General features: G+C 58.4%; 48 protein-coding genes (2 of these 48 only partly in view). 19 read left to right on the top strand and 29 right to left on the bottom strand.

What is annotated here, in order from left to right; genetic code table 11:
* From AACZ19_RS02675 to AACZ19_RS02640, 8 genes are all read left to right on the top strand, one after another.
* Positions 1 to 110: the 3' portion of a biopolymer transporter ExbD gene (locus AACZ19_RS02675; protein WP_339630869.1), read on the top strand. Its footprint begins 322 nt before the window's first position; only the last 110 of its 432 coding nucleotides appear in the window; its start codon lies beyond the left edge, outside the window; its stop codon occupies positions 108 to 110.
* Complete coding sequence (locus tag AACZ19_RS02670; protein WP_339630868.1) at positions 107 to 940, top strand: hemin ABC transporter substrate-binding protein; 834 nt, start codon at positions 107 to 109, stop codon at positions 938 to 940. Before AACZ19_RS02675 ends, AACZ19_RS02670 begins: the two co-directional genes overlap by 4 nt.
* A 44-nt stretch (positions 941 to 984) precedes the next feature.
* Positions 985 to 1,980: an iron ABC transporter permease gene (locus AACZ19_RS02665; RefSeq protein WP_339630866.1), complete on the top strand. Its 996-nt coding sequence runs from the start codon at positions 985 to 987 to the stop codon at positions 1,978 to 1,980.
* Positions 1,977 to 2,777 carry a heme ABC transporter ATP-binding protein gene (locus AACZ19_RS02660; protein ID WP_339630864.1) on the top strand — a complete coding sequence of 267 codons (801 nt, stop codon included), beginning with the start codon at positions 1,977 to 1,979 and terminating at the stop codon, positions 2,775 to 2,777. The genes AACZ19_RS02665 and AACZ19_RS02660 overlap by 4 nt, the downstream gene beginning before the upstream one ends.
* Positions 2,778 to 2,916: 139 nt before the next feature.
* Positions 2,917 to 4,185, top strand: coding sequence for an FAD-dependent oxidoreductase (locus AACZ19_RS02655; RefSeq protein WP_339630862.1), 1,269 nt, complete (start codon positions 2,917 to 2,919; stop codon positions 4,183 to 4,185).
* Positions 4,186 to 4,194: 9 nt separating this feature from the next.
* A complete protein-coding gene (locus AACZ19_RS02650; RefSeq protein ID WP_339630860.1) occupies positions 4,195 to 5,196 on the top strand; it encodes a 4-hydroxyproline epimerase in 1,002 nt (333 codons plus the stop codon).
* A gap of 113 nt (positions 5,197 to 5,309) precedes the next feature.
* Complete coding sequence (locus AACZ19_RS02645) at positions 5,310 to 6,203, top strand: alpha/beta hydrolase (protein WP_339630858.1); 894 nt, start codon at positions 5,310 to 5,312, stop codon at positions 6,201 to 6,203.
* Between the two features lie 103 nt (positions 6,204 to 6,306).
* Positions 6,307 to 8,049 carry an AMP-binding protein gene (locus tag AACZ19_RS02640; protein WP_339630856.1) on the top strand — a complete coding sequence of 581 codons (1,743 nt, stop codon included), beginning with the start codon at positions 6,307 to 6,309 and terminating at the stop codon, positions 8,047 to 8,049.
* A gap of 81 nt (positions 8,050 to 8,130) precedes the next feature.
* Here AACZ19_RS02640 and AACZ19_RS02635 read toward each other — a convergent pair whose 3' ends face one another.
* The 8 genes from AACZ19_RS02635 to eutB all read right to left on the bottom strand — a co-directional run bounded on the left by AACZ19_RS02635 (position 8,131) and on the right by eutB (position 17,290).
* Entirely contained in the window at positions 8,131 to 9,201 is a 1,071-nt protein-coding gene (locus tag AACZ19_RS02635; RefSeq protein ID WP_339630854.1) for a saccharopine dehydrogenase, read from the bottom strand.
* A gap of 69 nt (positions 9,202 to 9,270) precedes the next feature.
* Positions 9,271 to 10,281 carry a lipid A deacylase LpxR family protein gene (locus AACZ19_RS02630; RefSeq protein ID WP_339630852.1) on the bottom strand — a complete coding sequence of 337 codons (1,011 nt, stop codon included), beginning with the start codon at positions 10,279 to 10,281 and terminating at the stop codon, positions 9,271 to 9,273.
* A gap of 100 nt (positions 10,282 to 10,381) precedes the next feature.
* A complete protein-coding gene (locus AACZ19_RS02625; protein WP_339630851.1) occupies positions 10,382 to 11,371 on the bottom strand; it encodes a nitronate monooxygenase in 990 nt (329 codons plus the stop codon).
* Position 11,372: 1 nt separating this feature from the next.
* Positions 11,373 to 12,947 carry an AMP-binding protein gene (locus AACZ19_RS02620; RefSeq protein WP_339630849.1) on the bottom strand — a complete coding sequence of 525 codons (1,575 nt, stop codon included), beginning with the start codon at positions 12,945 to 12,947 and terminating at the stop codon, positions 11,373 to 11,375.
* Between the two features lie 131 nt (positions 12,948 to 13,078).
* Entirely contained in the window at positions 13,079 to 14,071 is a 993-nt protein-coding gene (gene doeB / locus AACZ19_RS02615) for a N(2)-acetyl-L-2,4-diaminobutanoate deacetylase DoeB (RefSeq protein WP_339630847.1), read from the bottom strand.
* Between the two features lie 16 nt (positions 14,072 to 14,087).
* Positions 14,088 to 15,260 (bottom strand): ectoine hydrolase DoeA, encoded by a 1,173-nt coding sequence (gene doeA / locus AACZ19_RS02610; RefSeq protein WP_339630845.1) that lies wholly within the window; start codon positions 15,258 to 15,260, stop codon positions 14,088 to 14,090.
* A 28-nt stretch (positions 15,261 to 15,288) separates the two neighbouring features.
* Positions 15,289 to 16,281, bottom strand: coding sequence for a cyclodeaminase (locus AACZ19_RS02605; protein WP_339630844.1), 993 nt, complete (start codon positions 16,279 to 16,281; stop codon positions 15,289 to 15,291).
* Positions 16,274 to 17,290, bottom strand: a complete 1,017-nt coding sequence (gene eutB, locus AACZ19_RS02600) for a hydroxyectoine utilization dehydratase EutB (protein WP_339630842.1) — start codon at positions 17,288 to 17,290, stop codon at positions 16,274 to 16,276. Before eutB ends, AACZ19_RS02605 begins: the two co-directional genes overlap by 8 nt.
* Before the next feature lie 278 nt (positions 17,291 to 17,568).
* Here eutB and AACZ19_RS02595 point away from each other — a divergent pair, with 278 nt between their 5' ends.
* The gene (locus AACZ19_RS02595; protein WP_339630840.1) at positions 17,569 to 19,203 is read left to right on the top strand and encodes an AMP-binding protein; all 1,635 of its coding nucleotides are present in this window, start codon (positions 17,569 to 17,571) and stop codon (positions 19,201 to 19,203) included.
* Positions 19,204 to 19,237: 34 nt separating this feature from the next.
* On the opposite strand, the gene AACZ19_RS02590 is transcribed toward AACZ19_RS02595, so the two are convergent.
* The 5 genes from AACZ19_RS02590 to AACZ19_RS02570 are packed head-to-tail and all read right to left on the bottom strand — an operon-like array spanning position 19,238 to position 25,903.
* Complete coding sequence (locus tag AACZ19_RS02590; protein WP_339630838.1) at positions 19,238 to 21,475, bottom strand: arylsulfatase; 2,238 nt, start codon at positions 21,473 to 21,475, stop codon at positions 19,238 to 19,240.
* A gap of 57 nt (positions 21,476 to 21,532) precedes the next feature.
* Entirely contained in the window at positions 21,533 to 22,708 is a 1,176-nt protein-coding gene (locus tag AACZ19_RS02585) for an acyl-CoA dehydrogenase family protein (RefSeq protein ID WP_339630836.1), read from the bottom strand.
* A 34-nt stretch (positions 22,709 to 22,742) separates the two neighbouring features.
* Complete coding sequence (locus tag AACZ19_RS02580; RefSeq protein WP_339630835.1) at positions 22,743 to 23,834, bottom strand: nitronate monooxygenase; 1,092 nt, start codon at positions 23,832 to 23,834, stop codon at positions 22,743 to 22,745.
* Positions 23,835 to 23,861: 27 nt separating this feature from the next.
* Positions 23,862 to 24,695 (bottom strand): IclR family transcriptional regulator, encoded by an 834-nt coding sequence (locus tag AACZ19_RS02575; protein ID WP_339630833.1) that lies wholly within the window; start codon positions 24,693 to 24,695, stop codon positions 23,862 to 23,864.
* Positions 24,692 to 25,903 carry a CaiB/BaiF CoA-transferase family protein gene (locus AACZ19_RS02570; protein ID WP_339630831.1) on the bottom strand — a complete coding sequence of 404 codons (1,212 nt, stop codon included), beginning with the start codon at positions 25,901 to 25,903 and terminating at the stop codon, positions 24,692 to 24,694. Before AACZ19_RS02570 ends, AACZ19_RS02575 begins: the two co-directional genes overlap by 4 nt.
* Before the next feature lie 105 nt (positions 25,904 to 26,008).
* Here AACZ19_RS02570 and AACZ19_RS02565 point away from each other — a divergent pair, with 105 nt between their 5' ends.
* From AACZ19_RS02565 to AACZ19_RS02550, 4 genes are all read left to right on the top strand, one after another.
* On the top strand, positions 26,009 to 27,253 hold the full coding sequence (locus AACZ19_RS02565) for an acyl-CoA dehydrogenase family protein (protein WP_339630829.1): 1,245 nt from the start codon (positions 26,009 to 26,011) through the stop codon (positions 27,251 to 27,253).
* Between the two features lie 17 nt (positions 27,254 to 27,270).
* Positions 27,271 to 29,178 carry a TRAP transporter fused permease subunit gene (locus AACZ19_RS02560; protein WP_339630827.1) on the top strand — a complete coding sequence of 636 codons (1,908 nt, stop codon included), beginning with the start codon at positions 27,271 to 27,273 and terminating at the stop codon, positions 29,176 to 29,178.
* Between the two features lie 39 nt (positions 29,179 to 29,217).
* Positions 29,218 to 30,252 (top strand): TAXI family TRAP transporter solute-binding subunit, encoded by a 1,035-nt coding sequence (locus AACZ19_RS02555; protein ID WP_339630825.1) that lies wholly within the window; start codon positions 29,218 to 29,220, stop codon positions 30,250 to 30,252.
* 87 nt (positions 30,253 to 30,339) lie between these two features.
* The gene (locus AACZ19_RS02550) at positions 30,340 to 31,314 is read left to right on the top strand and encodes an NADPH:quinone oxidoreductase family protein (RefSeq protein WP_339630823.1); all 975 of its coding nucleotides are present in this window, start codon (positions 30,340 to 30,342) and stop codon (positions 31,312 to 31,314) included.
* A gap of 4 nt (positions 31,315 to 31,318) precedes the next feature.
* Here the strand turns inward: AACZ19_RS02550 and AACZ19_RS02545 are convergent, their stop codons facing one another.
* Positions 31,319 to 32,986 (bottom strand): NAD(P)/FAD-dependent oxidoreductase, encoded by a 1,668-nt coding sequence (locus AACZ19_RS02545; RefSeq protein WP_339630821.1) that lies wholly within the window; start codon positions 32,984 to 32,986, stop codon positions 31,319 to 31,321.
* A 200-nt stretch (positions 32,987 to 33,186) separates the two neighbouring features.
* On the opposite strand from AACZ19_RS02545, the gene AACZ19_RS02540 reads away from it, so the two are divergent.
* Positions 33,187 to 33,891, top strand: coding sequence for a transglutaminase family protein (locus AACZ19_RS02540; RefSeq protein ID WP_339630820.1), 705 nt, complete (start codon positions 33,187 to 33,189; stop codon positions 33,889 to 33,891).
* Between the two features lie 42 nt (positions 33,892 to 33,933).
* A complete protein-coding gene (locus AACZ19_RS02535; RefSeq protein ID WP_339630818.1) occupies positions 33,934 to 35,265 on the top strand; it encodes a TetR/AcrR family transcriptional regulator in 1,332 nt (443 codons plus the stop codon).
* 15 nt (positions 35,266 to 35,280) lie between these two features.
* On the opposite strand, the gene AACZ19_RS02530 is transcribed toward AACZ19_RS02535, so the two are convergent.
* Entirely contained in the window at positions 35,281 to 35,856 is a 576-nt protein-coding gene (locus AACZ19_RS02530) for a methyltransferase domain-containing protein (RefSeq protein ID WP_339630816.1), read from the bottom strand.
* A gap of 216 nt (positions 35,857 to 36,072) precedes the next feature.
* Here AACZ19_RS02530 and AACZ19_RS02525 point away from each other — a divergent pair, with 216 nt between their 5' ends.
* Positions 36,073 to 36,858 (top strand): short-chain dehydrogenase/reductase, encoded by a 786-nt coding sequence (locus tag AACZ19_RS02525; RefSeq protein ID WP_339630814.1) that lies wholly within the window; start codon positions 36,073 to 36,075, stop codon positions 36,856 to 36,858.
* A gap of 27 nt (positions 36,859 to 36,885) precedes the next feature.
* On the opposite strand, the gene AACZ19_RS02520 is transcribed toward AACZ19_RS02525, so the two are convergent.
* The 12 genes from AACZ19_RS02520 to AACZ19_RS02465 all read right to left on the bottom strand — a co-directional run bounded on the left by AACZ19_RS02520 (position 36,886) and on the right by AACZ19_RS02465 (position 54,415).
* Complete coding sequence (locus tag AACZ19_RS02520) at positions 36,886 to 38,574, bottom strand: amidohydrolase family protein (protein ID WP_339630812.1); 1,689 nt, start codon at positions 38,572 to 38,574, stop codon at positions 36,886 to 36,888.
* Positions 38,575 to 38,613: 39 nt separating this feature from the next.
* Positions 38,614 to 39,672, bottom strand: a complete 1,059-nt coding sequence (locus tag AACZ19_RS02515; protein WP_339630810.1) for an acyl-CoA dehydrogenase family protein — start codon at positions 39,670 to 39,672, stop codon at positions 38,614 to 38,616.
* A complete protein-coding gene (locus AACZ19_RS02510) occupies positions 39,669 to 40,820 on the bottom strand; it encodes an acyl-CoA dehydrogenase family protein (RefSeq protein WP_339630808.1) in 1,152 nt (383 codons plus the stop codon). The genes AACZ19_RS02515 and AACZ19_RS02510 overlap by 4 nt, the downstream gene beginning before the upstream one ends.
* 140 nt (positions 40,821 to 40,960) lie before the next feature.
* Positions 40,961 to 43,108, bottom strand: a complete 2,148-nt coding sequence (locus AACZ19_RS02505; RefSeq protein WP_339630806.1) for a 3-hydroxyacyl-CoA dehydrogenase NAD-binding domain-containing protein — start codon at positions 43,106 to 43,108, stop codon at positions 40,961 to 40,963.
* Positions 43,109 to 43,119: 11 nt separating this feature from the next.
* The gene (locus AACZ19_RS02500; protein WP_339630804.1) at positions 43,120 to 44,328 is read right to left on the bottom strand and encodes an acetyl-CoA C-acetyltransferase; all 1,209 of its coding nucleotides are present in this window, start codon (positions 44,326 to 44,328) and stop codon (positions 43,120 to 43,122) included.
* A 167-nt stretch (positions 44,329 to 44,495) separates the two neighbouring features.
* Positions 44,496 to 46,325, bottom strand: a complete 1,830-nt coding sequence (locus AACZ19_RS02495) for an AMP-binding protein (protein WP_339630803.1) — start codon at positions 46,323 to 46,325, stop codon at positions 44,496 to 44,498.
* A complete protein-coding gene (locus tag AACZ19_RS02490) occupies positions 46,318 to 47,136 on the bottom strand; it encodes a thioesterase domain-containing protein (protein ID WP_339630801.1) in 819 nt (272 codons plus the stop codon). Before AACZ19_RS02490 ends, AACZ19_RS02495 begins: the two co-directional genes overlap by 8 nt.
* A 2-nt stretch (positions 47,137 to 47,138) precedes the next feature.
* Positions 47,139 to 48,272: a GNAT family N-acetyltransferase gene (locus AACZ19_RS02485; protein ID WP_339630800.1), complete on the bottom strand. Its 1,134-nt coding sequence runs from the start codon at positions 48,270 to 48,272 to the stop codon at positions 47,139 to 47,141.
* A 47-nt stretch (positions 48,273 to 48,319) separates the two neighbouring features.
* Entirely contained in the window at positions 48,320 to 50,074 is a 1,755-nt protein-coding gene (locus AACZ19_RS02480; RefSeq protein WP_339630799.1) for a gamma-glutamyltransferase, read from the bottom strand.
* Between the two features lie 135 nt (positions 50,075 to 50,209).
* Positions 50,210 to 51,190 carry a 2-dehydropantoate 2-reductase gene (locus tag AACZ19_RS02475; RefSeq protein ID WP_339630798.1) on the bottom strand — a complete coding sequence of 327 codons (981 nt, stop codon included), beginning with the start codon at positions 51,188 to 51,190 and terminating at the stop codon, positions 50,210 to 50,212.
* A complete protein-coding gene (locus tag AACZ19_RS02470) occupies positions 51,190 to 52,710 on the bottom strand; it encodes an acyl--CoA ligase (protein WP_339630797.1) in 1,521 nt (506 codons plus the stop codon). The genes AACZ19_RS02475 and AACZ19_RS02470 overlap by 1 nt, the downstream gene beginning before the upstream one ends.
* Before the next feature lie 115 nt (positions 52,711 to 52,825).
* Positions 52,826 to 54,415: an AMP-binding protein gene (locus AACZ19_RS02465; protein WP_339630795.1), complete on the bottom strand. Its 1,590-nt coding sequence runs from the start codon at positions 54,413 to 54,415 to the stop codon at positions 52,826 to 52,828.
* Positions 54,416 to 54,466: 51 nt separating this feature from the next.
* Between AACZ19_RS02465 and AACZ19_RS02460 the strand changes: the two genes are divergently transcribed.
* Genes AACZ19_RS02460 through AACZ19_RS02450 form a run of 3 tightly spaced genes read left to right on the top strand, consistent with a single transcriptional unit; the run spans position 54,467 to position 55,765 of the window.
* Positions 54,467 to 54,625 (top strand): hypothetical protein, encoded by a 159-nt coding sequence (locus tag AACZ19_RS02460; protein ID WP_339630793.1) that lies wholly within the window; start codon positions 54,467 to 54,469, stop codon positions 54,623 to 54,625.
* On the top strand, positions 54,576 to 55,322 hold the full coding sequence (locus AACZ19_RS02455) for an SDR family NAD(P)-dependent oxidoreductase (protein WP_339630791.1): 747 nt from the start codon (positions 54,576 to 54,578) through the stop codon (positions 55,320 to 55,322). The genes AACZ19_RS02460 and AACZ19_RS02455 overlap by 50 nt, the downstream gene beginning before the upstream one ends.
* Positions 55,319 to 55,765, top strand: coding sequence for a nuclear transport factor 2 family protein (locus AACZ19_RS02450; protein WP_339630789.1), 447 nt, complete (start codon positions 55,319 to 55,321; stop codon positions 55,763 to 55,765). Before AACZ19_RS02455 ends, AACZ19_RS02450 begins: the two co-directional genes overlap by 4 nt.
* 9 nt (positions 55,766 to 55,774) lie before the next feature.
* On the opposite strand, the gene AACZ19_RS02445 is transcribed toward AACZ19_RS02450, so the two are convergent.
* Complete coding sequence (locus AACZ19_RS02445) at positions 55,775 to 57,019, bottom strand: cyclopropane-fatty-acyl-phospholipid synthase family protein (protein ID WP_339630787.1); 1,245 nt, start codon at positions 57,017 to 57,019, stop codon at positions 55,775 to 55,777.
* Positions 57,020 to 57,671, bottom strand: the 3' portion of a protein-coding gene (locus AACZ19_RS02440; RefSeq protein WP_339630786.1) for a DUF1365 domain-containing protein. It continues 164 nt past the right edge of the window; 652 of the gene's 816 nt are visible here — the last part of the coding sequence; its start codon lies beyond the right edge, outside the window — the gene reads right to left on this strand; the stop codon is at positions 57,020 to 57,022. It abuts the gene before it with no gap.

The following is a 57,671-nucleotide window of genomic DNA, read 5'->3' as shown; positions in this document are numbered from 1 at the left end:
CCGGGGACCGGCGGATCGCCATTGAAAGACTGCTGAGAGTCCTGACATATCTGCAAATGCAGGGGATCGATGCGGCCAACATTCTCATGCAAAAAGAAACAAATCCATGATCCGTTCATTAAGTATTATTTTTCTGCTTTTCTCGACCGCAGCTTTTGCGGATACACCCAAGCGCGTTGTGTCTGTGGGCGGTGCCCTGACTGAAACGGTCTATGCGTTGGGTGCCGGTGAGTTGCTTGTCGGCAGCGATACCACCAGCTACTACCCCGAAGCGGCGGCCAACTCGCCGAAAGTTGGTTATCAGCGGGCTCTATCCGCGGAAGGCATTCTGTCTCTCAGCCCCGATCTGGTCATCATGACGGATGAGGCAGGTCCGCCGCCGGTGCTGGCGCAATTGAATTCTGCCGGAGTCAATATGCTGACGCTCAATGCCGGGCGGTCGCTCGAGGATGTAAAGCAGAACATAGACGTGATTGCCAAGGCGCTGGACCGGGAAAAGGAAGGTGCGGAACTGATCGCCAGCCTGAGCGCGACGGAGGCAAAGCTGAAGGACGCGGTCGCGGGTCAGGGCGAGCCGAAAAAGATCATGTTCATCCTGCAACATACGGGCGGCGCGCCCATGGTTGCGGGCGTGAACACAGCCGCGGACAGTATCATCAGGCTGGCGGGCGCGGAGAATGTCGTTACCGGGTATGAAGGGTATAAGCCGCTCTCTCCGGAGTCTGCGACAAGCCTGGCGCCGGAGATCCTGCTTGTGACCTCGCAAGGAGTGGAGCAGGCGGGCGGCGTGGACAGTATTTTTGCGGTCCCGGGCCTGTCCCTCACTCCTGCCGCAAAGGAGAAGAAGGTTGTTGTGATGGACAGTCTTTTGTTGCTCGGTTTCGGCCCTCGGACTGCCGATGCCGCTCTTGAACTGAACCGTAAATCGAACGATTTATGAGTCCGTTAGCAAAAACGATCTCTTTGCCGTTTTTCTTAAGGCGAGTGAAGATTCCGGCATTACTGCTCCTTGGGATTTTTCTGGCGGCCGTGGCTCTCGTGGCGGCGTCGATCGGCGCTGTCTCGATCCCGTTGCAAGACATACTGAGCGGATCCCTGACGGACCAGCAAGAAGCGGTTCTCGCCTCCATTCGCCTGCCGCGCGTGCTTCTGGCGATCATTGTGGGGGGCGCGTTGGCGGTGTCCGGCGCGGCGATGCAGGGGTTGTTCCGTAATCCGCTGGCGGACCCGGGGCTGATTGGAATTGCAACCAGCGCCGCATTGGCTGTCGCGATTGTCATCGTCCTTGCCGGGCCAATTGCAGGCTATCTGGGGCTTTATGCCCTTAGTATAGCTGCCTTTATCGGGGCATTGCTCGCCTGCTTCGTCATTTTTCGATTTGCCAGGCTCACGGGTAGCTTCTCCGTGACCTATATGCTGCTGACCGGAATTGCGATTAATGCGCTCTCGGCGGCGGGGGTGGGGTATCTCACTTTCCTCAGCGATGATCAGCAACTGCGGACACTGACCTTCTGGACAATGGGCAGTCTCGGCGGCGCGCTCTGGGTCTCAGTCATCGTGGTGACGACAATTGCCATTCCGTCCGGTTTTATCCTCATCCGGAACGCCCGGGAGCTGAACGTCCTGCTGCTCGGCGAGAATGAGGCACGGTACCTCGGTGTCGATGCGGAACGGCTGAAGCGAACTATTGTGATTTGCACGGCCTTATGTGTCGGCGCGGCTATCTCCGTGAGTGGGGTGATCGGCTTTGTCGGGCTGGTGGTGCCGCATCTGGTGCGCCTGACCCTTGGACCGGACCATCGGCTGCTGATCCCGGCGTCAGCCCTGCTCGGGGCGGCACTTCTGGTTGTGGCGGACACGGCGGCGCGCACAATCGTGGCCCCGGCGGAAATGCCGGTTGGTATCCTGACAAGTCTGATTGGCGGACCGTTTTTCCTATGGCTTCTCGTCAAGCAGTATGCCGGGAGGTTCAGCCTGTGATCACTGCGGAAAACATCTCATATAAAATCGGCTCAAAGCAAATACTGACGGATGTCTCCACCAGATTTGAGGCAGGCAGGGTCAGCGCCATCCTCGGTCCGAACGGTGCCGGCAAGTCTACCTTGCTCCGCTGTCTGACCGGCTCCCTTACGCCGGATAGAGGCACGATTACCATGGGTGGCCGGGGGCTGGACGACTATTCGCTTGCCGACTTATCCCGCAAGCGGGCCGTCCTGTCACAGGCGAACCCCATCAGCTTTCCCTTTACCGCATTTGAAATTGTCCTGATGGGCCGTAATCCGTATGAACTGGATCACAGCGCCGCCCTGAACACCGATATTGCGATGGAGGCGCTTGAGATGATGGATGCCGCGCACTTGCGCGATCGCTCTTTTCCCACCTTATCGGGCGGGGAGCAACAACGGGTTCAGTTCGCGCGGGTCATCTCGCAAATCTGGGAGCAGGAGGGGGCATCCCTATTTCTCGACGAGCCGACATCGGCGCTGGATTTAAAGCATCAACATCAGCTATTGGACCTCGTCCAATCGCTGTGCAAACAACATGGCCTCGCCGTGGTTCTTGTGATGCACGATCTCAATCTCGCCTATCATTGCACGGATGATTGCTATTTTATCAAGGGCGGCCGGATTGAGGGCAGCGGGAAAAGCCGGAAACTGATCAACGCGGAACGGATCTCGGACATCTTCGACCTCCCGCTCAAATATGCCGGGATGCGGTTTGGCGCGCAACAGATGCAGGTTCAGGTTCAGGCTGAACAGGCTTTGACCGGAAGCTAACGTTGCCACAAATGTTGCATTCGGCGATCTGAAGTTAGCTTGCTGAGAAAATCTAGACGGCATTTCTTCGCTATCGTGAAGGCTGTCCATGGATTAATATGGCGGACTTCCACTTGAGGTCAGCCATAAGCAGGACGGGATGGCGGAGCAGTTGAGCACAGAAAAAGAGGCGCCGGATGTTATCGTCATCGGCGCCGGGATTATCGGCATCACTACGGCGATTGAGCTGTTGCTGATGGGCGCGAAGGTGACGGTGCTTGATCGGGAAGGCGTTGCCGCCGGGGCATCGCGCGGCAACGCCGGGGCTTTCGCCTTTTCCGATGCGGCGCCCGTGGCGTCTCCCGGTATCATGAAGAAGGCCCCAAAATGGCTGTTTGATCCACTGGGCCCGCTCTCCGTTCCGCTGCCCTATGCGCTGAAAATTGCGCCGTGGATGTATCGTTTCTGGCGGGCGAGCAGGCCGGATCAGGTGAGAGCAGGGACTGCGGCGCTGGTGGCGCTGATGACGGCGTCGCGGGAACGGCTTGTGCCGCTTATGGAGACCACCGGCACACATAATATGCTGCGCCAGCATGGCAACCTGCAGCTTTATGAATCGCGCAAGGCCTTTGAGGAAAACCTGCCCATGTGGCGGGAGCGGGAGGCGCGCGGCGTTAAGTTTACGGCGCTCACCAGTCCGGAGGAAATTGCGGAACATCAACCGGGGATCGACCGGCGATTCGTGGGCGCGATCCATACCAATGACTGGTACGGCATTTCTGACCCCAAGGACTATACGACCGCGCTCAGTACGTTTTTCGAAAGCCGAGGCGGGACGATCCGCATTGCCGAGGCCAGCGCGCTTGAGGCTGTCTCTGGTGGGGTGAGCGTTGTTCTTTCCGACGGAACGCGGCTTTCGGCGGATCAGATAGTTGTCGCCGCCGGGGCATGGTCGCACAGGTTGGCAAAAACGCTCGGCGATCACATTCCGCTTGAAACGGAGCGCGGCTATAACACGACGCTTCCCGTCGGGGCGTTCGATCTGAAGCGCCAGCTCTCGTTCGAGGAACATGGCTTTGTCGTCAGCCCGCTCTCAAGCGGCATTCGCGTTGGCGGCGCGGTCGAGCTTGGGGGTTTGAACCTGCCGCCCAACTATCGCCGGGCGGATGCCTTGCTAAAAAAGGCGAAATCCTTCCTGCCGGGACTGAAGACGGAGGGCGGAACGCAATGGATGGGGTTTCGTCCCTCGCTCCCGGATTCAATCCCGGTGATCGGCCCTGCGTCCGCCACGAACCGGATCATCTATGCCTTCGGTCACGGACATCTTGGCCTCACACAATCCGCCGGAACCGCTCGGATCGTGGCAAACCTCGTCATGGGACGGGAAAATACGGTCGATCTCGCACCTTATCGCCCGCAGCGGTTTTAGGGACAGGCGATGGCGCAAACTATATTCCAGTGCATAGATGGCCATACTTGCGGTAATCCGGTTCGTCTGGTGGCCGAGGGAGCGCCCGACCTAAAGGGTACAACCATGCTTGCCCGCCGCGCGGATTTTGTCGCGCACCACGATTGGATCCGCAAGGGCCTGATGTTCGAACCGCGCGGTCATGACCAGATGTCGGGCAGCATCCTGTATCCGCCAACGCGAGAGGATTGCGATATCGGTGTGCTGTTTATCGAAACTTCCGGCTGTCTTGCGATGTGTGGCCATGGCACCATCGGCACGGTGACCATCGCCATCGAGCAAGGCCTTGTCACACCGCGCGAGCCGGGGCGCTTGCGCCTTGACACACCGGCCGGGCTGGTCATTGCGGAGTATCGGCAAGTCGGCCTCCATGTCGAGGAAGTGCGCATCACGAATGTGCCGTCCTTCCTCTATGCGAGCGGGCTGAAGGTTGACTGTCCGGGGCTTGGCGAGATCACCGTCGATGTTGCCTATGGCGGAAATTTCTACGCGATTATCGAGCCGCAGCAGAACTTTAACGATATGGCGGATTATGCAGCGCTGGAGCTGATCAGCTGGAGCCCGAAACTACGGACGGCACTCAATGAAAAATACGATTTTATCCATCCCGAACAGCCCGATATCAATGGCCTGACCCATATCATGTGGACGGGTAAACCGACGCGGGTCGGGGCATCTGCGCGGAACGTCGTCTTTTACGGCGACAAGGCGCTGGACCGGTCACCCTGCGGCACAGGAACATCGGCGCGCATGGCGCAGCTGGTCGCCCGCGGCGCCCTCGCCGTCGGTGATGAGTTCATCCATGAAAGTATTATCGGGTCCGAGTTCAGGGGCCGGGTGGAGGAAAAGGCGAGCGTTGCCGGTCAGGATGCCATTATCCCCTCCATCGGCGGTTGGGCGCGGGTCACCGGCTTTAACCGGATCATCATCGATGACCGCGATCCCTTCGCCCATGGTTTCGTCGTCAGGTGAAGCAGCGGGCTTGCGCTTTGCCGCCCTACAAGCGTAAAATCAGGAACCGCAAAGGCGGGTTCCGGATGCAGGAATAAACAAGAACAAGAAAACCATCGGATAAGGAAAACCATATGCCAAAAATTTCTGTCAACGGCGTCGAGCTGGAATATGAGACGCGGGGCGAATCCTCCGGCGAGCCGATTGTCCTCATCGGCGGCGTCGGGGTGCAGCTTGCCGCCTGGAACGAAACCTTTCTGAAGGCCCTGGCGGACAACGGATTTTATGTCATCCTGTATGATAATCGCGATGTCGGCAAATCCACCAAGTTCGATGACTGGGGACAGGCGGATATTCCGGCAGCCTTTGCGCAGGCCCGTGCGCGCGAGACGGTGTCGGCGCCCTATACGCTCGAAGATATGGCGGATGATGCGGCGGAACTGATTGTGGCGCTGGGTATCGAGAAGGCGCATTTTCTGGGGAGCTCCAACGGCGGGGCGATCGCCCAGACGCTGGCCTATCGTCGGCCGGAGCGGGTGAAATCGCTGATCTCGGTTATGGCAACCTCCGCCCGGCGCGGATTGCCGCGCCCGGAAGCAAAGGCCGCCGAATGGCTGACTAAGCCGCGCAATCCCGCCGGAACGCTGGAGGGTGCCATGGACGAGGCGGTGGAGACAGCCGGTATCATCGGCAGCCCCGGCTTCCCGCGCGACGAAGCCAGCATACGCGAAGAGGCTGCCATGCTGTACAAGCGGTCCTTCTATCCCGACGGAAACAGTCGGCATTTGCTGGCGAGCCTGGCCTCCGGTGACAGCCGGGTTGCGCATCTGTCCGAGATTACCGCGCCGACCATGGTCATTCACGGCCGCGAGGACCCTCTCGTTCCGCTTGGCTGCGCGGAGGATGTGCAGAAATCCATTCCCGGCGCTGAGATTGTCGTCATAGACGGCATGGGCCATGATATCCCGGACGGGGCGGTCCCGACGATTGTCGACGCGATTACGAGAAATGCTAAAAAAGCGAACTGATCCGCTCGCATTTTACGCACCCTTTAGGGTAAACAGGACATGTGACAACCCGCTTGGATTGGCGTAAGCTACCCCTCAACAAGGACATTACGGGAGGAATGCCATGTCAACTGCGCATGAACAGGCGCCGGCAGGGAAGGCCGGTGCGGATAAACCGATTATCGCACCGGTCGATAACCGATCTTACGTTGCGGGCGACAAATCAAAGCCGCTGCGTCTCCAGACCATTCCGGGCATGCTGCGCGAAACGGTTGCGACATTCGGATCGCGGGAGGCGATTGCCTTTCCGCTTCAGGATATTTCGCTGTCCTATGACGAGCTGGCCCGCCGGGTGGATACGCTGGCCGCTGGACTGCTGGCGCTCGGCCTCATGAAGGGCGACCGGATCGGGATCTGGTCGCCGAACAATCTGCAATGGATCCTGACGCAATATGCGACGGCGCGGATCGGTGTCATCCTCGTCAATATCAATCCGGCCTACCGCCTGTCGGAGCTGGAATATGCACTGAATAAATCGGGCTGCCGGGGGCTGATCGCGGCGGAAAAATTCAAGACATCGGATTATCTCAAGATGATCCGCACCCTCGCGCCGGAACTGTCCGATGCGGAGCCGGACGCGCTCCATGCGGCGAAGCTGCCCTCCCTTGAAATCGTGATCGGCCTCGCGGACGATCCGGGGCCGGGCATCTATCCCTTTTCAAAGATCGAGACGTTGGGCGGAGAGACGGAACTGGCGCGCCTCGACGAAATCACAGAGAGCCTGACCCCGGACGATCCGATCAATATCCAGTTTACCTCCGGCACGACCGGCGCGCCAAAAGGGGCGACACTGACCCATTTCAATATCGTCAATAATGCGGCCCATACGGTCGGGCGCATGAACTTTACGGAGGAAGACAGGCTCTGTATTCCGGTGCCGCTCTATCACTGTTTCGGCATGGTGATGGGCTCGCTCGGCTGTGTCAGCAAGGGCGCGGCCATGGTCTTTCCCGGCGAAGCGTTCGACCCGGAGGAGACATTGCTGGCAACCTCCCGCGCGCGCTGCACGGCGCTTTACGGGGTGCCGACGATGTTTGTTGCCATGGTGGATCATCCGCGCCTGAAGGAGCTGGATTTTTCCAGCCTGCGCACCGGGGTTATGGCGGGTGCGCCTTGCCCGATCGAGGTGATGAAGAAGGTGATTGGCCGGATGAACATGTCCGAGGTGACGATCTGTTATGGCATGACGGAAACCTCGCCGGTCTCCTTCCAGAGCAATGTTGATGATCCGCTGGAAAAACGCGTCTCCACCGTCGGCCGCATCCATCCGCATGTCGAAGTCCGGGTGGTCGGCGAGGACGGGACCGATGCTCCGGTCGGCGCAAGAGGTGAGCTCTGGACACGCGGCTATTCCGTGATGCGGGGCTATTGGGACGATGCCGATAAAACGAGCGAGGCCATTGTCGATGGCGGCTGGATGCGCACGGGCGATCTCGCGACGCTGGATGATGAAGGGTACTGCAGCATTGTCGGCCGCCTGAAAGACATGATCATTCGCGGCGGGGAAAATATCTACCCCCGGGAGATCGAGGAATTCCTCTTCACTCATGAGGATGTTCAGGAAGTGCAGGTCTTCGGTGTGCCGAGCGAGAAGTATGGCGAGGAGGTCTGCGCCTGGATCGTATTGCGGGCTGGATCCTCCCTCGATGAGGAGGGGGTGAAGGCCTATTGCAAGGACCAGATCGCCCATTACAAGGTGCCGCGCCATGTCCGCTTCGTGAAGGAACTGCCGATGACCGTGACCGGGAAGCCGCAAAAATTCATCATGCGCGATCAGATGGTGGAGATACTGTCAAGCGGAAATTAACCGGTTAAATTGACAAATATGCATCTCTATTATTACTGAAGAAATGCGCCGTAATATATTGAAATTGATTTGCTTTTTCGATCATACCTTCGCGGCATAAGTCTCGAAGATTTCCTTGGCGCGGGCCCAGACTCCTTTCTCTATCCGGTCCAGCGTCTTGAGGGACGGTAGCAGTTGCGCCGCATAATCCTCGCTGCTTTCCACCGGCAGCAGGGACGGCAGGTTGTCGATGGCCATCACGTCGAGCGGTGGCGCCTTCGCAACGCGGATCACCGGATGATCAAAAGACGTGGCGTGATCATATATCGGGATGGGATTGAACGGGCTGCTCGGATCACAGGAGACATCGGCGATCACCGAAAGCCGCCGCTCACCCGTCAGCGCGGATTTCGGCACGAACACCGGCACACCATCGCGGGCAAGGATACAGTTCACGAAGATATCGCGATCGAGAATTTCCGGGAAGGGGCCGCCGTGTGCTGTTTCCGCCATATCCCATTTCAGGACATCAAGGCCGAGCGCTTCGAGGCAATCGCTCGCGCCCGTGCCGACGCGCCCCAGTGCGCCGATGACAATCGCGTTCGGCGTCACCGCACCGGTTTTCATAATGGCCGCAAGATTTTTTTGCAGTTCGCTCACAAGCGCATCGCGGCCCGGATAAACGCTCACTCTCTCCGGGCCTGGACCGGCGCCGCGCTTCTCCTCGATCCAGACCATCAGCCCGATGGCTGCTCCGGCGAAGCCCGCCCAGTAGCCAAACGCGGCGACACGGCGGCCATTCTCGTCGGTGAGGTACTCAAGATCATATAGCGTGCCTCCGCCTGCCTTGAACCGGCGGAGGAGGGCAGGACCATCCGCCTGTCCCTTGTAGGCATGACCGAACATGATATGGCGATGCGGAAGCGGAGAGTCGCTTTCCGGCAGTTCCTTGAGGCCGAAAATGATGGCGTCCGTCGGCGCGTCCGGCCAGCTTCCTTCCGTCGCTATCTCGCATCCCGTCTTGCGATAGTCCTCAATGGGAATGGCGCGGCAGCTTGATTCTTCCACCGTGACGGACATTCCCGCCGCCATCAGGGCCCGAACCCCTTCCGGAGTGATGCCGACCCGTTGCTCATTCTCTCGCTGCTCGGCGCGTACCCAGATATGGGTCATATCCTTCTCCTCACTTCCTTATCTTTAACGTGAATTGACGGGAGTTTAAAGCTGCGAAACGACCCTTCCTTAAAAAGGGACGGACAAGCTGATCGCCCCGAATTCGTCCGGGTTGGATTGACCCTTGTATTCACGTGACCGGAAGACATGCGTAAACGCCAGTCGGGCAGAGCGAAGGGTAACTGCCACCCCAACTTGCGCATCGCCGACGAAAGGCTCCTTGTCCACACTGCGGCTGTCCCTGAAGGTATTGCCATCGAGGAAGATGTTATGCGCAACGGCACGGGCGTCAAGACCAGCGAAGAAATACAGGCCGACATCGTCCGTTTGCTCGAAAAAGCCGGACCCGGGAAGGCCCGGTTGAATGCGCGGCGGCCCATAGTCATTCGGCAGGTTCCAGCCGAAGCGCAATGTCGCGCCCGCGTTGGCGTAGGTGTAAATATTGCCGAGCGCTCCGCCGACATGCGGGGTCACATCGACGGAAATACCAGCAATCTCCTGGGAAACCAGCGCCCGCCAGCTCCGCTGGTAGGTCAGCACCAGTCCGGGTTCGTCCTTAAGCTGCGTATCCCATCCCTGCGGTTTGGGCGAACCAACAACCTTATGGATGAATTCCTGTGACTGTTCGGCAAGCGAAGACGGCCCGACGATACCGAATTGAAGTTGAAGCTGATCCAGCTGTTTTTCCCCGGTTTCCACCACGATCCCGACGGCGCCGTAAAGCCAGCCGGCATAGGGACGCTCGTCAAGCGGCGGGTCAGGGTCGGAGATATCATTCGGCGTATACATATTCTGGCCGATGGCGTAGCTGGAGCGAACCAGCCCGTCTTCTGGAAAGAACGGGAGTAATCTGGCCGCCTTCAGTGCCCAGACCGGCGCATAATCCGGTTCGGACATCCACGCAAGCTGAACGCCATTCGTATAGTCCTGGTCCAGTCCAAAGAACAGGTCATTTTCCAGAACAAACGTAAAGGTGCCTTCTTCGGCCTCTTCCGTCTCAATGACGTCATTAGCAGAGGCATATGTGCCCAACGATAGCAACAGCCCGGTGGCAAAGATGACGGGTCGAAAAAATTTCATCGGGAGGAATTATCCCTGGATCATGGTGATAATATGTTCATGTATATGCGATTTTCCCCCCAAGCGCATTTATTTTCTCAAATAGGCAGGGGTGGTCGGGCTAGGCGTCGCTTAATCTGGCCTTTTCTGCGCTACGGGCGGCGGCGTATTCGTCGGTGATTTCCACGATCAGCTCTTCCGTTGTCGTGATGGCACTGACGCCGGAAACCGTATGCCCGGCAGACCAGATATCCTTCCAGCGCTTCGGATCGGATTTCCGTGCTTCGGGATTAATGTCCTTGGCAATATCGATACTGCCGCGTTCCTCCAGGTTGTCCGGATCGAGCCCGGCCCGCAGGATGGAGGCTTTCAGCATATTCGCAGGCAAGCCGGTAAAGGCTTTGGTAAGCAGGATATCGTCCGCCCGCGAGTCAACCAGCATTTGCTTGTAGACCGGGCTCGCCATGCTTTCTTTGGTGGCGATAAACCGGGTGCCCATATAGCCGAGATCACATCCCAGCGCCTCGGCCACGTGAAGGCTGCGACCGTCCGTAATGCCACCGGCGAGCACGATCGGGCCGTCAAAGAAACGGCGGACATCCTGCACGAACACGAACGGGTTGATCCAGCCGGTCTGGCCTCCGGCGCCCGCCGTCAGCAGCACAAGCCCGTCTGCCCCGGCGGCAACGGCCTTTTCGGCATGATGCACGGTCGCGACATCGGAAAAGACGAGCGTGCCGATATCATGTAGCGGTTCCAGAACCGGCGTCGGTGGGCCGACACTAGTGATGACGATTTTCGGCCGGTGACGGAGTAACACATCAAGGTCCTCCATGACGCGGGTATTTGATTTATGGACAATGAGGTTGGGGCAATAGGGCGCAACCTTTGACGCTCCCTTTGCTGCCGCCGTCCCCAGCCGTTCGTCAATCTCCGTGATCCAGTGGTCCAGTTCCTCCGTGCTCCGGCAGTTGGCCGTCGGGAAGGAGCCGATGACCCCCGCCGCGCAGGTTGCAACGACCAACTCCACCCCGGAAACCAGGAACATGGGGGCGGCAATCAGAGGCAGGCGCAAACTGCTTTTCAGCGCCGTAAAATCATGTGTCGTCATATCAGATACGTGTCTCCCGGTTCTCCCAATACTGGGCGCGTAGGTCACGTTTCAAGACCTTGCCGACCGCGCTTCTCGGGAGCTGGTCAATAAAATCGACAGATTTCGGGGCCATCACACTGCCGAGCTTTTCTTTGCAAAGTGCAATCAGTTCCTCGGCGCTGACACTGGTTCCCGGCGCGCGCTCCACCACGGCCTTGACGGCTTCTCCCCATTTTTCATCCGGCACGCCAATGACCGCGCAGTCCTGCACTGCAGAGTGCTGGGCTAGAACCTGCTCCACCTCCAGCGGGAAGACATTGAACCCGCCACTGATGATCAGGTCGCGCTTGCGGTCGCTGATGTAGATGTAGCCGTCCGCATCGCGATAGCCGAGGTCGCCGGTATGCTGCCAACCGTCCTTTTGAATGGCGGCTGTTGCTTCTGGATCATTGATGTAGCGGAACATGACCGTTGGTCCTTTCAGGACAATCTCGCCGACGTCGTCCGGTCCAAGCAATTCGCCCTCGTCATTCATGATCTCAATGCAGCTGATCGTTGCCGTCGGCAGGCCGACCGATTTGAGGCGCGGTGCCAATTTCTCATTTTTTAGTGCTTCGGTGACGGCGGTCGGCGACAGGAAGGTGAGGGGGAAGCCGGACTCTGTCTGCCCGTATGACTGACAGACGACGGGGCCGAAAATCGCGTGGGCGCGGGCTATTTTCTCCACGGCAAATGGGGCCGCTGCCGAGATCAGGTAACGCAGGCTCGAAAAATCCGTTTCCCGGCATTTTGGGTGGTTCATCAGGATATAGATGACCGTCGGCGGCAGGAACAGTAGCGACACCTTGTGGCGCGGGATGTTGTCGAGAATCTGCTCCGGATCGGCGACGGACATCATCACTACGGTACCGCCCTGGGCCAGCGCGGCCATGGCGACAATGCCGCCCGCATGGGTGATCGGTGCGACGGAGAGATTGACCGGCGGATGATCAAGATCGAAATCGGTCAGCGCTGTCATGAAGCCGAGGACATCCCAGGCCAGAAAATCCTGCCCCGCCTGGGTGATCTTGGGGGCGCCGGTCGTGCCACCGGTGGAACCCTGGAACCCGGTTCCGTCCGCCGACAGGTGAACATTGACCGGCCGGTCGGAGGCATTGGCGATGAATTGTTCAAGCGAGGGGATATCGCCGATCTGCCGGTCAAGGCAGACGACAACCTCAATCGACGGTGCGCCGGCCAGCATTGCCGGTATCTGGTCCTGGATACCGCTATCGAAAAAAAGCGCCTTGCAGCCCCCACGATTGAGCACGTCCGTATTCACATGCACGCCGGAGCGGAGGTTGACATTGCTCCAGGCACCGCCCGCACGCATCCCGCCGATAATCGTTGCGAGGGCAAGGTTGGTATTCGGGCTCAACACCGCAAACGGGGTTTCGGGCGCAAAATCGCTGGCCAGCAATTTGTTAGCGATACAGTTGGTCAGGGAGGTCAGTTCTTTATGGCTTAGAGTTCCCGTCTCGTCGATAAGGGCTGCGCGGTCCTTGGCGGTACGACTTGCCCGATCCAGAAGGTCCAGATAATTCAGATTTCGCATTTTTCCTCCGCAAGCCTTAAAGCCGTTATTATTTATTGTCGCCTTGACTCTGATGAGAGGAGATCATTGTTGACCGTACGGAGGTCATTTATCAAGGGAAAAGCTCAGCGTTGCCGATGTGTGCAGGGCTCTCAGTTTTCCTCACCAATAACGGCGACGATATCGCCGATCTGGATCAGGCACGGATAATGCCGTGCCGACAGGACGCCATCGCGCAGGCTGACATAATTCATCGGCGCCCGCCCCGTACGTTCGTAATCATGAACGCGGGCAAGCAGTTGCCCCTTCTTGACGCGATCGCCAAGCTCGCAGCAGAATTCAAGAAGCCCGCCCGCCTCGCAGGAGATATAGCAGTCATCATCGGGCATATGGAGGCTGATGCTTTCCGATTTTTCGGGCTCTCCCGCCAGGATTTCCGCATGCATCAGGAAATTACGGATGCCTTTCCTGGCAATTGCAACGGTATGGGAGGTTGCTGATCCGCCGCCGCCCAGTTCTGTAGAAATAAAAACCTTTCCCATTTCCTCGGCGGCGCTGTCATACATCCCCGTCGCATCGACTTCCCGTAGCATCATGGAATAGGGGGCATTGAACGCCTCCATCGCGGCGACGCAATGTGATTGCTGTTCCGCGTTTGGCAAGACATGGGCCGCGCAGAACGGCACGAAATCGAGGGTTTTTCCGCCTGAATGCAGATCAAGGACATAATCCGCCATGGGCAGCAACGTCCGCTGGAAATAATCGGCGATTTTCTCGGTGACCGACCCTCTCGGGTTGCCGGGGAAAATACGGTTCATATTGCCGCCATCGATGGGCGAGGTGCGCGAGGCCGCCCGGAAGGCGGGGTAATTCATCGCCGGCACGATAATCACCCGGCCCGTAATGTCGGAAAGCTCGATCTCATTCGACAGGTTGAACAGCGCAATCGGCCCCTCATACTCATCGCCGTGATTGCCGCCCGTGAGCAGGGCCGTTGGGCCGTCGCCGCGTTTCATGACGGTGATCGGGATCATCAGTGAGCCCCAGGCTGATCCGTCGTAGGAATGGGGCAGCTTCAGATAGCCATGCTGGATGCCGTCCTTCTCATAGTCGATGGTCGGCGTGATCGGGTTGCGGATCAACATTTTAAAATCCTGTCTTCTAGTTCTTCACAACAAGGGCGCGGGGTACGTTGGCCAGGCACACCGGCCCGTCGTCCGTTATGACGATGCTTTCCGTTGTTTCAAGTCCCCAGTCCTGCATCCAGAGCCCGGTCATGAAATGAAAGGTCATGCCCGCTTCCAGTACTGTTTTATCGCCGGGCCTGAGGCTCATCGTGCGCTCGCCCCAGTCCGGGGGATAGCTGATACCGATGGGATATCCGGTCCGGTTGTTCTTGATAATGCCATACTTTATGAGAACGGCAAAAAAGGCGGTTGCGATATCCTCACACAGGTTTCCCGGTATCGCCACTTCAAGCCCGGCCTCCATGCCTTCCTGTACAGCCTTGTCGGCATCCAGAAACTGTTGCGGCGGTTTGCCGAGAAACACCGTGCGCGAGAGCGGCACGTGATAGCGTCTGTAACAGCCCGCAATCTCGAAGAAGGTGCCTTCGTTGTTCTTCATCGGCTTGTCATCCCAGGTGAGATGCGGCGCGGCGGCATCGGCGCCCGAGGGCAGCAGCGGGACAATCGCCGGGTAATCACCGCCAAAACTGTCGGTGCCGTTGATGCCGGTCGCATAAATCTCGGAAACCAGTGTGTTCTTGTGGATGCCTGGTTCGATCACCTCGACGATGCGCTTGTGCATTTCCTCGACAATCCGTCCAGCGCGTCTCATATAGACCAGCTCCTGCTCGGATTTGACGGCACGGCACCAGTTGACAAGGGCAGTGGCATCCTGAAATTTCGCATTCGGCAGATTGGTCAGCAGGGACGCATAGGCCGCAGCGGTGAAATAGTAATTGTCCATCTCAACGCCAATATGTTGCTTGTCCCAGCCTTTCTCCTCGATCAACATGCACAGCGGCTCCATCGGATGGCGCTCCGTCGACTGGACATAGTGATCTTCATAATAATGGATATTGCCGTGATCCATGAAGACTGTGCGTTTCGCGCCATTGGCATCCTGTTCCCGCCCGTACCAGATCGGCGGTCCGTCCAGGGACAGCAGCACACATTGATGAACATAGAAAGACCAGCCGTCATAGCCCGTCAACCAAGCCATATTGGACGGATCAGTGACGATCAGAAGCTCGATTCCCTGTTCCTGCATGGAGTGGCGCGCCTTGGCCATCCGGTCCGCATACTCATCAAGGCTAAAGGGCAGATCCATAACACAGTCCCCTGTAAAAAATACGATTTCAGCTAATAAAACGGCTTCCTGCCTGCTGGCTTGCCGCGATGCGCACCGCCTCGGCTGCGATGGCGGTATCCTGGATACCCATACCTGTCAGATCGCAGATTGTAATGTCGGTTGCTGTTTGCCGTCCGACACTTTCTCCAATAATTACGTCTGATAGCTCCGGAAAACTGCGATTTGCCGCAATCAGCCCCTCTTCGACGGCACGGCGAAGCTCCCCTTGCGTCACGCATTGCGCCTGGCGGTCACAGACATAGAGATCAGCAGCCGTCAGGATGTCCGGCGCCAGTTCCCCCTTGTAGGGCGCGTCCGATCCCATGGCAGTGATATGCTGTCCCGGGCGGAGATGCGCTTTCGTGAGGACAGGCTCGCTCGCTGGCGTTGTGGTCACGATTATATCGCTTGTCGCTGCAAGGTCATCGAGGGACGGGGTTGCCGTCACCTCTATGCCAAGCGTATCGGCGCATTCCCGCGCGCAGATTTCGGCTTTCGCGGAATCGCGCGCCCAGATCAGCGCCTTTTCTATCTTGCGGACAAGGGTCAGGGCCTTGAGCTGAAGCCGCGCTTGCGTCCCGGCGCCGACAATGCCGGCGGTGTTCGCATCTTCCCGCGCCAGCCATTTTGCCGCCACTGCCCCCGCCGCCGCTGTGCGGACATCCGTGAGATAACCGTTATCAAGCAGGAGGGCTTCGACCAGCCCGGTTTGCGCCGCGAAAACCACCATCAGGCCGTTGACACTCGGCAGGCCCATCTTGGGATTGTCGAAAAAGCCCGGGCTCATCTTCACGGCGAAGGAGGGGATACCCGGCACATAGGCCGTCTTGACATCAACCTCGCCGTTATACTCCGGGATATGCATGCTGAGGATCGGTGGCATTTCCACGGCTTCGGTCGCCAGCAGCCGGAAGGCGTTTTCAATGCAGTCGACCGCACTCTTATCAAGCTGTATCGCGCGCCGTAGTTCGGATTCGTTCAGGATCGTGATTTCAGGCATTTCCGGCGTCCCCTCCTGTTGTCTCGGCTGCGGGATCGACATTCTCCCCGTCGATGATCCGTTTATGCAGGGCCATGTCGATGTTGGAACCGCTGAGGAGCGCAACCGTCTTCCCTTGCGGCCGGACCTTTTCCGTGAGCAGGGCGCCGATGCCGACACTTCCCGATCCCTCAATCACTTGCCGCTCCTGCCAGTAGGCATGGCGGATCGCGTCGGCAATCTCGGTTTCGGTGAGGGTAACAACCTCATCCACATGTTGCCGTACGATGTCGAAAGTATAGCGGTTGCCGAGCCCGATGCCGCCGCCGAGCGAGTCGGCGAGGGTGGGCACTTCAGCCACCTCGACCGGGTTGCCTGCGCGCAGACTCTCGATCATAGCCGCGCCGCGTTCCATGGAGACACCGATGACGCGAATATCAGGGTTGGTGGATTTCATGGCGACGGCAATACCGGCGATCAGGCCGCCGCCGGACAGCGGGACGATCACCGTTCCAAGGTCCGGCAATTGCTCCAGCATTTCAAGGGCGAGCGTTCCCTGCCCGGCGATAATATCCGCATGATCGAAAGGCGGCAGCATGGTCATGCCGTCTTCTTTCACGCGCCGGTCGACTTCCTTCTGCGCCTCGTCCTGAGACCGGCCGATGATCACGATTTCGGCGCCTTCACCACGAATGGCCTCGACCTTGTTGGCGGGCACCAGTTCGGACATGCAGATAATGCAGCGGGTCTCCAGCTGCTTCGCGGCATGGGCAAGGCCGCGGCCGTGATTGCCGGTGGAGACACCGATCACACCCTTTGCGCGCGCGTCGGCTGAGAGGGCGCGGATGGCGTTCGTCGCACCGCGCAGCTTGAAGCTGCCGGTTATCTGAAGATGCTCATATTTGAGATACACATCTCCGTCGGTTATATCGGACAGAGTGGATGAATGGACGAGCGGTGTCTCGCGGACCATACCGGCAATCCGCTGCCGGGCGCGGCGAATGTCATCAATTGTGATTACATCTGACATGGCATCAACCTGATCTACAATGTATGAGTTTCAAACTACACACGTCGAAAGACGGGAGCTGTGCAGCAATCGGGAAATTCTGTTTAAAATATTTCCTTATTCCGCCTATGAAGAAAAAATAAGGGCGTGTCAATGCTTGCGGTTGATACCGATGGGTGGATTGCGGCTTGCAATGTCTTGGAAATTTCGATTTCAAAAAAAGAATGCCACGCGGACGGCCTATGTTATGATCGCCCAAACAAGCGCAAAAAAGCGCGGCGTCAGTGTGGGAGGTGACGATGGATTTGCAGAATTTTAACCGGGACTATTCAACCGCAGTCAAGGACTATTACATTGATATTCCTGACGATTTCAATTTCGCCTTCGATATTATCGATGCCCGCGCGGCCGAGAATGATGGCGTGGCGGTGATTGCGGTTTCCCGCGACGGAGAGGCGATCCGGGATATCCGCTATTCCGACTATGCGGAGGATTCCGCGCGGCTGGCAAACGCGTTCCTGTCCCTCGGGATCAATAAGGGCGATTTCGGCTGCCTTGTCATTGGCCGAATCCCGGAATGGTATACGGTACTTTTCGCCTGCATGAAGGTGGGCGCGATTTCGATGCCGGGGACGAACCTGCTGACCGCGAAGGATATCGCCTATCGCGTACAAAAGTCCAAGGCGCGGTTTGTCGTGGTCACGCCGGAGCATTGCGAGAAAGTCGATGCCGTGCGCGGCGACTGTCCGACGCTTGAGCATTTTATCGTCGTCGGCGGCACGCACCCGGGCTGGCTCTCCCTTGATGAACTGATGGCGAAGGCCTCCCCAACGTTGGCGCGAAAAGACGCGCCGCCAACCGTCGCCTCGGACATGATGATGGCCTATTTCACCTCCGGCACCACCTCGATGCCGAAAATGGTGCCGCGGGATTTCGGTTATGCGCTCGCCCATGCGGCGACGGCGCTTTTCTGGATGGACCTGCGTGAGGGCGATGTGCACTGGACGCTGACCGATACCGGCTGGGCGAAGGCGGCCTGGGGTCTGCTGTTTCCGCCGCTGCTCGCCGGATCGAAGATCGTACTCTATGACGGGGAGGGGGCCTTTGATCCGCATTTTCATCTGGACCTGATCAAGCGTTTGAAAGTTGCCACTTTCTGTGCACCGCCGACCGTTTACCGCCTGTTCGCGCAGCAGGATCTGGGAAAATATGATTTCTCCTCCCTGCGCCGTTCCCTCGGCGCGGGAGAGCCGCTCAACCCGGAGGTCATCCGCTATTGGCAGAAGCATACCGGCAATGTTATCGCCGACGGCTATGGTCAGACGGAAACCATCAATATCGTTGGTAATTTCCCCGGAATGGAAACCCGTTTCGGTTCCATGGGCAAGCCGGTGCCGGGGTTCGATATCGACATCATCGATGACGATGGCAACCGCCAGCCGGACAACGAGGTCGGGCATATTGCGATCCGTACGGACGGGGATAGCTGGCCGCCCGGGCTTTTCGATGGCTATTATACCGGCGGGGAGCCGGACAGGGAGGCGTTTCGCCATGGCTGGTACTACACCGGAGATACCGCGAAGCGCGATGCGGACGGTTATATCTGGTTCGAAGGACGGGCCGATGACCTGATCAGTTCCGGCGCCTACCGGATCAGCCCGTTCGAGGTGGAAAGCGCGCTTCTGGAGCATCCCGAGGTTGTCGAGAGTGCCGTGATCGGCATTCCCGATGAAACACGCGGGCAGCTTGTAAAGGCTTATATCATTCTGAAATCACCGGAGAAGGCGGGGCCGGACCTTGTGACCGATATTCAGGATTTCTGCAAGAACCTGACGGCGCCCTATAAATATCCCCGGCAGATCGAGTTTGTCGACAGCCTGCCGAAGACGATCTCGGGTAAGATCCGCCGGGTGGAACTGCGGGGGGAGGGGTGATCCTTCCCCGCTATTAAACCGAAACGGCGCGGGATTATTCGCGCGACATTTCCGCCTTGCCGACGCCGTCACCGTCCAGGGTCTGTTTCTCCATATGGATGGTGACCTTGCGCAGGAAACCGTCAAACTCGAACGGGGCGGCATAGTCGCCGACCGGATTGCCGCGATCCCGCCCGATGTCCAAACCGGACCAGGAAATCAGCATGAAGAACCCGAGGTTGCTCTCGGCGGAGCCGGCGTCCTCGCCATCGATGGTCAGCGTATAGCGGCTCTGCCCCATCCCCTTGCCCATGCGCGGCTTCTCCTCTTTCGTCAGCCTTTCGACCTTCAGGCCGAGCAGGCGGCGGCCCGGGGCCACTTTCTTATCGGAGGTGACGACAACATGCTCGCCGCCGATATTGAGGTCATGCACAAGATGGCCGTCCTTCATATAGAGGCTGTAGCCTGAGGTGGTATCGCCATGGGCAATCAGGACGCCGTTGCTGTTCTCGCTTTCGACATCGGCTTCCGCTTCGATTCTATAGTTGCGGCTGCGCAAGTCCGGCGCCACATCAGAGGGGATATGGCCGACGCCACGATGGAAGACGAATTTGGTCCGGTCGCCCTGTAACCGTTCCGCATTCTCGGCGAAGCGTGGGGCGAAGCGATCATCCAGCGGCAGCACCTGATTCTCTTTTGCTTCCTTCCACCAACTGTCGATCATCGTCTTCAGGCGTTCTGGTTGCTCCGCGGCAAGATCTTTGCTCTCGGAAAAATCCTCATCCAGATTATAGAGCTCCCATTGATCCTCCTCGAAGGCCGAGCCCATGGGATGAAAGGCGACGGCTTTCCAGCCGTCCTGCCAGATACCGCGATGGCCGAACATCTCGAAATACTGCGGCTTGTCGCGGGCTGGGGCCTCCGGGTTCAGCAGGCTGTCCTTGAAGCTCTGCCCCTCAATCGGTTGTTGTTTGACGCCGTTGATGGTTTCGGGTGGCTCGATATTGAGGATATCGAGGAGGGTCGGCACCACGTCGGAGCAATGGGCAAACTGATGCCGCAATTCACCGCGCGCCGGAAGGCCCTTCGGCCAGCTGATGATCAGCGGATCGCGGATGCCGCCGCCATGGGTGTTCTGCTTGTAGCGTTTCAGCGGCGAGTTGGCGGCCATGGCCCAGCCATGGGGGAAGTTGGAATGGGTATCGGGCCCTCCGATATCCTCGATCCGTGCGAACTTCTCCTCCATCGATTCCGGGCGGAGATTGAACGGCCCCATGGCATTGACAAGACCGTTGCGCCCGCCCTCCTGACTGGCACCGTTATCGGAGAGAACCAGGATCAGCGTATTGTCCATCTGGCCGGTTTCTTCGAGAAAATCGATCAGCCGGGAAATATGCCGGTCCGTATGATCGAGCATGCCCGCATAGGCGGATTGCAGCCGGGTATAGAGCCGGTGCTCGTCTGCCGTATGCTCGTCCCATGCCTTGACGCCGTCATTGCGCGGCGGCATTTCTGTGTTCTCCTGCACGATGCCAAGCTCCTTCTGGCGGGTAAGGCGGCGCTCGCGTTCCTTGTCCCAGCCGCCTTCAAACATCGGATCATAGCTTTTGATGATGTCTTTCGGCGCCTGATGCGGGGCGTGGCAGGCAGCGAAGGCGCACCAGAGAAGCCAGGGGTTATCTTCTGCGCCCGCGTTATGATCGGCGAGCATTCGGATAGACTGATCGACCAGATCCTCCGTCAAGTGATAGCCGGTTTCATAGGTGCCGGGCGGGTCGATATGGCTGTTGTCGCGCACCAGCTCCGGGGCGTATTGATCGGTTTCGGCGTCGAGAAATCCGTAGAAACGATCAAATCCCCGGTTCAAGGGCCAGCCATCGAAGGGGCCCGTCGGGCCGCTTTCATTGAGCGGGTTCACATGCCATTTGCCGATCATATAGTTGCGATAGGCGTGGGGGCGCAGCATCTCGGCGAGCGTGCCCGCCGATTTCGCGATCTTGCCGCGATAGCCCGGATGGCCGCTGTCGAAATTCGCAAGGCAGCCGACGCCGACGGAATGATGGTTCCGTCCGGTCAGCAGGGCTGCCCGCGTCGTCGAGCACATGGCTGTCGTATGAAAACCGGTGTAGCGGATGCCTTTCTCCGCAAGTTTGTCGATGGTCGGTGTCTTGATGGGAGAGCCGTAACAGCCGAAATCAGAAAAGCCGACATCATCGAACAGAATGACAAGGATGTTCGGCGCGCCCTCCGGTGCCTTTGGTGGTTCAGGCCAGTGGGGTTTGTACTCTTCCATTTTTTATTACTCCCGTTCGCTTTACGCGTTATTGATTTGCTTTGGTGTGACGCGAGGTCAGATTCGCACACTTCCGGTCTTGCGGATGCGGTCGAAGGTCTTTCCGGCGATATTGAGCTGGTGAATCTGGCTGGTGCCTTCATATAGCCGGAACAGGCGAACATCGCGATAGAAGCGTTCGATGCTGCTGTAGTCGGCGACATAGCCGGAGCCGCCGAAAATCTGCACCGCCCGGTCGGCAATCCGTCCGCACATCTCGGTCGCGAAATATTTGCACATGGAGGCTTCCAGCGTGATGTCGACGCCCTCATCGCGCTTGCGGGCCGTGTCAAGGATCAGGGTGCGGGTCGCAGTGATATCCACATGGCTGTCGGCGATCATCGCCTGGATCAGCTGGAAATCGCTGATCGGATTACCGAACTGCTTTCTTTCCATGGAATATTTTGCCGCATCATCCAGCATCCGCATGGCCGGTCCGGTACTGAGTGCGGAGAGGTGAATGCGCTGCTTGTTGAGCGCCTTCATTGCGGTTTTAAAGCCGACCCCTTCTTCACCGCCAAGCAGCCTGTCCGGGGAAATCTCGCAATTCTCGAAATGCACCTCGGAAACAGGGGAGCCGGACTGGCCCATCATTGTATATTGCTCGCCGACGGTCAGGCCCGGCGTGTCGCGATCGACCAGAAAAGCGCTAATACCGCGGTGGCTGTCATCCTCTGGATTGGTGCGGGCAAAAACGGTGAAAAGGTCGGAAATCGGCGCATTGGTGATGAAGGCCTTGGATCCGTTCATCACATAGTGATTGCCCTTCTTGATGGCGGTGGTGGTCAGCGCCGTTGCCTGCGATCCGGCTTCGCGCTCGGTGAGCGCAAAGCAGCCGACAATCTCGCCAGCGGCCAGTTTGGGGAGATACTTGCGTTTCTGTTCTTCAGTGCCGTCGACGATTAGGGATTCGCTGCCGATACCGGTGTTGGAGCCAACGCGCGCCCGAAAGGCAACCGAGCAATAGGACAGCTCAAACGCCATCAGGACCAGCTCCTCCGTTGTCAGGCCAAGCCCACCATATTCTTCCGGGATGGCCCAGGCAAAATAGCCGCGCGCCTGCATGTCATCGACCAGGTCCTGCGGCACTTCATTAAGCTCGGCCACGCGGTCCTCGTTCGGGATGGCAACCTTTTCCACCCAGTCGCGGACTTCCATGCGTTGCTGTTCCAGTATTTTTGCATCACGTATCATTCGAATCTCTTTTTGATTTGTTGTTGGATCGGAATCAGCCGGCGAGTTGCTGTTGCATGTTGGCGAGCGCCACTTCTGTCTCGCCCACCAGCCGCTGCATGATTTCATCGACGGTTTTCAGTTCGTTGAACCAGGCGATGCTTTGCCCGGTCGCCTCATAGATCAGCGGTTCGATCTCATGTTCGTTGACCCCGGCGACGAGATCGGCGGTCAGTACCTGCTGATACGGCATTTTGAGCGGTTCCGGCGCGTCCGGCCGGTCCCATTCCTCGGACCAGGCGGATTTGACAATCCGGCAGGACTTACCGCTGTGGCTGAGGGAGATTGTCGTATCCAGACTATTCGCCTTAAGCAGCTTGTTCAGCAGGGCATCACAGAGCGCATGTTCCTTGGAGGCGAGCCAGGCCGTACCCAGCCAGACCCCTTGCGCACCAAGCCCGAAGGACGCGGCAATATGCCGACCATGACCCACGCCGCCCGCCGCCAGCACGGGCGTATCGCCCGCGACCTCAACCACCTGCGGCACGAGGGAGAAGGTGCCGATCGGACCTGTGTGGCCACCGGCGTCATATCCTTGCGCGACGATCACATCGACCCCGGCCGCCTTGGCCTTTTCCGCATGGCGCGGCGCCCCGACGAGGGAGAAGGTGACTTTCCCGTGATCCTTGGCTCGCTGGATCATTTCCGGCGGCATCCCGACGGCGGAAGCGAAGCTGTGGGCTCCGGATTCCAGCGTTGCGGCCATTTGCTCCTCAAACAGCTGCTGGGAACGGATCTGCGAGGAAAAGAAGGTCGGTTTCGTCGCGGCGGGAACCTTATATTTTTCCGTCAGCTTCTGGACGAAGGCCTTGTGGGCGTCGGGCAGGTTCGATTTCGTTCCCTCCCGGTCCGTGTCGTCGCCAACCGTGCTCGGCAGCATCAGGTCAATCCCGAAGGGCAGGTCTCCGAGACGGTCCTTCATGATCCGGGCTTCCTCGGCGATTTCGTCCGGCATGCTGCGCGCAGCACCAAACACCGGATAACCCCCCGCCTTGCCAAGCGCCACCATGACATCGATGTTATGGGCTAGTCCGAAGATGGGGTATTTAATACCCATTTTCCTGGCGAGCGGGGTGTTCAAAGCCATTTTTCTAATCCTTGTTGTTTCTTATAGTCAGCTTCCGAAGATATTGAAAAGACGCAGGTTTTTCGCAACCGATGCAAGACGCGGCGCAAGGTCTTTCTCGATGTCTTCCTTGCGGGCACGATAGGCAGGGATACCGCAGGACAACGTCACCTCAAGGCCGTCCTTGGTGATGCCGACGGGCGCCGACATCGCGTAGATATTCTCGCGCCATTCACCGTAAGAAATGCAATATCCCTTGGTCTGGCAACTTTCGATTGCCCGGTTTATCCGCTCTTTGTTGCGCTCCACGGCGTCCGGATAAATGCTTTCGACTTCAAGATATTTGGCGGCGCGTTCTTCATCGGAGAGCAAGGAAAGCAGAGAGCGGCCAGTGGATGATTCCGCAACGGGAACGGTCATACCCATTTCCGGCACATGCGGAAAATCGGTGATGTCACCCACGGTCTGGACATAGACCGCATCTGCGCCGTTAAAAACGGCAAGAGAGACGTTGCCCTTCGCGATTTCTGCATATTCCTGCATCTGATTAACGGCCTGCCGCCGCCATTTCATGTTGGAAAGAATGGGGTAAGACAGGGCAAGCAGACCGGGCGCGAGCTGAAAGCCGCCTTGGGGGGCGCGCCGCAGATAATGAAGCGCGATCAGTGTCTTGCAAAGCCGTGAGACGGTCGCCTTGTTAATCCCGACCCGCTTGGCAATCTCCGCGTTGGTCAGTGTCTGATCTCCACCCAGGAAACAGGCAAGGATATCAAGGCCGCGAATAAGTGTCGTTGAGAGCGAACTGTCCCGATCGACAATTTCGTCCAACGGAACTCGACGTCTTTCGACATGGGCTATCAGGTTGGTCTGCTCGCTGATCATATAATCCCTCTTTCCCGGTAGGCTTTAATCTCGTTTTTGCTCAATCCCAGGACTTTTTCAAACACGGCGTCATTGTCCGCGCCAAGTCCCTTGGCAGTCCACTTTACACTGCCCGGATTACGAGTAAATCGGGGAACCACATTTTGCAGGCGGACAGAACCGAAATCTTCATCGGGAACGGATACAATCGCGTTGCGGGCCTGATATTGCGGATCATTGAAGATTTGCTCGACTGAATAGATCGGGGCTACCGTCCCCTTGGCCTTGTCAAACGCCTCGACGACCTCATCAAGGGTATGGGTGGCGATGAAATTGCCAAAAATCTTGTCGAGTTCCGCCGCATTCTCGACCCGGAGGTTATTTGTGGCGAATCGCGGATCGTCCAGCAGATCCGGCCGGCCGACGGCGGTGGCATTTCCCTTGAAGGTCGCGTTCGTGCTGCCGGCGAGGGAGACATACTTCTTGTCACTCGTAAGATACACATCCGACGGGGCGGAATACTGGTTCCTGTTGCCACTGCGCTCACGTACTACACCGAGTTGGTCGTATTCGATGGCAAGGAAATCGAGCAGGCGGAAGGTTGCCTCGGTCAAGGAAAGGTCAATCTCTTCCCCTTTGGCCGGTTCCTCCCGCGCTACCTTGAACATCGCGGCGAGAATGGCCATCGCACCGAACACGCCGCCAAAGGCATCGGAAATAGGGTAGCCCGTATGCATTGGCGGGCGGTCCGTATCGCCAGTGATATGGGTCAGGCCGCCCATCGCCTCGAAGATCCGGGCGAAGCCGGGCTTGCCGATATAGGGACCGGTCTGGCCAAAGGCGGTTGTCCGCAACACCACGAGTTTCGGGTTGGCCTTCCACAAAGTCTCGATATCGAGGCCCCAGCGGTCCAGCGTGCCGGGCTTGAAATTCTCGATCAGTACGTCGAACTCGGGCAGCATTTTCAGGAGAAGCTCGGCGCCTTCCTTCTTGCGCAGGTCCAGCGTGCCAAATTGCTTGCCGCGATTCGCCGCCTTCCACCAGAGGGATTTTCCGTCCTTGAACGGGGGGAATCCGCGCATGCCGTCACCCGTTCCCGGAAGCTCCAGCTTGACTACATCGGCACCGAAATCGGCCAGCAAAGTACCGGCGAAAGGGGCCGCAATAATCGTGGCGATATCAAGAATACGCAGGCCGGAGAGGGGCCCGGATTGGCTGTCGTTTGTCATTCGAATTCCCAAAGGCTGTTTTTATTTTTGTAGCTATTGACATGATTTGTTACTATATATAAAACAAACTAGTCAAATATAAAAATAAATTAGACGACAGGGAATATGAATTTCAATTTGACTCCGGAATCCGAGGAAATCCGGCTGCGTGCCGAGGAATTCTTCGACAGGGAAATGCTGCCGCGCCATCGCGAATGGGTGCAAACCGTTTGCCACGAAAAAAAGCCCCCTCTTTTCATCAAGGACATTCAGGCCAAGGCGAAAGAGCTTGGCCTGTGGAACCTGGCGCTGCCCAATCTCGCCAAGGGTGAACCCGGAACAAAGCTGACAAATCTCGATTTTGCGCCCATTGCTGAAATTCTCGGCCGCTTGCCCTGGGGCTCGCAGGCCTTTAATTGCCATGCACCGGAAGTCCCGAACATGGCGATGCTTCAATCTTTGGCGACACCGGATCAGAAGAAAAAATGGCTGAACCCGTTGTTGAACGGGGAAACCCGGTCGGCATTTGCCATGACCGAACCGGATGTTGCCTCCTCCGATGCCACCAATATTGAAACCCGGATTGAACGCGATGGCGATGACTGGGTGTTGAACGGGCGCAAATGGTTTGCGACGGGTGGCGCGCATCCCGATTGCTCCTTCCTTATCGTTATGGGCGTTTCCGATCCGGACGCAGGGCGTACAGGCCAACACAGCATGGTTATCGTGCCCATCGGCACGCCCGGTCTGACGCTGGAACGCGAGCTTCGGTTCATGGGTTGGGCCGATTTCGTCGCGCCGATCGGCCAGTTCCGGCTTGAGAATGTTCGTGTGCCGGCCGAAAATCTCCTCGGGGAGCGGGGGCAAGGCTTCAAGGGCGCGCAGGTTCGTCTGGGACCGGCGCGGATTCATCATGCCATGCGCTGCATCGGCATGGCCGAGATGGTGCTGGCGCAGATGGTCGCCCGCGCGCATGAGCGTAAGACATTCGGGCGAACCATCATCGAATATGATACTGTGCAAAAATGGATTGCCGAGGCCCGCATCGATATCGATCTCAACCGCCTGTTTATCCAGAAGGCGGCATGGTTGCTGGATACCAGCCCGGACAAGAACACTTGGCGGATCGTCTCGCAAGTCAAGGTGGCGACGCCACGGATGCTGCAAAAGGTGACAGACCGTGCGATCCAGCTTTTCGGCGCTATGGGTGGCACCGATGACACTCTCATCCATCATGCGCATTCCTACGCACGCTGGTTTCGTATCGGCGACGGTCCGGATGAAGTTCATTTGCGACAGATATACAAGACCGAGCCGGTGCCGGAATGGTCGATTGCGGACTGTCCTTATATTGCCCCCGAGGGATTTTAGGAAAGAGGAGCGTTTCGGTGAGCCTGAGTTTTAAATCTCTCACGACCTGGATTGTTGCATTAACCTCGTCCGTGCTGGCGCTGCAAGCGATATATGTCGCCCTCTACGGTGGCTGGGATATTACCTATGGGCGGTCCTGGATTCTGTGCGGTGCCGTGGTTGTCGCCCTGCTCGGCAATCCGCTTGCGCAAAGGGTTCAGGGTAGCCGTCACGCGGTGATCAGAAATATGCCTGTCTGGCTTCTGTGGGGCATCGATCTGATCCTGATCGCCATTTATGTTTATGGCACGCTCAAGTTTATCGAGATTCAGATCCTCATTGAGGAAACCATATTCGAGTATGATCCAAACGATATCACAATTGCCTTTGCCGCAGTGATTGTCCTGCTGGAAGCAACGCGACGCCTGTTTGGCCTGCCGATCGTGATTATTGCAGCCTTCGGCATTCTTTATTGTCTGTATGGGGAGTTTCTTCCGGGCTTTCTCAATCATTCAGGTTTCGGCCTCAATCGATCTATGCAGACGATCTGGTACAGTTTTCAGGGGGTCTTTGGCCTGCCGATGGGCGTTGTGCTGCAGGTTGTGCTGATCTTCGTCGTATTCGGCGTCATTCTGGAGAGCACCGGCGCTAGTGACGCCCTGATACGCGCCTCGGTGGCGCTGACCGGTAAAACCCGCGGCGGCCCAGCCCATTCCGCCGTTGTTGCCAGCGCCGTGTTCGGCAGTATGTCCGGCAGCGTGACGGCCAATGTGGTGGGCACCGGCTCTTTCACCATTCCAATGATCAAGCGTCGCGGCTTTTCCGGTCCGATGGCGGGCGGTATCGAAGCCGCCGCTTCGACCGGCGGACAGATTGTCCCGCCTGTGATGGGTGCTGCCGCGTTCCTGATGGCCGACCTGACGGGGGAGGCTTATACGACGATCTGTATCGCGGCCTTGATTCCGGCGCTGTTTTATTACGGCTCGCTGTTTGCCTCCATCTCTATTCAGGCCGGTGCTGACGGGATTGAGCCGTTGCCGGAATCGGAACGGCCACCGCTCAACCGCAAGGATCTGCTGGCCTGTCTCATGTTTATAATTCCCATTGCGACAATTGTTTTTGTGCTGGTGATGGGCCGCTCCCCCGCGCTGGCCGGATTCTGGGCAATTGTTGCGGCAGTCATTCTGGGCATCTTCAACAAGAAAAACCGCGAAAATCCTGCGATAATCTGGACCGCACTGGTAAAGGCGGGCCGATCCTGCGCCTGGATCATTGTCGCCGTTGGCTGCATCGGTGTCATTATCGGTGTCCTGAACCTGACCGGACTGGGTATTTCGTTTGCCTCCGTGGTGGCGGAATTCAGCGAGTTCTCGCTGATGGCGGCCTTGGTAACAACGGCCCTGGCTGCGCTTGTTCTGGGCATGGGCATGCCGACCTTGCCAGCCTACCTCATCATTATCCTCGTTCTCGGCCCGGTGATGCAGAGAATGGGCGCAGAGCTTCTGGCCACGCATATGTTCGTATTTTATTTCGGCGTGCTGTCCGCTATTACACCGCCGGTCGCCATCGGGGCGTTCGCTGCGGCACCTATTGCCAACGCCCATCCGTTTACAACCGCCGTCTATGCAGTACGAATTGCCCTTGTTGGCTTTATCATCCCGTTTATCTTCATCTATGAGCCGTCATTGTTACTGGTTGGCGAGACCTTCGATGCGATGAGCTTTGTACGGGTTGCCATATGCCTGTCTCTTGCGATCTGGCTTATCAACACGGCGCTGATTGGATATGAACGACAAGATCTCGGTGTGCCGGAGCGACTATTGAGGGGGCTGGCAGGGGCCGGCTTGCTCATCCAGATACCGACTTTGCAGATTGCTTTTCTGGCAATCGGACTGTCCTTGATTACCTTCGGAACCATCCGGTCCCGTCGTAAATTGCAAAACTAGAAACTATCACCGTTAATCCAATAAAAAAGGGAGAGAGTAATGAAAAGAAGAAGCTTACTTAAAACAATGGGGGCCGCTGCTTTCGGACTGGCTGCGACACTATCGATATCGCACACTGCGAATGCAGCCGAGTCGTTTAAAATGGCGTCTCTCGGCGCGGCAAACTCGACAACAACCTTCTCCATTGCGGCGATTGAAATCCTGAAAAAGGCCTATGGCTATAAAATCCAGCTTTCGACCGGCGCTCCGGCGACACGTCAGGCTGTTGACGCGGCCAAAGGGGATCTTGATCTGTTCGTGACCGCCGTGTCCATCAACCATTTCATGAAAACCGGCACCAAGATGTATGCCAAGATGGAAGATTCGAAGGAGCTGTTCTCCGAGCTTCGTGGCCTCCTGAACTATCCGATCGGGCCGTATCATGCGGTTGTCTGGGCTGATTCCGGCATTAAGTCGTTCGAAGATTTAAAGGGAAAACGCGTCTTTACTGGTCCTCCTTCCGGCGCCGCACGGACTGTCTCGGAGCAAATCATTAGAGGCTCAACGGGTTATGAGCCGAAGAAGGATTATGATGCCATCAATCTTGACTTTAACTCAGCTTTGCAGGCTTTCCAGGACAAACAGCTAGACGCATATTTCGTTCCAACCTCCGTCCCGAGCCCGCAAATGGCCCAGCTCTCGACCATCGGGGATATCCGGATTCTCGGCATTCCTGATTCAGCGCTTGAGTCCGAAGATATGAAGGCTGCGTCGAGTTTGCCGGGTCGTGAGTTTATTATGCTGCCAAAAGGTCTCTATGAAAACCTCGTCAATGAAACGGACGTTCGCGTCCTGAATTCACTGGTCGGACTTGGCACGAATAAATGGATGAGCGAAGAGGATGCTTATAACATTACCAAGGCAATTCTGACGCATAACGCAGAGCTTGTTCAGGCGGCCGCCTGGATGAAGGTCATTACGCCTGAGAACGCCTTGAAGCAGATGAATATGCCGCTGCATATCGGTGCCTATAAATACTATAAAGAAATCGGCGTCGATATTCCGGAAGATATCATTCCGCCGGAAGCGAAATAAGGTTTCTCCCACGGACTGCACCGCTTGCGCTGAGGCGCGGCGGTGCAATTCATGTTTGGGGTTATTTTATGAATAAGGAAGTTAAGAATGCGCGCTCTTATCTGTACAGAGTATGATGGCCCTCTCTCCCTCAGCGTGATGGAGGTGGAGGCACCAACTCCGGAAACGGGGGAAGTCCTGATTCAGGTGACAGCCGCGGGCATTTGTTTTGCTGATGTCCTGATGAGCCGAAACAAGCATCAGAACAAGCATGAACCTCCGTTCTCGACCGGCATGGAAGTAGTGGGGATTATTTCCGCCCTCGGCCCCGGTGTAGAGGGCTTTCGTATTGGCGATAAAGTGGCGGCGCTGGTTTATGATGGCGGCCATGCGGAATATGTCTGCGCCAAGGTGAATGAAGTCTTCCTGTTACCCGATGGCTGCGATCCCCTTGCTGCGGCAGCGCTCCTGTCGGTTGCGCTCACGTCGGAAATTGCGCTCACGGAAAAGGGTCAGATAAAACCCGGTGAGACGGTCCTGATCGGTGGCGCGGCGGGTGGCGTCGGCCTCTCGGGCGTGCAGCTTGCCAAGTTTCATGGCGCCAAGGTAATCGCTGCCGTCAGCGATGCTGAAAAGGCGCAAGCCTGTCTCGCCGCCGGAGCGGACACGGCGCTTCTCTATGGCGATGATTTGCGTGATCGCGTGAAGGCGGCCAATGACGGGCGGGACGTGGATATCGTTCTCGATCCGGTGGGCGGCGACTTTGCCGACATCGCCGCCAATTGCCTTGACTGGGACGGGCGCTATCTGGTGATCGGTTTCGCCGGCGGCGGTATCCCCAAATTTGCCGCCAACCGGCTGCTGGTCAAGAACCGCGCCGTTCTCGGCGTGGTGCTTGGGTACTACCGGTGGCAGAAACCGGCGCGGCTCGCCCTCGCGGCGAAAGTTGTTCTGGGCGCGATCCGCGATGGCGCGCTGAAAGTTCCGACGGAACCTCTCGATGGCCTCGAAACAGTACCTGACGCCATGCTCAAGATCGAAAACCGGCAGATGATCGGCAAGGCCGTTGTCAGGCTCGCCTGAGGTTTCAGGCGAGAGAACGGGCCGTTTCCTCCTCGCTTAGCGCCGGGTCCGCCTCAAAGCGGATGCCGTCATAATCATTGGCCGCGACCGCATTTATCCGCGCCATATATTTCGGTGTCCCGCCGTTATAGACGAGATGGCGAACCCGTCCGGCCTCATGTCCCTTGACGTTGGAATTATAGCCGGTGAACCAGGATTTCGCCTTGCGCATCAGCATGATCTTGTACATTTCCACGACTTCGGCGGTCCATTGCTGTTCGGCCTCCTCGGTCGGTTCAGCGCGCGTGTAACCATGTTCATGCATGAATTCAAGAAGATCCATTAACCAATTGACCCCACTCTCAATTCCTCGCGGATAGTTGGTGGAGGCGGAGCCGCTTTGCGGGCCGTTCGGCATCAGCAGGTTGGGAAAACCATGCACCATCATGCCAAGGAAGGTGGCGGGTGCTTCAAACCATTTGTCTTTGAGCGACGCGCCGTCCACACCCAGGATATCAATGTGATCAAACGCGCCGGTCATGGCGTCGAATCCTGTCGAATAGATGATGACATCAAGATCATGATCCCCGGCGGCGGTGCGCAGGCCACTTTCCGTCACCCGCTCCAGCGGGCTCTCCTGAATATCGATCAGATGCACATTGTCGCGGTTATAGGCTTCGAAATACCGCGTCTCCAGCGGCACCCGCTGCACGCCGAAGCCGTGATCCTTGGGGATCAGCTTGTCGGCAGTGACCGGGTCCTTCACGCGCTGGCGAATGCGGTCGGCGATATATTCAGAAAATTCTGCATTGGCGGCCTCATCCATGAAAATTTCACGAAAATTGGCGAGCCAGATGCCAAAACCGGGTTCGTCATAGAGCCTGTCCCAAAGCGCCAGTCGTTCTTCCCGCGACACATCGTAGAACGACCGGCGGTCCGGCCGATGTTCAAAGCCGCCCGGCGACAGGCTGCAGTTTTCAAAAATCTCGTCATAGCGGGATCGGATATCCGTCATTTCTGCATCAGATATTTCGCTGTTATTCAGCGGCGCGCTCCAGTTCGGGCGGCGCTGGAAGACATAAAGCTCTTCGGCCTCCTCGGCGATGACCGGAATGATCTGGATGGCGGTCGCGCCGGTGCCGATAATCCCGACTTTCTTGCCCTTGAGATCGATCCCCTCATGCGGCCAGTAATAGGTATGGAAGGACGGGCCCTTGAAATCATCCATCCCCTGAATGTTGGGGAGGGTCGGCTGGGACAGCAGGCCAATCGCCATGATGACGAAGCGGCTGCTCATCTCCCTGCCATCGCTCAGGCGAAGCTGCCAGATGCCCTTGTCGTCATCAAAATGCGCCGCCTCAACCTTGCTGTTGAACTGCATATGCTTGCGCAGATCGAACTTGTCCGCGACATAGTTGAGATAGCGGAGATTCTCCGGCTGGCTCGAAAACCGCTCTTTCCAGTGCCATTCCTTGAGCACCTCATCGGAAAAGGAATAGCCATAGGTGTAGCTTTCCGAATCGAAGCGGGCGCCCGGATAACGGTTGTTATACCATGTCCCGCCGAGGTTATCGCTGCCCTCCAGCACGGTGGCACGGATGCCATGGTCGATGAGGCGCTTGATCTGGTAGATGCCGGCCACCCCTGCGCCGATGACAATAACTTCATAATCCGTTTCTGGCCGTTGGGTCATGTTTTGCTCCTGGTCTTGTTAATATTCTTGCCGGTTCGCAAATAAAGATCAGCAGTCTATTATATTACTGATCATTGACGCCCTTGTCACATGTAACTTTTCGCGGGCTGTTCGCGCATTGACATCAATTGACAGACCCCGGAGGAGGCAGTAATCAATGAGGAGGGGGTCGACATCCGATCGCTATAAAAGGATAAAGAATGACGGCGCCACATGACAACCTTCCCGATGAGGCAAGACAATATCTTCAGTCCGCAGACTATGTGGATAGCGCGGCGCCCGAAGTCCAGGCGTTTGTGACGGATGCCCTTGCAGATCTGCCGTCTGACGCAACAGACAAGGACAAGGCAATCTGCCTGTTTGATGCGGTCCGCGATAAAATCCGCTATGATCCTTATTCCGCGTCGATGGATCCCGAAGATTACCGTGCGAGCGCCGTCGCCACGCAAGGCGTGGCCTATTGCGTGCCGAAGGCCATTCTGCTGACGGCCTGTTTGCGGGCGGCGGGCATTCCGGCGGCGCTTGGCTTTGCTGACGTGCGCAATCACCTGAATACCCCGAAACTGGCGGAGCTGATGGGATCGGACCTGTTTGTCTATCATGGTTATGTGCAGCTCTGGCTGGGCGCGGAAAGTTTCAAGATCACCCCTGCGTTCAACATGGAACTCTGCAAGAGATTTGGCGTCAAGCCACTCGTTTTCGATGGGACGCGGGACGCCCTTTTTCATGAGTATGATGAAAAGAACCGCCAGCATATGGAATATGTCAACGACCGGGGCCTGTTTGTCGATGCCCCGATGGAAACGTTTCTATCGGATTTTAAGGCCGCCTATCCGGGCATGGTGGCCTTTGCCAATAAGGCCAAGGCTGAGCGGGACAATATAAAAGATAGCTTTACCTCCTAAATCCGCGAGCTATCCTGACTTTTTGCCAGTACAGGTGTGTTGATGCAGGAAAGACGGGGCCGGAAAAAAGGCAGAAGCAGCCGATCTGTAGAAACCCGTAAACTGCTCCTTGCGGCTGCAGCGCGGCAGTTCCGGGAAAAAGGCTACGCCGCCTCCACGCTCAAGGAGATCGGCGCCGCCGCCGGTATTGAGTCGGCGAGCCTGTATTATTATTTCGCGTCCAAGGAAGATATTCTCGAAGATGTGCTTGACCTCGGGCTTCGGCAGGCACTGGACGTCGTGTCGGCTGTCTATCGGGACTGCGAAGAGCGTGAGGCAGGCTTTCGCGAGACGTTCCATGCCATGATCTATGCGCATTTATGCTGCATCCTGATTGATGGCGATTTCCCGGCTGCAACCATGCGAACTTTCTCGACTTTGCACGGGGCATTGCGCATACGTCACCGACCGTCTTTTCAAGCCTACGGTGACCTCTGGGAGAAACTGCTGGCGAGGTCGCAGGCGGCTGGTGACGTTCGGGACGACGTTGATCTGTCACTGCTGCAGCGGTTGATTGTCGGCGCCCTGAACTGGACGGTGGAATGGTTCGATCCGACCCGTTACCCTCTACGCGATTTTTCCGAGAAATCGGCAAATCTATTGCTGGATGGGATGCTCTCTCCGGCTAACAAGGTCCCGACATGGACGGATGAGCCACTCCTTGTTGATCCGGCGTCAGAGATCGAAAAAGGCCACACAAAGTCCAAGAGAACGAGAACCGTTATTATATTGTCGGCATCGCAGGTTCTCTGCGAACGCGGCTATGACAGATGTACCCTGCGCCGCATTGCCGAGACGGCGGGCGTTAAAGCCGGGAGCCTGTATTATCATTTCTCCTCGAGAGAGGAGATCATCGATGAGGTTTTGGCGTTGGGCCTGCGGGGAATCACCGACGGCGTTGGTGCCGTTTTGGATAATGACTCTGAATTTCCCGATCACGGCAGTCGGCTGGCGGCTGGCATCCGGGCCCATATGCTACATCTCTATGCAAGCAGCGAATTTATATCCACCAATATCCGGCTTTACGGCCAGCTTCCCAAAGAGATCAGCTTGCGTCATAGACCCAGCCGCCAGGCATATACTGCCGTCTGGGACCGTAGCCTCAACCGGGCGCAGGCCGACGGCGACCTTCGCGCTGACCTCGACCTGATTTCCCTACGCCAGCTGATGCTCGGCGCGTTGAACTGGACCGTCCTCTGGTTCGATCCTGAACGCGAAACGGCGCAGAATTTCAGGTCACTGGATGAGGTGATCGCGGCGCAGCGCATCTTGTTTCTGGAAGGCATCGCTACGAGAAAGGCGGCAAATAGAGCAGAAACTCAGCAGTCCACGTGACTAGATGACTGAAAGCTATTGAACCTCCGCCTCGTGATCGCGGCAATATTTCCAGACACGTGCCGGGGGAAGATTCCGGAAAATCGTGGTCATTCGCGTTCCCTTTATGCCGAAGCGGGTTGCGAGGATGGGAGCGATAGGGGCTTTTGCGGAATAGGTATACTGAATTAGCACACCGTTGTGCCCGAGCAAGGCAAAAAGCTGTTTCAGTATGGAAACCTTGTCCGCTTCCTTCATGTTCAGAAGCGGCAGGCTGGACACAATGACATCAAAGCTGCCGGCCTTATCCGGAGTAATCAGGTTCGAGACAGTACGGGCATCCCCGACAATGACATTGATGTCAGGGAACTTGCGGCCAAGATAGGTGGCGAGGGTGATATCCCGCTCGAGCAGGTAAAGTTCATGCTTCGCGGCTCCGCGGTCGAGCAGCGCTTCGGTGATGACGCCGGTGCCGGGTCCGATCTCCAGAATCCGTCTGCCGGCGGGCTCTGCTGCGTCTGCCATGGCCCGCGCCAGCAATGGTCCGCTGGGGGCGACGGCGCCGACTTGTCGGGGGCTGCGTAACAGGGCGAGCACGAATGGTTGATACAAAAAGCCGGGCCCTCCATACGACCGGATTGTGATCAGGAACTACGCGCAGGTGGATGGCGAGTCTGGCAATTAAATCATAAACTGCGGTTAGTGCAAAGACATTGATACCGCGCGCAGGGCCGAAAAGTAAGGAGAAAGCCATAAATCGGGGATCCCGTACGGATAAAACATGCCATAGTAAAAACGAGAAAAAAAAGACGGAATAAGGAGGGAAAAATGAATTTAGGCCTTGACGGGAAAAGCGCCATTGTCACCGGCGGATCAAAGGGAATTGGGGCCGCGGTCGCCCGGGGACTGGCGGCGGAAGGTTGTACCGTGCATCTAGTGGCGCGAAACGAGGACCTCCTGGCAAAGACGGCGGCGGACATCAAGGCGGCCACGGATGTTGAGGTAACATATTCCGCCCTTGATCTGAGTGACAGCGGCAGCATCAAGACGCTGACAGAGGCAACGCCGCTCCCCGACATCCTCGTCAACAATGCGGGCGCCATTCCAGCGGGCGATCTTCTCTCAATTGACGAAGCCCGTTGGCGGGAGGCATGGGATCTGAAAGTATTCGGCTATATCAACCTGTGTCGCGCCTATTATGCGCAGATGAAGGAGCGCGGGTATGGCGTGATCATCAATGTCACTGGCCTTGCGGCAGATCGCTTCGATGCGGGCTATGTCGCGGGCACGACGGGGAACGCGGGCCTCAATGCCTTCAGCAAGGCGGTTGGCGGGCGCAGCCTCAATGACGGGCTGCGGGTTCTCGCCGTCAGCCCGGGGGCCGTTTCGACGGACCGGATCGAGACCTTGATGCGGACCCGGGCGGAGAAGGAGTTTGGCGATCCCGACCGCTGGCAGAGCTATCTTGGCAACCTGCCAGGCGGGCGCGCCGCGACGGCGGAGGAGGTGGCCAATGTGGTGACCTTCATGGCTTCCGATCGCGCCAGCTTTGTCAGTGGCTCCGTGGTCAATGTCGATGGCGGCCATGGCGGCAATATGGGTAGCTTCTCCTGATGCCTGGCCGCCCGCCGCCTGAAGCTGTCAGGCAGCCGCGCCATTTCGAAGCAGTTTACCGGGAAGTGCCGCCGCTTCGGGGATGGCGGTCTGGTTCTCTTCCAGCAAGACCTTGCCATTGACAATCACCGTCTTGATCCCGCTCGCCGGTGAGATCAGGCGGTCCGCCCCGGTCGGCAGGTCATGGACCCGTTGCAGCTTGCCCGCCGAGACCGTCGCCGGATCGAGGATGACCACATCAGCGAACGCGCCCTCTTTGAGGACGCCGCGATCCGCGATACCGAACAACTCCGCCGGTTTCTGCGTCAGCATATGGATGGCTTTTTCCAGCGTGAGCGTGCCGCGTTCGCGCACCCAATGGCCGAGAAGATGGGTCGAATAACAGGCATCGCAGAGCTGGCTGGCATGGGCGCCGGCATCGGACAGGCCGAGGATCAGGTTGTCGTCTTGTAGCAGCTCGGCGACTTCTTCCTCGTCATAATTGACAATGGCGAAGCGGAAGCGGGCGGTGAAGTCCGTCTCCAGTGACAGGTCCAGCACGAAATCAACCGGATCCTTACCGACGCTTTCCGCAACCTCACGAAGCGGCTGCTCCTCCCATTCCGGGTTGTCCGGCGCCATGGAAATTACCGTCCGCTCAACCCAGCCTGCAAGGGCATTGCGCGCGCCTTCCGCCGTATCCTCGCGGAACTGGTTGCGGAATTCGGGATCGCGATAGATTGTCTTGCGTCCCTCCCGATCCGCTTTCATGACCTGCTTGAACAGGGGCCGCATCTCGAAGGGGAAGGGTTCATTGAACTCGAAATCGAAATTGATCGGGCGGCAGGCGACTTGCGGATGGATCTTCGTGCCATCGGCCCGCAGATCATTGGTAATTTTCTGATGCTTGCGGTGCGATCCGGGACCGGACATGCCCGAGAGGAGCGCCGTCCAGGTGACCGGGATATCATGCTTGCGGGCGAGCAGGGCCAGCTGATCATGAAACAGGGTCGGGCCGACGGTTGCCTGGATGATCTTGGCGCCGGAAATCTTGGCAGCGGAGACGAGGCTGTCGATCTCGATCATGTCGGAGAGGCGGCTCGGCACCGGATTGCCGCCATAGCCGTGATGGGTGGTCGCCTGCGATGTGGAAAAGCCGATGGCCCCGGCCTCCATGGCGCCGCGCACGATATCGGCCATGGCCTCGATCTCGTCGTCATTGGCGGTACGCTCCACCGCCTCTGTTCCCATGACATAGGTGCGGATCGGCGTATGTCCGGCGAAGACGGCAAGATTGATGGCAGTGCCGCGCGCCTCGATCGCATCCATATATTCAGGGAAACTCTCAAACGGCCAGTCATCGCCAAGGCCGCTCGCCAGCGCGTCATAGGACATGCCCTCCACCTTTTCCAGTGTGCGCATGATACTGGTGCGATGCGCGGGCCGGGTTGGGGCGACACCGAAGCCGCAGTTGCCGATCACCGCCGTGGTGACGCCATGCCAGGGAGAGATGGAGAGCATCCGGTCCCAGATGACCTGCGCATCGTAATGGGTATGGATATCGACAAACCCCGGCGTGACCGTCAGGCCGCTTGCATCAATGACCTGATCGGCATCTTCGGCAACCTGTCCGACGGCGACAATCCGTCCGTCCGAAATGCCGATATCACCCGTATAGCCGGGGGAGCCGGTGCCGTCGATGATCGTTCCGCCGGTGATTTTGATATCGAGTGTCATTCCCGTATTCTCCCGTTTTGCAGTTTGTCTGCTGTTGTTCTACGTCGGTCGGGTTGTCAGCCACGGCCAGAGATCGTCGGCCTCCTGTTCCAGTATGCTGCCGCCGATCCAGTCCGCCCAGTAGCTGTCTGAACCGAACTCGTCGCGCCACGACCAGAGCCGCCGGGTGCGAAAATGCAGGTCATGCTCATAGGTAAAGCCGATAGCGCCGTGAATCTGATGGGAGATCGCGGCGGCGATGCCTGCGGCCTCGCTGATCCGGGTTTTGGCCGCGGCAATCTCGAAGGTGCTGTCATGCCCTGACGCTACAGCAAGATCGGCCGCTTGAAATGCGCCGGTTGAGGCCGCGCCGGAGGCCGCCGTATGTCCCGCAAGTTCCGCCATGCTCTGCTGGATAGCCTGGAATTTCCCGATGGGCCGGCCGAACTGACTCCGGTCATTGGCATACTGCACGCTGGCCTCCAGTATCCATTCCATCGCCCCGGCCATCTGCGCCGAGCGCATCATCGCCCCGAGGGCAAAGACAGAGGCCGCTGTCAGTCCGCCCGGCAGGCGGCCCGTGGCGGCAGGGGTGGCCCCCTCAAAGACGAGCGTATCGCGCGGCTCGCCCGCGATATTCTGGTTCTCGGTCACGCTGTAAGAACCCGCCGTCATCAGGGCGACGTCTCCCTCTGTGGTGATCACCACAACCTGTGCCGCCGTCCGGCCCCAGGGCACGCGGGTCGCCGTGCCGCGAACCTTGTCCCCTGCGAGGGGCAGCGCCTCGTCCGCGCGGACGGGCGCGAGCACGGTCATCCCGGTGGGGATATCAAGACCGGCACTCACCAAAATCCAGTTGGCGAGAATGCTCTCCACCACCGGCATCGGAACCGCATGGCGGCCAATACCGCGGGCAATGACCTCGGCGTCCGCGAACTCCGCGCCGACGCCGCCGAAATTCTCTGGCACGAGAATATGCAGGAGTCCGTTTTCCTCAACTGCATTCCATAATTTTTCCGGAAAGTCAGAGGCTTCCGCGGATTCCTTCAGGCTCTTTGTGACATGCTCGGTGAACAGCTTTTCAACCGTATCTGCCATGATCTGACGCATTTCATTCATCGCAGGCCGAGCCCCCTTGCAATAATTCCCCTCAGAATTTCCCGTGTTCCGCCGCGCAAGGAGAAGGACACCACTGCCTGCGTAAGATAGGCGCGGACCTGCTCGAAATCAGAGAGGGCGGTCATGCTCGCTTCCCCTCGGCCGATCCGATGGGCAATTTCCGGAATAGCCTGTTCGTACACGGCACCGAGGTCTTTCACGACCGACGCCTCCAGTGCGGGATTCGAATCCGTTTCCAGCTTTCCGGCGACGGAAATCGACATCCGCCGCATGGTCGCGAGATGGGCGACAAGACGCCCGATTTGTTCCTGCGCGCGGGTATCGGGTTGAAGTTTCGCCTCGCGGATAATCTCGATCAACAGCTGGATAGAAGACATGTAGCGTTCCGGCCCCGCCCGCTCGAACGCGAGCTCTGCCGTCACCTGTTTCCAGCCGTCGCCCTCTGCGCCGATAAGGTTCTCGTCAGGCACGAAGACATCCTCGAACACCACCATATTGAAATGTTCTTCCCCGGCCATATTCTTGATCGGGCTGATGGTCAGTCCTTTGGAGTTTTTCAGGTCGATCAGGAACTGGCTCATGCCCTGATGGCGGTTTTCCGGATTGCTGCCGGTGCGCACCAGCGCGATCATCCAGTCGCAGCTCTCGGCCCCCGTGGTCCAGATTTTCGATCCGTTGATGACATAGCCGCCATCGGTTTTTACTGCCTTGGTGCGGATCGAGGCGAGGTCGGAGCCGCTGTCCGGTTCGCTCATGCCGATGCAGAAGAAGGATTCGCCCTTGATGATGCCGGGCAGGACGCGATGGCATTGTTCTTCCGTTCCGAAGCGCATTACTGTCGGGCCGCTTTGCCGGTCGGCGATCCAGTGACCGCCCACCGGGGCACCATAGGCCAGCACCTCCTCCAGAAAGGCATAACGCTCGAAAAAGGAGCGTTCCGCGCCGCCGTATTTTCTCGGCCAGGTCATGCCGATCCAGCCACGCGCCCCCACTTTCCGGGAGAATTCGGCGCTCTTGCCGGACCAGGAGCGGGAGCGGAGTACCGCCGGATAGTCTGCGAGTTCCTCTTTCAGGAAAGCACGAACCTCTTTACGAAGTTCCTCGGCCTCCGGCGGAAGGCTGTAGGGATCAAAATTGAAGTACTGCATATGAAACCGGTTTCTCTTTGGGGGGGGCGGTATTGTCCGGCCCCGTTCTTTTTGTTGTTGTGCCCTATTTTGAATAGGATCGCACCATATGGCAACCGCTATTCCGGGACAGTGCGATCAGATGATTCCGACGGGCGCCTTTATGCGGCCTTTTGTTCTTTTTTTCTCAGTTTATCGAGAGCGGAGGGGGCAACCGCGAAGCGATCGCCATAAGCCTCAGCCAGCTCTTTCGCCCGTTTGGCAAACGCATCGATCCCGACGCCATGGATGAACTGCAGCGCGCCGCCGGTATAGGCGGGGAAGCCGATCCCGAAGATCGAGCCGACATTGGCCTCGACCTCGTTGCGCAATACCCCTTCGTCATAGCAGCGCAATGTCTCGATCACCTGGCGATAGATGATCCGGTCTTCGATATCACACATGGGAATCTCGCTGTTGCCCTTCATGAACTGTTCGACCCCGCGCCAGAGCGTCTTGCTGCCGTCCGCCGCATAATCATAGAAACCGCCGCCATACTGGCGTCCGCCGCGCTCCATCTGCACCATCTTGTGGTTAACGGCGACGGTTGCGTCGTTATTACTCGGGAAGCCGTCCGTGAGCCCCAGCCGTTCATCGAGAACCTTGTGGGTGTCATGGACCTTCTTCTGTAGCACGAGGCTGACTTCATCGGCGACGGCGAGGGGGCCGACCGGCATCCCGGCCTTCCACGCCGCCCGCTCGATCAGGGCCGGATCGACGCCATCGACGATCAGGCTTGCGCCCTCATCGGTGAAGGTGCCGAAGACGCGGGAGGTAAAGAAGCCCCGGCTGTCATTGACGATGATCGGGATCTTGCCGATCTGCGTCACGTAGTCATAGGCCTTGCGTAGTGTCTCGTCGCTGGTTCTTTCGCCCTTAATGAGTTCCACCAGCTGCATCTTGTCAACGGGGGAGAAAAAATGGATTCCGACAAAGCGGGTCGGGTCCGGGCAGGCCGCCGCCAGCATCGAGATTGGCAGGGTCGAGGTGTTGGAGCCGTAAATTCCGTTTTCTCCAAGCTGCCTGAATGTTTCGGGGATAACAATTTCCTTCAGGGAAATATCCTCGAACACGGCCTCGATGATAATATCGGACCCGGCAAAGGCCGCATCCTTGTCGGTTGGCTTGATGTGATCTAGCAGTTCCTTGCCGTCCTCATCCTCCATCTGGCCGCGCTTGATCCGTTTGGCGACCAGCTCTTCGGAATAGGCTTTGCCTTTCGCCGTCTTCTCAAGATCGGTGTCTTTGAGGTACACCGGCAGACCACGCGCGGCATGGGCCCAGGCGATTCCGGCGCCCATCATGCCGGCCCCCAAAACGGTCGAGCTTTTCGCTTTCCAGCGTTCGCCCTCCGGACGGAATTTGCCGTTCTTGATGCCATTCAGGCCGAAGAAAAAGGTGGCAATGGCGGCCTTTGCTTCCGGTGTTTGTACCAAAGTGCAGAGTCCCCGGCTCTCGGCCCGGAGCGCGCTTTCAAAACCCATCCGCATGGAGTTGACGGCAAGATCGAGAATATGCTCTGGGGCGGGCATCAGGCCGCGCGTTCGCTTGTAGAGCATCGTCGGGGCAACCGTCGCCGTCATGCGGATATGGGGCGCATCCGCACTGCCGCCGGGATATTTAAACCCCTTGCGATCCCAGGGCTGTGCGCTTGCGTCCGGGTTCTCCTTGATCCAGGCTTTCGCCGCCGGAACAAGCTGTTCTTCGGAGCCGACAATCGCATCGACCATCCCTTCCTCCTTCGCAATGCCGGGCTTGGCGGGCTTGCCTTCCAGCAGGCGGGGCAGGGCCTTCTCCAGGCCGAGCAGCGCCGTCAGCCGCACGACACCGCCAGCCCCCGGCAACAGGCCGAGGGTCACTTCCGGCAGGCCGACGATGGCCTTGGGGTTATCAACGACAATCCGGTAATTGCAGGCAAGGCAGAGCTCGTACCCGCCGCCGAGCGCCGCACCGTTGATCGCGGCGACGACGGGAACCGGGAGTTTCTCGATCCGCCGGAAATAGCCCTTGGAATTCTCGATATGCTTAAAGAAATCCTCAACAGACTCACCTGCCGTCAGGATGGAGTTGAGGTCGGCGCCGGCAAAAAAGGTATTCTTGGCCGAGGCAAAGACGACACCCGCGAGATCGCTTTCCACTTCAAGAGCCTCAATCGCTTTGCCCATAAAGCCGTCATAGGCGTCGCTCATGGTGTTGGCCGATTGACCTGGCATGTCCATGGTGACGGTGACGATATTATCCGCGTCTTTCTCGTATCTGAATCCGGTCATGATCCTGCCTCCTACACACGTTCGATGATGGAGGCGATGCCCATGCCGCCGCCGACGCACATGCAGAGCAACGCGCGTTTCAGATTGCGCCGTTCCAGCTCGTCCAGCATGGTCGAGACGAGGCAGCCGCCGGTCGCCCCCAGTGGATGGCCCATGGCGATGGCGCCGCCCACCACATTGAGCTTTTCGTCCGGGACATCAAGATCACGCTGGAGCCGGAGGGCGACGGAGGCAAAGGCCTCGTTAATTTCTACCAAATCAATATCATCAAGGGTAAGCCCGGCCTTTTCCAGCGCCTTTTTCGAGGCCGGACCGGGACCGGTCAGCATGATCGTCGGGTCGGTACCCGTCAGGGCAATTGCCAGAACCCGCCCGCGTGGCGTCAGGCCCAGTTCCTTGCCGACCTTCTCGTTACCGACCAGCACCAGCGAGGCGCCGTCGACGATGCCGGAAGAGTTGCCGGGGGTATGCACATGGTTGATCCGCTCGACATGCGGATAGCGGGCGAGGGCAACCTCGTCATAGCCCATGGCACCGGGACCGGCGAAGCTCGCCTTCAGGCTGCCGAGCGTCTGCATATTCGTATCCGGCTTGATGAAGTCGTCCTTCTCCAGAATGATCAGGCCGTTCTCATCGCGGACCGGCACAACGGATTTATCGAACCAGCCGCTGTCGCGGGCCTTGGCGGCGAGCTTTTGGCTGCGGACAGCGAATTCATCGACATCGTCGCGGGACCATCCCTCAATCGTGGCAATCAGGTCGGCGCCGATGCCCTGCGGCACAAACCCGGTCGCCAGCACGGTTTCCGGGTCTTCCGCGAAAGGGCCGCCGTCGCTGCCCATGGGCACGCGGCTCATGCTCTCGTAGCCGCCCGCACAGACCAGATCTTCCCAGCCGCTGGCGACCTTGGCCGCGGCGGTGTTGAAGGTATCGAGGCCCGAGGCGCAGAAGCGGTTGACCTGGGCGCCGGGCACGCTTTCATCCCAGCCCGCGACCTGCAATGCGACCTTCGGCAGCACCGATCCCTGTTCCTTCACCGGGGCGACACAGCCGAGCATGACGTCATCGACGCGGGAGGTATCCAGATCATGACGTTGCTGCATCTCATTGAGCAGCGTGGTGACCAGCGTGATGGGTTTTACTTCGTTCAGCGAGCCATCGGCCTTTCCCTTGGATCGGGGGGTCCGGATTGCGTCATAAATGAAGGCTGCTTCGGTCATTGCCGTTCTCTCCTGATGGGGAACTCTTGTGGGTTCAGATTATCTGCGCGACATATGTTGAGACGCTCTACTGTTGAGGTAGTCTACGCGCAGGCAAAAGCAACCGTCAATGCCGACTCAGGAGCAGCGGAAAATTACAGAAGGAGGGGGGGACGGAGCGGGTGGCGCTACGCCTTGGCGTCGAGCGCCCCTTCGATAAATTCGATGGCATCGCCAAGGGCGGCAATCGAGGCAATCTCGGCGGCGGAGAACTGCATATCGAAGGTTAGCTCCAGCTCTTCGATCAGGGTCATATGCGCGAGCGAATCCCAGCCATCGGTATTGAACGGCGTTGACTCTGCGGACAGGCCCGCTGCATCGACATTGAAACATTTGGCGGCCACCATGCAGACCTTTTCCTCCAGGCTACCGCTTTCCTCTGTAAAGGAGGCCTGCTCTTCGGCGAGGCCCGCGGGCGCAGCGGCTGTCCCGGCCGTCAGTTCGGCCATCAGGACTTTGCCCGACGCCCCGCGCGGCAGGGAGGCCATGATCCGGAATTCGGCCGGTGTCCGCTCCGCCGAGAGATGCTTGCGACAGAAGGCGAAGGCGTCGGCGGCGGTAATCTCATGGCCGGGCTGCGGGGCAATTGCCGCGACAAGCTTTTCTCCGCGCGCCGCATCGGGCACACCGAAGGCAACCGCCTCCGCCACGCCGGGCATGGTGGTCAGGACAATGGTCACGGATTCAGGATGGATCGTCGCTCCGGCGGAGACAATCGCGGTTTTCTTGCGGCCAACAAAATCATAGAGCCCGTCCGGCCCCACGCGGGCATAGTCGCCGGTATGGAAGGACCCGTTGCGAATAACGGTTGCGGTCAGTTCCGGCGCGTTGAAATATCCGCGCATGACTGTCGGTCCGGATAGCACCAGCTCTCCGGCCTCCCCTTCGGGAACAGGACGGAAATCATCATCCAGAATAGCCGCCGTGCAACCATGCGGCCGGCCGAGCGATCCGATCCGCCGGGAGGCATTGTCCGGTCCGGCAAAAAGGGCATCGCAGACCACCTCGCTCAGACCATAGGCATTGACCACCGGGACGTTGAAAGTCTCTTCAACATGGCGCCAGAGAGCGGCGTCAAGAAGATCGGCGCTGCACAGGATAAAGCGGAAATCCGGGCCAGAGAAGGCCTCTCTGTCGTCGCTGCCAATCCGGGCGACGATACGGAGCATGGCGGGCACGGTGATGAAATGGGTGATGTTCTTTTCGCCAAATTCTTTCAGGATCGCCGGGACGTTCTGCACGGAGAACGGCGTCTGGCGATAGAGATGGCCGCCGAACCAGAGGGCGACAAGCGGCCCGCGGATCAAACCGTCCACATGATGCAGCGGCAGCAGGTTGAGAAGCCGCGTAGCGCTGTCAAAACCGTAGATATCTTCGAAAATCGCGAGCTGTGCAATCAGGTTTTCATGGGTCAGCTCCACGGCCTTCGGCGTCGATGTCGTGCCCGAAGTCAGTACCAGAAGCGCGACGTCGGGCCGGGCCTCAATGGCGGGCCAGCCGCCGGGATCGCGGCCGTTTGACAGGACATCATGGATGTCGCTGATCGGGATAATCCGCGATTGAGGCAGTTTGCTGCCGAGCGATGCAGTGGCCAGCATGGCTTCGTCCGCATAAAGCGCGGCGGGATCACAGACGTCTATCAATTCGCCAAGCTCCGGTCCAGTAATCTCGGCATCGCCGATCACGGGCGTCATCCCGGCGCGCAGCAGCGCGAGGAAGAGCTTCACCGTTGCCCCTTCATCCTTGGAGGCGACAAGGACCCGGTCTCCGGTTCCAAGGCCGACTTCCGCAAACGCCGCGCCAAGACGACGCATATCGCGCGTCAGCGTCTCATAGGAAACAGCTCCGTTTGCGAGTTCCGCGAACTCTTTGCTGGTATTTGCCTCCAGCATCCGGTCGAGATGGGCACAAAAATGATCGAAAGCATGAACGCCCGGCTTGATCGGCAACTCAAACATTTACTGATTCCTTTTGTACTGTTTCCAGCCGAAGGCGCATTTTATCGGCAAGTATGGCGGCATTTTCCGCCGTGCGCAGCATGGAAAGATGATCTCCCGGCACATTGATAAGCGTGATCGGACCGCTGATCAGCTGGCCCCAACCGAGATCATCGAGACGATAGCCCCACTGGACATTTTCGGCGCGAAATACGCTGGCCGAGCCGGTCCAGGGAAGGGGGGTATATTCCGCCATCTTTGCATACATCTGGCGAATGATGGAGCGGTGGGCTTCTCCGTGGTTGCCGAGGTCCATGCGAATCTGTCCGTAGCGGTGCAGAATCAGGGGATCTTCCCTGCCCGGCAGCAGGGTGCGCCAGTTGCGGACGGAGTAGCGGGCGGCATAGAGAATTTCCTGTATCGGATTGCGGATGAAACGCGCGGCGAGAGTTCGCGGGCGGATGCGGGTATCCAGAATGAACAGTTCGCCCGCCCATGGCTCCAGCGTGGAAAGATGCCGAGCCGTCTCGAAGGCCAGCAGGCCAGCGAAGGAAAAGCCGCAGATATGAATTGGTCGTGGAATATCGCTCTGGTGAATGTCCGTGGCAAAGCGCACGGCGATCTCTATCAATCCGAGATCATCGAGACTTTCTACCATGTCCGGTGCTAGACGCGCGCCAAAGCATGAATAATCCGCAGAAAATACTTTCTGGAGCGGTTGCGCATAGATAACATTGCCGCCAAAATCCGGAAGGAAGACGATGCTGCCGTTCGTCTCCGCACTATTCATGCGCGTCAGGGTGCGGGGCAGGGAGTTTTGCGATTTTTGCATATTCACCTCCCGCCTTCCTCTTGATCGCCCAGTGGAAAGGGCAGACGGGCGTTTTCCTCGTCGCGCTCTTTCTCGGCGGCGGCACGCTTGCGTTTTATGCCCATTGCGGCAATGTCCAGAAACTCTTCGGAACGGAACCACAGGCTGTGATAGGCCGGTTCCATCCCGATCCCGCGTTCGGCCTTGTGCTGCCCGGTTGTGCCAAAATTAATGGCGGTTTTCCCGTCTCTGATCGCGGCTTCGACCGTTTGGTATATGCCAAGTTCGAAATGCAGGAAACGGATGTCGCCCGAATGTCCCCAATGCTGGGCGTAGATTGTATCCTCGCTTAGAATGCTGAGCAGCATAGCCACTGGTACGTCGCCTCGGTAGGCGAAGGTGAGGTCCTGAACATCAGGCATGGTCGTAAAGATCTGCTCGAAATAGGCGGGGTTATGCCAGAGTTCCGTTTTGTTGTAACTGTAGGTCGCCGTATACATCTCGAAAAAAGGCGCCGTCAGTTCTGCGCTGAGGCTGTCTCCGCGATAGGTTCGATACGTCAATCCCTCGGCGGCGACTTTCCTGCGCTCTCGGCGGATTTTCGAACGGCCACGCGAATGCATTGTTGCCAGGATATCGTCAAAGCTCTTCAGGCCCGGATTGCGCCAGACATAGGCATTGCCTTCGCTTTTCAGGAAACCGGCAGTTTCCGTGGCATTCCATTCCGGTTCCGTCATATAGGTGATCTGGACAGAGGAAGCGCTTTCTTTTTCAGCTTGCTGCCGAAGCGCCGCGAGAAGGCTCTGTCGGGTTTCTGCTTCATTCACGTCCTTGCTTATCAGCAAACGCGGCCCGGTGATCGGTGTCATCGGCACTTCGACCTGAAGCTTCGGGTAATAGGGACCCGCCGCCCGGTTGTGGGCCATGGCGAGACCGAGATCGACGCCCAACTCGCCTTCCGAATGATCCTTGAGATAGGCGGGTGCGGTCGCGACAACTTTGCCATCCCTGTCCCGCAGAACGATGTGCCGGGGATGAAAGCCGTTTTCCGGGCTCACGATACCGCTTTCCTCCAGTGCCAGCAGATGGCTGTGCCAGACATAGGGATTGTCCGGACCGGCGCAGCGGTTCCAATCCTCCGGCGGAATGTCAGCCATGGCGGTATGAACCGAAACGGTTCCACTATCCATATGGGGCGAAGCGCTCAACCGACTGCCTTTCCATTGCTGGGGCCACGCTTGAGACGCTGACCGCTGGCGCGCCGCGGATCGCCAACCGCTTCCAGCGTGCCATCTTGATTACTGGCGACGAGGCAGATGGACGGCTTGGCGATGCCACTTGCTTTCCCATGGGATGCCTTATGTCCAAGTGCAGAGAGGTCTGTCAGCATTGCCTCCGGTATTTCATCTTCAATGACAACCTTTCCGGCGAAGGACAAATGCGGCTCGGTAGAGGCCGGAACGCCATGGGTAAACACGCGCGGCGCAATTGTCGCGTCAGTCAGGCTTAGGTCATAGGCGAGATGGTATGTCAACACTTGCACCATGGCCTGAAGCTGCAAATCCGCGCCGGGACCGCCGCCGGCGATATGGCGTCCGTTTGCGTCTCGAAAGATCATCGGATAGGCGCTGACGCGGGGGCGCTTTCCGGCTTCAAGACAGGCTGGATGCTCCGCATCCACATAGCTTTGCGCCCCACGGGTCGAGATGACAAAGCCGAGTTCCGGCACGACGGGACCATCGAAGGATGGATCGCTCGGTGTTGAGGCAAAGATATTTCCGGCGCCATCGATCACCGCCGCGACGGAGGTGTCCAGCGACACCGCTTCCTCCTCCGGCGCCGTGGCGGGGGACGAGGTGGGCGTGCTGCGTTCTGCAACATCTCCGGCGGGCGGAAGCGGCTGGATCGCCGCGTCCATCTTGATCATGGCGGCGCGGGTGGCGGCATAGGCGTGGGAGAGCAGGGCTTCCATCGGGACATCTACGAAATCCGGATCGCCGTAATAGGCTTCCCGGTCCACCAGCGCGAGTTTCAGCGCCTCTATTATGACATGACAGGCTTCAGCAGATTGACGGGGATGGAGGGAAATATTGGTTGCCTTCAGGATTTGCAGTGCCTGGGACAGGGCCGGACCCTGCGTCCAGCTTCCCGGCGTATAAAGTCTTCCGCCGAAAACATCGGCCCCGGTCGCTTCGACGACGGGTGTGCGATGGGCGGCGAGGTCGGCATGCGTGAGCCAGCCATCACATGCCTGTACATGACGGATCATGGCCTCGGCAATCTCGCCCTTGTAAAAGGCATCATGCACGGCCTGAAGTCCGGCTGCGCGGCCCGATTTCAAGGAGGCTTTTCGATCGGCGTCGATCAGTATACCGATTGTACTAGCAAGGTCAGGCAGGCGGAAAATCTGTCCCGGCTTTACGGGCGCATCATTGGGCAGCCAGATACGGGCATTATCATCGCTGATGCGGCGGTAGTAACGCTCGAACTGGGTGGAGCAGGAGACGAGATCGTCATGGGCGGGGAAGCCGTCCGCAGCAAGAGCCTGCGCCGGGGCTGCGAGATCGGCGAATCCCATGGTGCCGAATCGGGCAAGCGCCGTCAGCCAGGCATCCAGTGCGGCGGGGACAACGGTTCTCGAAATACCTTGCGGAATACGTCCGCGGTGCTTCTCCCGGAAATAATCTGGCGTTGTACTGGCGGGCCATCGCCCGGCGCCCTCGATGGAGAAATACCGGTTCTCTCCGGCAATATAGACAAGGATCGGTGCGACGCCACCAAACTGCACCTGCTCCGAATGCAGGACGGTCAGCGCGATGGAGGCCGCAACCCCGGCATCAACGGCATTTCCCCCCGCCTCCAGCACATCTGCCGCTATACCAGCCGCAATATCATGGCCGACGGAGACAGCATAGCTATCGTTAGTGGCGGCGGTTTGCGCCCCGCTTTGACTTGCCATTCAGATCAACTGGCTGCAATTGCTTCGGCCAGTCCCGTGTTAAAAAACATGATTATGCAATAAATACCGTTAAATTTCTCTTTAATCCGGCAAAGTTTTGCGACGGATATGACCAGTAATATGGCCTCCCGCTATCTAATAGCAACCAAGCAGCCTGGCCTTCTGCCGCAGCAGCGAGACGACGGTATCGATCGTCGGGGTGGCATGCCCGGTAATCGACCCCATTTCCTGCACGGCGGTTACCAGCGCATCAATCTCCATCGGGCGACCGCTTTCAAGATCAACCAGCATCGATGTTTTATGCGGACCGACACCGGCCGCCCCCTCGATCCGGGCATCCACATCGATCGGATAATTAACACCGAGGGATTCCCCGATGGCCTGCGCTTCCAGCATCATTTTCCGGGCAACAGCACGGGTTTCCGGATTGCCGGTGATAAGGTCGAGCGTTGCGCCGGTGAGGGCGGAAATCGGGTTGAAGCTGAGGTTACCCCAGAGTTTTACCCAGATATCGGAGCGGATATCGGTCCGGACCGGGGCCTTTAGCCCGGCGCCGATCAGCAGTTTGGAGAGAGTCTTGACCCGCTCCGTCCGTTCGCCCGTCGGTTCGCCGACCGGAAAGCGGTCCCCCGCCATATGGGCGATGACGCCGGGTTCCGAGACTTCCGCCGCCTGATAGATGACGCAGCCGATGGCGCGTTCCGGGCCGATTCCGTCCCAGATCTTGCCATCCGGATCGACCGCCTTGACCCGCCGGTCCTGTGTCTCTCCTTCGAGGCCGTAGAAATACCACCAGGGTACGCCGTTCTGTGCCGCCACAACCGCCGTCTCCGGGCCGAGCAGAGGCTGCATCTTGTCAACGATGCCGGCGACGGAATGGGCCTTGAGGGCGATGATTACATAATCCTGCGGCCCCAGTTCTGCCGGATCGTCCGTGGCCGTGATGTTATCCAGAGTGAAGGTTTCCTCAGGTCCCTTGATCGTCAGGCCGTTTTTCTGAATGGCGGCAAGATGGGGTCCGCGGGCGATAAGCGACACTTCCGCATCTCCTTTACGCGCCAGCAATCCGCCGATCAGGCCACCGATGGCCCCGGCGCCATAAATGCATATTTTCATTATACCAGTCCCAGTTTTTCGGCCATGCCGATGCGTTGCAGTTTACCGGTCGCCCCTTTCGGGATTTCATCAAGCAGCGTGATGCTGCGTGGCACCTTGAAGGCGGCGAGGCTTTTGGCCGCGAAATCGCGAAGCTCGGCCTCGCTTGCCGTTTGCCCGTCTTTCAGGACAACCGCCGCCGCGACATCTTCCCCCAGTTTGTCATGGGGCAGGGCGAAGGTCACCACTTGCTCGACGGCGGGATGATTGAGCAGGATTTCATCGACTTCTCGCGGCGAGATTTTCTCGCCCCCGCGATTGATGATCTCCTTCAGACGCCCGGTGATGGTGACATAGCCGTCGTCGGTCATGACACCCTGATCGCCAGTGCGGAACCAGCCGTCGGTGAAAGCCTCCGCGTTGGCCTTGGGGTTATTCTCATAACCTGCCGTGACATTATCGCCGCGAATGACGATCTCTCCGGTTTCGCCAGAGGCTAGCACTTTCCCCTCCGCTGACATGATCGCCACTTCCGGTCCAGACGCAATCCCGACGCTGCCTGGCACGCGTTTCGCGGGCGGCAGCGGGTTTGCCGCCATTTGATGCGCTGCTTCGGTCATGCCATAGGCCTCGATCACCGGGCAGCCCCACATCTCTTCCAGCGCGGTCATGACTTGCGGCGGCAGCGAGGCGGAGGAGGAGCGGATCAGCCGCAGCTTCGCCGCCTTGACGATTTCCTCATTGCGTCCGCCGCGGGCCAGAATGGCCTGATGCATGGTTGGTACGGCGGTGTACCAGCTCGGGCTTTCATCCGCGATCCAGCCGAAGACCTTGAGGGCATTGAACCCCGGCGTGCAGGTCACGCTCGCGCCCGCCTGAAGTGACGAAAGGACCGCCGCGATCAGCCCGTGAATATGAAAGAGCGGCATGATGTTGAGGCATTTATCCGCCGGCTCCAGATTGAGGGAGCGGGCAATATTTCGCGCTGAGGCAGTGACATTGCGATGGCTGAGCGGCACGATTTTGGGCCGCGACGTGGTGCCGGAAGTATGCAGGATCAGCGCGACATCCTCCGCCTCGGCGGCGCCGGACTTCGTGGCCGTGCCGATGCTGTCGCCCTTCAGGGTGAAATATCCGGCGGGCGTGTTATCTCCCGCCACCAGCTCGATCACCGCGATACCGAGTTTTTTTGCGACTTCTACGGCCGGGCTCTTGCTGCCTTCCTCGACGAGCAGGGCTTTTGCTTTCAGATCATCGAGATAGAATTCGAATTCCTCCGCCTTGTAGTCGGGGTTGAGCGGGGCTGTCGTTGCCGCGCAGGCGACAGTGACGAAGGCGCTGGCCATTTCCGGCCCGTTGGGGAGCACGATGGCCACCCGGTCGCCGCGCCCGATCCCGAGCTCGTTCAACCGCACAATGGTCGCCGAGGCAAGATTGCGAAGTTCAGAAAAGGACAGGGGAGATCGGGACGGCGCGCCGATGGCCGGCATGTCGTCCTTTCCGTTACTGATGAGTTTTTCAAGCGTCGTGGTGTCTGACATTCGATTGAATATCCCTGCTGTTTGTAATCCCGAATTATTATGTCAGGCAGATTGCCCCATTAACCCGCCTCCTGTCACGCTAAACTTGCCTATGGGGATCATTGGGCGGGGCTAATCAGGCCTCGATCACGGGCAGGCTCTCGCGCAGTTCCTTCTTGGCGATTTTCTCCAGGGTCGAGCGTGGGAAATCCTCCAGAATGATGACATCGCGAACGACCTTGAAATCGGCCAGATTGGCTTTGCAGAGGGCAATGATCTGTTCCTTCAGATCCTTGGGGGCGGCGGCTGTGCGCGTGACGAAGACCACCGGCACTTCATCCAGCATAGTGTGTTTCTGCCCGACCACGGCGCATTCATTGACCCAGCCGCTCTCCAGAATGACCGCCTCGATCTCCGAGGCGGCGACATTCTCCGCCCCGACTTTCAGCATGTCTTTTTCTCGGTCGCCGAAGAAGAGGTTGCCGTTTTCATCCATGGGGATGACATCGCCGGTCTCAAACCAGCCATCTGCATCGAAGGCCTTTTCATTGGCTTCGGGGTTGCGGAAATATTCCTTGAACAGGCTGACGCCGCGCACCCCGCGGATATAGAGCAGGCCGCGCTCCCCGGGTTTGATGTGGCGGCCGTCCTCATGACGGATTTCGATGTCATAGCCCGGGGCGACGCGGCCGATGCAGCGGGTTGGGCCCGGATGGTCGATATCGCCGACGATGCCCTGGGTGATGGTTTCCGTCATGCCCCACCAGCCGTATGTGCGGATTCCGAAGGCTTCTTCGACTTCGGGCATGCGGACCGCCGGGTTCCAGAAACGGAAGCTGTGATCCGGCGGCGGGTCCTGCGCCAGCAGCGCCTTCACGCAGAACGGGATGAGGGAGCACCAGGTGCAGTTGTTGCGGATCGCCACCTCCCAGAAGCGCGAGGCGGAGAATCGCGGCTGAACGACCATGGTGCCGCCGACCCAGAGGCTGCCCAGCATCGAATAGGACTGCGCGTTGGTGTGAAAGAGCGGCAGGAAGACCTGCGTGATATCATCGCCCGACAGCCGCATATGGGCAGCATTCATCTGTGCGCCCCAGATCGCATTGGCATGGGTCCAGAGAACCGCCTTGGGCCGCGATGTCGTGCCGGAGGTAAACTGCACGCCAAGGTTGGCGAAGGGGTCCGTGGCGCGCGCGGGGCAGGGCGCGGTTTCCGACAACAGCTCGGCAAAGGGGACGTAATCGATGCCGTCCGGAACTATGCCCGGGCTGCCGGCATTATTATTGGTAACCGCGAGAAACTTGATGCCCGGCGCGGAAGAACTGACCAGCTCGGCAAAGGACGGCTGGGTAATGGCGGCAACAATCCCGGCGTGATCAGCGAAATAGATCATATCCCGCGCGACGGAACGGGTGTTGGTGGAGACCGCCACCGCGCCGACACGAGCACAAGCAAACCAGGAGATAACAAACTCCGGGCTGTTATCGAGATGCAGCATCACCCGGTCGCCAAGCGCGACCCCGCGCGCATGAAGGGCTGCGGCCACGGCTTCCACCTTGACGTTGAAATCCGCATAGGTCAGCGTTTCCGGCTTGCCTTCAAAAGGCTCCCAGATGATAAACGGCTGATCCGGCGTTCGCTCCACCCACTGGCGGAGCAGCCATGGAACATCGCGGCCTTCGATCATAGCTTTGTGGGATTGTTCGATTGCGGCGATTAATGTCATGTCCCTGTCCCTTGTTATTCTTTTTCGAAATCATAAAAAGGAATGTCGCGAATGACCAGTCCTGCCGTGCAGAAAATGGAAAATACTGATGCGGAGATGATCCAGGGCTATATCCTCTCCGTAGAAAACTGTAACATCGGATCAATTGAAATGGATGACAATGGGACAGAAAATCTGGATCATCGGCGGCAGTACCGGCATCGGGCGTGAGTTGGCTCTGCAATATGCCGCGGACGGCAAGGATGTTGTTATCAGCGCCCGCAGCGAGGAAACCCTGGCAGAGGTTGCAGGCATTCACCCTGATCGCATTACCGCGCTTCCGATCGATGTGACGGATGTGCCGTCCATCAGCGCCGCCGTGGAGACGCTCTATGGGGACGGCGCGGGGCCAGATATCGTTATCCTCGGGGCAGGGGCCTATCAGCCCATGTCCGTCGATCATTTTTCAAGCGAGAAAGCCGCGAAGATCATGGAGGTCAATTATCTCGGTGTGGTGCGGGTTATCGAGCAGGTCCTGCCGTTTTATCGCAAGGCCAATGCCGGACACCTTGTTGTGCTGGCCTCCGTCGCCGGATATCAGGGGCTGCCGCTTGCGCTCGCCTATGGTCCGTCGAAGGCGGCCCTGATCAATCTCTCGGAAGGGCTGCGCGCGGAAATGGCGGGAAGCGGGATATCAATCCAGCTCGTCAATCCGGGCTTCGTGAAAACGCCGCTGACGGCGGGGAACAAATTCCCGATGCCCTTCCTGATGGAGGCCGACGATGCCGCCCGCCGCATCAGAAAAGGGATTGAGGGCAAGTCGTTCGAGATTGCCTTTCCGCGTCGTTTCGCCTTTATCCTGAAATTTATCCGGATGTTGCCTTATGCCCTGTCCATTCCGCTCATCCGCAAGGGGACAAATCAATGACACCAACGGAACGCCATGAATGTGTTCTCGTGGCCTATGCAAAATATTTCGAGACATTGACCCCGGATAGCATCAATGACCTCGATCTGCTGGCAGTGAATGAACTGTCATTTGAGGACCCGTTCAACCGCGTGACCGGGCGGGACAAGGTCAAAGCGCTGTTCCGGAAGATGTTCGAGGATATGGACGATCCCGCCTTTAACATTACCGAAACCTTCCGGCGGCAAGGGGGGCGGTCGGCTGTCCTGAAATGGCGTTTCACCGGCCGTGTTCCCAAGATCGGAGAGATCGACTTCACCGGCCTCTCGGAAATCTGCTTTGACGAGGCGGGGTTTATCACCAGCCATATCGATTACTGGGACGCCGCCTCAAATTTCTATGAGAAAATCCCGTTTATTGGCGCGTTGCTGAGGCTGATCAAGGGGCGGCTGCGTCTCTCCTGATAACGCGGATCAGCGAAGCTCGAATATGGCGACATCGATGGACTTTCGGCGAAAACCTGCCTCGCAATATTGCAGGTAATAATCCCACATCCGCTTGAACCGCTGATCGAAACCGAGCGGTTCAATCTCCGGCCATTTCGCCAGGAATTTCTCCCGCCAGAGGTTCAGCGTTGTTGCATAGTCACCGCCGAATTCCTCGCGGATCGTGGCGGTCAGGCCGCCCTTTGCCGCCGCCTCGATAAAGGCGGTCTTTGACGGCAGCTTGCCACCCGGAAAGATATATCGCTGGATAAAGTCCGCCGTGTTCCGGTTCTGCGCGAAGCGTTTTTCGTCAATGGTGATGACCTGGACAATGGCCCGTCCGCCGGACGCCAGATTGCGCTTAAGCGCCTTGAAATAGCTGCTCCAATGTTCCTCGCCCACGGCCTCGAACATCTCGATGGAGACAATCGCGTCATAGGTGCCGTTCTGGTCGCGATAGTCGCGATAATGAAACGCCGTCTGGTTGGTAAGTTCCGCCTTCTCGGATGCCTCGCGGGCAAACGTTAGCTGCTCGGCGGAGAGGGTAATACCGTCCACATGGGCGCCATATTCCGTGGCGGCAAGCCGGGCGAACCCGCCCCAGCCGCAACCGATTTCAAGAACCCGCGATGACTCATCAAGGTTTGCCAGCTCTGCAATACGTCTGTATTTCTGGCGCTGCGCTTCGCCCAGCGATTGCCTGGTTTCAGTGAAAAGCGCGGCGGAATAGGTCATGGTCTCATCCAGCCAGTGGCCGTAAAATTCATTCCCGAGATCGTAATGATAGGCGATATTCCGGCGGCTGCCGCTCCGGCTGTTGCGGGTGCGCAAGTCGCGAATGAAATGGACAAGGCGACCCCGCCACCGCCCGAGCAGGGCGGTATTCAGCTTCTTTTCATTGAGGATGGCAAGCTCGATCAGGGCCCTGACATCGGGGCTCGACCAGTCTCCCGCCATATAACCTTCACCAAGTCCGATATTGCCGGACCGGATCATCCGCCGGGCGGCGCGGGCGGTATGCAGATGGAGCATCGCGCGCGGCTCTTCCGCACGGGCGGGCCCAAAAACAAGCCGTTCTCCCGTCGGCAGGATCAGGGTCAATTGACCGACAGCAATGCGCGACAGTCCGTATGTCAGCGCCTTGATCCAGGGGTTACCGAGCTGCGACAGTTTCACAGTCCGTTTCTCGCGACCGGCGGACATCATGTCAGGTTGGGGCGTGATATCAGTCATTTACTTCTCCTGATATTTTTCGACAAGCCCCTGGCTGACAGGGGGCGGGGCAGTGACCTCCCGCGGTCGTTCCACCAGCTTCACACCCTTGAGCCAGAGCTTGAGCGCTTCCCAATGAATACCGGCGATGACCTTGAGGCTGTTAAAGGGAAACCGCAGGAGCGCCGCGCCGAGGTTTCGCCAGTTAAGCTCGGCATGTTGCCCGATAAAGGACGCATTCAGGATTGGTGCGTCCTCATGAAACTGGCGTATGGAAAGGGCGATCGTTTCTCCGGGGGGCAGCAGGGAAAATTCATATCGGCAATCCATCGGCAGGAAGGGAGAGACATAAAGCTCTTTTGTGCAGGTCTGCCTGTACAACCCCTTTGCATCAGCCTCTCCGGCGGCAAGCACATAGCTCTGTCGCTCCTTAAAGGTATTGCTCACTTCATAGACCAGGGCGATGAGGGCGTCATCTTTATCGAAGCAGTAATAGGTGCTGAGCGGGTTGAACGCATAGCCGAACAGGCGCGGAATACAGAGCAGCCGGATCGCCGCCACGTCGACCGCCAGTCCGCTGTCGCGGACCGTCTCCAGTATATGACGTTTCAGATCGTCCGGCTTGCCGACCCCAAAATCCCGGGTGAAGAAGGAGACCAGGTTGCGCCGGTTG

The organism is uncultured Sneathiella sp., from assembly GCF_963973085.1.
GTDB lineage: Bacteria > Pseudomonadota > Alphaproteobacteria > Sneathiellales > Sneathiellaceae > Sneathiella.
This window is presented reverse-complemented; position numbering and strand designations above follow the sequence as displayed.

Bases quoted from the DNA above. Each gene is read 5' to 3' on its own strand.
- AACZ19_RS02500 (WP_339630804.1), bottom strand. From the start codon at position 44,328: ATGACCGAAGCAGCCTTCATTTATGACGCAATCCGGACCCCCCGATCC.
- AACZ19_RS02465 (WP_339630795.1), bottom strand. From the start codon at position 54,415: ATGACATTAATCGCCGCAATCGAACAATCCCACAAAGCTATGATCGAA.
- AACZ19_RS02650 (WP_339630860.1), top strand. From the start codon at position 4,195: ATGGCGCAAACTATATTCCAGTGCATAGATGGCCATACTTGCGGTAAT.
- AACZ19_RS02625 (WP_339630851.1), bottom strand. From the start codon at position 11,371: ATGACGACACATGATTTTACGGCGCTGAAAAGCAGTTTGCGCCTGCCT.
- eutB (WP_339630842.1), bottom strand. From the start codon at position 17,290: ATGTCAGATGTAATCACAATTGATGACATTCGCCGCGCCCGGCAGCGG.
- AACZ19_RS02605 (WP_339630844.1), bottom strand. From the start codon at position 16,281: ATGCCTGAAATCACGATCCTGAACGAATCCGAACTACGGCGCGCGATA.
- AACZ19_RS02490 (WP_339630801.1), bottom strand. From the start codon at position 47,136: ATGCAAAAATCGCAAAACTCCCTGCCCCGCACCCTGACGCGCATGAAT.
- AACZ19_RS02570 (WP_339630831.1), bottom strand. From the start codon at position 25,903: ATGACAAACGACAGCCAATCCGGGCCCCTCTCCGGCCTGCGTATTCTT.
- doeA (WP_339630845.1), bottom strand. From the start codon at position 15,260: ATGGATCTGCCCTTTAGCCTTGATGAGTATGCGGACCGGATGGCCAAG.
- AACZ19_RS02455 (WP_339630791.1), top strand. From the start codon at position 54,576: ATGGGACAGAAAATCTGGATCATCGGCGGCAGTACCGGCATCGGGCGT.
- AACZ19_RS02525 (WP_339630814.1), top strand. From the start codon at position 36,073: ATGAATTTAGGCCTTGACGGGAAAAGCGCCATTGTCACCGGCGGATCA.
- AACZ19_RS02445 (WP_339630787.1), bottom strand. From the start codon at position 57,019: ATGACTGATATCACGCCCCAACCTGACATGATGTCCGCCGGTCGCGAG.
- AACZ19_RS02515 (WP_339630810.1), bottom strand. From the start codon at position 39,672: ATGAATGAAATGCGTCAGATCATGGCAGATACGGTTGAAAAGCTGTTC.
- AACZ19_RS02470 (WP_339630797.1), bottom strand. From the start codon at position 52,710: ATGTCAGACACCACGACGCTTGAAAAACTCATCAGTAACGGAAAGGAC.
- AACZ19_RS02670 (WP_339630868.1), top strand. From the start codon at position 107: ATGATCCGTTCATTAAGTATTATTTTTCTGCTTTTCTCGACCGCAGCT.
- AACZ19_RS02535 (WP_339630818.1), top strand. From the start codon at position 33,934: ATGCAGGAAAGACGGGGCCGGAAAAAAGGCAGAAGCAGCCGATCTGTA.
- AACZ19_RS02550 (WP_339630823.1), top strand. From the start codon at position 30,340: ATGCGCGCTCTTATCTGTACAGAGTATGATGGCCCTCTCTCCCTCAGC.
- AACZ19_RS02630 (WP_339630852.1), bottom strand. From the start codon at position 10,281: ATGAAATTTTTTCGACCCGTCATCTTTGCCACCGGGCTGTTGCTATCG.
- AACZ19_RS02540 (WP_339630820.1), top strand. From the start codon at position 33,187: ATGACGGCGCCACATGACAACCTTCCCGATGAGGCAAGACAATATCTT.
- AACZ19_RS02495 (WP_339630803.1), bottom strand. From the start codon at position 46,325: ATGTTTGAGTTGCCGATCAAGCCGGGCGTTCATGCTTTCGATCATTTT.
- AACZ19_RS02505 (WP_339630806.1), bottom strand. From the start codon at position 43,108: ATGACCGGATTCAGATACGAGAAAGACGCGGATAATATCGTCACCGTC.
- AACZ19_RS02520 (WP_339630812.1), bottom strand. From the start codon at position 38,574: ATGACACTCGATATCAAAATCACCGGCGGAACGATCATCGACGGCACC.
- AACZ19_RS02450 (WP_339630789.1), top strand. From the start codon at position 55,319: ATGACACCAACGGAACGCCATGAATGTGTTCTCGTGGCCTATGCAAAA.
- AACZ19_RS02620 (WP_339630849.1), bottom strand. From the start codon at position 12,947: ATGCGAAATCTGAATTATCTGGACCTTCTGGATCGGGCAAGTCGTACC.
- AACZ19_RS02480 (WP_339630799.1), bottom strand. From the start codon at position 50,074: ATGGCAAGTCAAAGCGGGGCGCAAACCGCCGCCACTAACGATAGCTAT.
- AACZ19_RS02545 (WP_339630821.1), bottom strand. From the start codon at position 32,986: ATGACCCAACGGCCAGAAACGGATTATGAAGTTATTGTCATCGGCGCA.
- doeB (WP_339630847.1), bottom strand. From the start codon at position 14,071: ATGTTGATCCGCAACCCGATCACGCCGACCATCGACTATGAGAAGGAC.
- AACZ19_RS02565 (WP_339630829.1), top strand. From the start codon at position 26,009: ATGAATTTCAATTTGACTCCGGAATCCGAGGAAATCCGGCTGCGTGCC.
- AACZ19_RS02640 (WP_339630856.1), top strand. From the start codon at position 6,307: ATGTCAACTGCGCATGAACAGGCGCCGGCAGGGAAGGCCGGTGCGGAT.
- AACZ19_RS02460 (WP_339630793.1), top strand. From the start codon at position 54,467: ATGACCAGTCCTGCCGTGCAGAAAATGGAAAATACTGATGCGGAGATG.
- AACZ19_RS02585 (WP_339630836.1), bottom strand. From the start codon at position 22,708: ATGATACGTGATGCAAAAATACTGGAACAGCAACGCATGGAAGTCCGC.
- AACZ19_RS02555 (WP_339630825.1), top strand. From the start codon at position 29,218: ATGAAAAGAAGAAGCTTACTTAAAACAATGGGGGCCGCTGCTTTCGGA.
- AACZ19_RS02510 (WP_339630808.1), bottom strand. From the start codon at position 40,820: ATGCAGTACTTCAATTTTGATCCCTACAGCCTTCCGCCGGAGGCCGAG.
- AACZ19_RS02580 (WP_339630835.1), bottom strand. From the start codon at position 23,834: ATGGCTTTGAACACCCCGCTCGCCAGGAAAATGGGTATTAAATACCCC.
- AACZ19_RS02595 (WP_339630840.1), top strand. From the start codon at position 17,569: ATGGATTTGCAGAATTTTAACCGGGACTATTCAACCGCAGTCAAGGAC.
- AACZ19_RS02475 (WP_339630798.1), bottom strand. From the start codon at position 51,190: ATGAAAATATGCATTTATGGCGCCGGGGCCATCGGTGGCCTGATCGGC.
- AACZ19_RS02635 (WP_339630854.1), bottom strand. From the start codon at position 9,201: ATGACCCATATCTGGGTACGCGCCGAGCAGCGAGAGAATGAGCAACGG.
- AACZ19_RS02645 (WP_339630858.1), top strand. From the start codon at position 5,310: ATGCCAAAAATTTCTGTCAACGGCGTCGAGCTGGAATATGAGACGCGG.
- AACZ19_RS02575 (WP_339630833.1), bottom strand. From the start codon at position 24,695: ATGATCAGCGAGCAGACCAACCTGATAGCCCATGTCGAAAGACGTCGA.
- AACZ19_RS02590 (WP_339630838.1), bottom strand. From the start codon at position 21,475: ATGGAAGAGTACAAACCCCACTGGCCTGAACCACCAAAGGCACCGGAG.
- AACZ19_RS02485 (WP_339630800.1), bottom strand. From the start codon at position 48,272: ATGGCTGACATTCCGCCGGAGGATTGGAACCGCTGCGCCGGTCCGGAC.
- AACZ19_RS02655 (WP_339630862.1), top strand. From the start codon at position 2,917: ATGGCGGAGCAGTTGAGCACAGAAAAAGAGGCGCCGGATGTTATCGTC.